This is a genomic window from Kineosporia babensis, assembly GCF_021129305.1.
GTDB lineage: Bacteria > Actinomycetota > Actinomycetes > Actinomycetales > Kineosporiaceae > Kineosporia > Kineosporia babensis.
Window position 1 is genome coordinate 459,108 of sequence record NZ_JAJOMB010000002.1, and the last position, 57,671, is coordinate 516,778.

At 72.5% G+C, this 57,671-nt stretch carries 1 protein-coding gene (only partly in view); it reads left to right on the forward strand.

All 57,671 nt of this window come from inside a single coding sequence — locus tag LR394_RS05330, WXG100-like domain-containing protein, on the forward strand. Of the gene's 71,967 coding nucleotides, 11,106 precede the window and 3,190 follow it; the stretch shown corresponds to coding positions 11,107-68,777 (codon 3,703, complete, through codon 22,926, partial); the first complete codon in view begins at position 1. Both the start codon and the stop codon lie outside the window.

The window sequence follows — 57,671 nt, forward strand, 5'->3', positions numbered from 1 at the left end:
GACGTGCGCACCGACGCCGCGGGGGCCCGGGAACCGATAACCACCAAGGTCACTCGTTACATCCGGCTCAGCGAGCAGGAGGCCGCGCGGTTCGAGGCGGAGCTGAAGGCCGTGCGGGACAGCACCGACGACGCCGGGGTGCGTCCCGGATCGCGACTGCCGCACGACGCGGGCGAGACCCGCGACCGCCAGCCACCGGCGTCCATCCTTTCCGGCAAGAGCCGGGGCCCGGCCGTGGTCGACGTACTGGGCAGCTACCACCAGGTGGCCAAGGACGTCACCGGGATGATCACCGACTCGGTGCGGGACCCGAAACTGCTCGGTTCCCAGGGGCTCTCCCGGCGGGACGCGCACAACCTCGAACGCTGGGCGATGCAGTACTTCTCGGCGAAGACGGCGCTGCCCTTCACCACCCAGCTGATCAGCCACCGGCAGGCCGGGGAGTACTACCTGGACGCTCCGGGCGGACGGCTGCGGGTCGAGGTCACGGTGGCCTCCCGTCAGGGGAAGACCTGGGTCGGCAACAAGACCGGCGCCGGCTCGATGGACCACTACCCGATCGCCTACGCCGACCTGTCGAACACCGACCGGCTGACCGGGGACCTGAACGGGACCTGGTCGGGCAGCGTGGGCACGACGCCGACGCCGGTCAGCGACACCGCGAACCCGAACAGCGGGATGAGCGAGGCCCCGGGCAGCACCGGCGTGACCGCCCGCGACCGGCTGCAGAACGAGAGCACGGCGCGGTCCGGTTCCTGGATCGCGGAGGGCTACCTGCAGGCGGGCGAGTTCCGCTCGTTCACCTTCCCGACCGGTTTCGAGCTGAACACCAAGGTCACCTTCGAACCGCGGCTGGCCTCGCTGGGGGAGGCCTCGGCCCTGACCGCCAAGCCGGTCCGGGCCGCGGTCCAGGCGCTGACCGGGGAGTCCGGGACGAGCCCGGCGGACACCGCGCAGCGGGCCTGGTACTCGGTCTCCGAGCACAAGGAGATCCCGGGCATCATCCGGTACCACGTGCCGGAGAACATGGCCCCGCCGACCACGGCGGACGGGCAGGACACCCCGAACCCGGACCTCGGCCGGGTGATCGAGGTGATCACGCCGACCATGGTGGACCGGGACGCCCCGGCCGTGCTGCCGCCCTTCGACCCGGCCGCGCTGACCGACGGCCCGGTGCCCGGCCGGCTCCGGCTGAAGCCGGACGACCTGGTGGTGGACCTGCTCGGGGTGCCCGAGATCGTGGCCGCCACCGAGCAGCTGCTGCGGGCCGGCGGCATCCCGGACGCGGACTTCGGCGCGATGCTGTCGACCTGGCTGAACCAGGACCAGCTGGCCTCCCGGCTGATCTTCAACCGCGACGTGGTCTCGGTGACCCGCTACCTGGCGCCGGGGGCGGTGAGCAACCGGCACGGCCGGGTGGTGATCACCGGCCGCCCGTACTCCGAGCAGAAGGAGGCCGGGCACGGGACGTTCCGCAAGAGCACGATGGTCGACTCCGAGCCGGCCCTGCTCAGCCGCGACCGGGACCGGCACACCGAGACGGTCGCGGCCGGCGCGGACCAGCTGGGCACCGCGGACGGCGGGGTGGCCCTGGGTGGGTCGCGGACCGCGAAGGACAACGAGCTCAGCCGGATCGAGGCGAACGAGGCGGTCGGCGGCAACTGGCGGGACGGGGCCCGCAAGGAGCACACCCCGGTGCGCTCGGCCATGGTCTGGGACATCCAGGTCGAGACCTGGGACGCCGACCCGCTCACCGAACGCGGGGCGCAGCACGGCGGGGCCCGGCTGGCGGTGCTCGGTGGGCTCTCGGTGCACCGGCCGGAGACCGGGCTGCCGCAGGAGCGGCCGGCCGAGATCCCGGCCGCGATCCAGCCTTCCGAGATGCCGCTGCTGTCCAGCACCCTGATGCAGGACCCGTCCTCGGCGCTGCCGGGCACTCACAACACCGTGCTGGAAAGTGCCCGCCGCGCACTGCTGAAGGTCGATCCGGGTCTGCTCGACGTCGAGTGGCACACCGGGAACCAGCCGGGCACCGGGACGATCCGGCGCACCGGGGTACCCGCCTCGCTGAGCACCATGCTGGACGACGCCGCGCTGCTCGGGCACCGCGACACGATCGCCGGGCCGGGCCTGTTCCTGCACCAGAGCCGGGGTGTGGCCGGTGGGGTCTCGGACGTCACGCTGCAGATCCGGGCCGAGGCCCTGCGCCCGGAGGAGATCGACCCGGCCTGGGTCGAGGCCGGGCTGATCGGCGAGGACGGCAGCTACCTCTACGACCGGACCGAGGACGCCGACCACTACCTGTACAAGCTCAACACCCAGCGGGACGCGGTCCGCGACACCCGGTTCGTCACCAGTTCCGCCTCGGTCACCGGCACCTACAGCGGCTTCGACCCGCTGAAAGGCACTACCGGCGGTAGCCTTTCCGGTGGCCTGAGTACCAACCCGTACCACGCCGACGTGCGCCACCGTGGCCGGATCCTGCGGATCCGGGACGTGGTGCACTTCGGCGGGCCGGTGCACAGCTACACCGGCATGTACAAGATCTCGGTCACCGCGCTGCGCAACTTCGACCCCTCGCGCCCGGCGCAGGTGCTGCCGGGCCTGGGCTCGCGGTCCTCGACCTCGCCCACCGAGTCCTCGTACGTGCCCGAGACGGTCTCGATCTCCGACCAGGTGCTGCGCGCCCCGGGCCACCTGCCGGGCCGTTCCGCGGTGGCGGTGGCCAGCACCGACGCCGGCGGCGCGCGGCTCGACGTCGACCAGATCCTGCAGCGTGAGGGTCTGACCGAGCTGCCGGTCTCGCGCTCGGAGGCGCGCGACCGGGCGGTGATCGCGGCCGGGGTGAGCAAGCCCGCCCTGCGCGAGCTGCACGACAGCACAGTGCGCAACCTGGACTCCGGCTCCGGCACGGTACGCGACCTGATGACCCGCACCGGCGTGCCCCGGGAGGCGTACGCGGGGCTGACCGGTTCGGCCCAGACCCTGGCGGCCTTCCACCTGACTCTGGACGACGGGCACGTGTTCCCGCCGCTGAACCGGGGGAACGGGGTGGTCACCGACGCGCGCGGCACGTTGGAGACCACGCACCGTTTCTACAACCCGGTGCCGCAGGAGTGGATGACCGCGGCGTCGCTGGCCGAGACCGTCGGGATGCGCGAGCAGGCCGACATCAAGCTGTTCGGCGACAACGGTGCGGGCAACCTGAGCGGCACGGTGAGCACCATTGCGGGCGGAAACCCGCTGGCTTCGTTCACCTTCGGCGCCGGGGCCGGGGGCGACTACGGCAAAGACGCGATCATGACCGTCAACGAGCGCATCCCGGTGGCGAACTCGCACCGCCGCACCGCGCCGTTCATGCGGGTCAACGCCGGTCTGCTGGCCCAGCAGCGGTTCGGGGCGATGCAGCAGAACCGGTTCGTCGCCTACTCCGGGGACGGCTCGGTCCAGACCTTCCGCCTCGACGGGGCGATGGAACTGCTGGTCGACAGCGAGGCGGTGATCGCCAAGCGGCTGCTGCACCGGGAGCTCGGCAACCCCACGGCGCACGGCCGCTACCTGCCGCTGCTGACCGACCAGGGGCCCGACCCGGCCTCGGCGGACGAGGCCGAGCGGCAGCAGTACCAGGCCGAGCAGGACCGGCTGCGGGCCGCCTACGGCCTGCCCAGCTACGGCGACTGGTACCCGCTGGACGGCTCGTTCCAGCCCTCCTCGAACGGGGGCCCGGGGCAGGTCCGGATGACCTCGTTCCGCAACGGCGCCGTGGTGCAGGAGAGCCTGAGCGCGGACCAGCTGGCCGACCGGGTGAACCGGATGGCCGACCGTTCCAGCGCCGGCCCGGACGGCCGGCCGCGGCCGATCATCCTGATGATGGGCGGGGTCACCCCGGAGTTCGCCCAGCGCCTGGCCGAGGCCACCGGCAGCGACGTGCTGGCCACCTCCGACTCCTGGCGGCAGAGCCGGGACGAGATCCGGGCGGTCCGGCGCGGGGCCACGGACACCGACGGCCAGCTGGTGCTGTATGCCAAGGAGCCCGGCCGCCGCCCGCAGTTCCTGGACGCGCCGGACCTGGAGACCGCGCTGACCCGGGAGGTTCCGTACTTCCTGCAGGGGGCCCGCCGGGAGGACCCGGTCGGCCTGATGGCGGTGCGCGAGCCGCTGTACCGCAACCCGCTGCCGGCCCAGGCCCAGCCGGACAACTCCGATGCGTTCACCATCGGTTCGGCCTCTGATTCCGAGAGCGGCTCGATCCGGGCCGGGCGGGCGAACCCGTCGCAGAGCGGCCCGCTGCAGACCATCAACGAGAACGACGCCACCCCGCAGGCCTTCGCCTACGACCCGCCGGCCGATCCGCGGGCCACCCCGGCCAACCAGCGCGACCAGCACAGCGTGGACGACACCACGGTCACCGCGTCCGAGAGCGCCCCGGTGCCGGCGGACGTCCTGCGGGGCTGGAAATCCCTGGCCCGCAGCCAGCGCGACCAGGCCGAGAACCAGCTGTGGCTGGCCCGGATCGAGGGTGGCGACAGCCAGATCACCGCGGCCGAGAACCGGCTGAAACTGCGTAACGCCAACTACCTCTCGGCGCTGAGCGAGGGCATTGCCAACGCCCGCCGGGGCCAGGGGTCGGAGTCGGTCGGCCCGGCCCTGGCCTACAGCCAGCTGCTCAGCGACTTCCTGGACCTGCGGGCGGCGGCCCTGCAGTCGATCATCGCGAACACCGCGCCCGGGCAGCGGGCCGACGTCTACCTCGGCAGCGGCTACACCCCGGCCGAGTTCACCAGCCTGCAGGAGCAGTTCGCCCAGCTGCCCACCGGCCGGCACGCCGACCTGTGGCTCTTCCACCCGGTCGAGGGCGGCGCTTCGCTGCGGGACTGGCTGGACCAGAACCTGGACCCGGACTTCTCCGAACTCGGGCTCGGCCCGGACCTGACCGGGCCGGACACCCGGCTGAGCGATCTGGCCGACGCGGCCGAGGACACCGGCCTGGGCGCCTGGGCCCGCGGGCAGGTGGCGCAGGACCTGGTGGCGCCGATGCGCGAGCGCCTCGACCGGGTCACCGAGGGCCGCGACATCCTGCAGCGCAGCTTCGACGAGCGTGACCGGATCGCCCCGCAGTTCCCCAGCACCACGCAGGTCGCGGCGGGCTGGCGCCGGGACTTCCACGGCGCAACCGCCGACTCCGCAGTGGCTTTCAGCCAGGAGCGGCTGGACCAGGCCGAGAAGCTGGTGCGGGACGGCAACGCGGCGAACCCGGACGTTCCCGCAGCCTCGCTGCAGCCCGGCCCGGACGGCACCCCGGTCCGGCTGGACGACCGCTGGCAGCTGCGCTCCGACCCGGAGGGTGGTCTGTTCCTGCAGACCTCCGGGGACGTTCAGCGGGTGCTGCCGGAAAGCCGGCCGCTGGCCGAGCAGATCGCCCGGATCACCGGGCAGCCGGTCACCGTGCTGACCGACCTGCGCGAGGGCCGGGGCGAGGGCTGGCTGCGGTTCGTCGAGGGTGAGCCGAGCCCGGAACTGGTCGATGCGCCGATCACCGCTCACCCGGTCCTGGACCGGACTAACCCGCTGCGGGTCGAGGGCTGGCAGCCGGATCCGGCCGCGCGCGGTTTCGTGAAGAACCCGGCGGGCCCCGAGATCGCCTACGTGAACCGGCGCGGGACGATGGAGATCCCGGACGGGTCGAAGGTCTCGGTGCGTCGTGACCTGGACGCCTTCGTGGCCGCGAATCGCGAGACGCTCGGGGAGAACACCCGGTTCCTGGTCAGCGGGCTGCCCACCTACTTCGCCCAGCAGCTGGCCCAGAAGCACGATCTGGCCTTCAGTTACAGCGCGGACCGGCTGACCCAGGCGCCCGGCGACCGGCCCCTGCTGAGCGTGGCCCCGGTGGCCGGTACCGACCTGCTGAACGGCTGGCTGCAGGTCACCCCGGTGCCCGGCGCCGCCCCGCAGGTCGGGGTGAGCGGCCGGTCGGCCTACCCGGACCTGTCCTGGGAGATCACGCTCAACCAGCCCACGCTGCCGGAACGCATCGTGGTGCGCGACAGCGAGGGCGCCGAGCACCTGCTGCACGTGCGCCGGATCCCGGCCGGTCTCGAGGTCTCCGAGTACGCCGGTGGCAACCTCTCGGCCAACCACGTGGCGCCGGAGGCGGCCGCGCCGAAGATCGTGTACAGCCTGCCCGACCCGGTGCTGAACCAGGCCGCCCGGGACGCGATCAGCGATCACCCGCTGCTGTCCGGGATGGACAAGCGGCACGTGGGCAACGCCGACGTCCTGCCCGGCTACTCGAGCGCGGGCCGTCAGTCGTTCGCCGGTGGGCCCGCGATGCGCCGCTCGTCGGCCGAGGACCGGCACGGCGCGCCGAAGATCACCCGCCGGATGCGTCGCCGGGCCGAGGTGGTCGAGGTCAGCGCGTTCGGCCAGCGGCGCTGGGAACGGGAGCAGGACCGGCCCGGGCAGTGGCGCAGCGCGGTCGACGAGATGCTCCAGCTCACCCCGGGCACGGCCGACCGGGACCTGACCGACCGGCAGCGGGTGATCGCCACCCAGCTGCTGCAGAAGATCCCGGACCTGGCCCCCGGGCTGCCCGCGACCACCCGGACCACCAGCCTGCGGGACGATCTGGAGTCGCTGATCACGGCTCTGGGGCAGCGGCCGGACCCGGAGCCCAGCACCGACCACCTGCTCGAGCAGGTCGAGCTGCGCTCGGCCCTGGGCAGCCGGCTCGGCGGCTACCCGAGCAGCGCCTTCGACGCCCGGATCTTCCGGCCGGAGGGCCGGCCCACCGTGGTCGAGCTGACCTCCCGGGTGCAGTACGTGGCCGAGCAGGGAGTGAGCCAGGCCCAGGTCGACGCGCTCTGGAAGCGCGACCAGGAGACCCTGAACAAGCACTGGAACCAGACCGGCCCGGTGCTGTTCAACGGGGAGCCGACCTACGTGCGGGTCCGGATCCTGCGCGGTGACGAGGGCCGGCCGGCGCACCGGGTGGTGAACGTCTTCCCGGAGATCGGGCTGGACGGAAGGCCGCTCGGCGAGGACGAGTTCAACGTCCGGGTGGACACCGAGGGCTGGGTGCTGCAGCACGAACGCGGCCACCATCTCGGCCAGCCGGACCGCTACGAGAACCAGCCCGTGCGCGAAGACCCCTTCGACCCGGCGGATCCGGGCGAGGAGCCGGAGCGGTCCCGGGCCGAGGTGTTCCGGGAGCGCACCCTGCGGGTGCGGGAGAGCGACACCGGCGAGCAGACCGCGCCGATCAGCCGCCCGGGCACCTTCCTGGACGCCAACGGCGCCCTGATGCGCAGCGATCCCGGCCTGCCGACCCCGCGCGACCTGATCGAGATCCTGCAGCGGGTGGCCGAGGGCGACACCGGGTCGATGGACCACGTCCGGCAGGTCGGCCGGAACTACACCGAGGTGGTGGCCCCGGCCCGGGCGCGCTACCGCCAGGCGGCCCGGGACGTGGCGGCCGGCTCGGCCACCCCGGCCCAGCGCCAGGACGCCGGGTACGCGCTGCTGGACGCCTGGAAGAACCACGGGCGGTACATCCAGCAGACCCTGGAGGAGATCAACGTCGCCTACCGGGCCGCGGCCCAGGCTGCGGACCTGAACCAGACCGGGGCTCTGGCCCGGGAGGCCGACCGGCTCGAGGCCGACCTGCTGCGGGTCGACGCGCAGATCCTGCGGACCACGGCGCTGGGCGAGCCGGCCCAGATCACGTACAAGAAGCTCACACTGGAACGCGAGCCGTCCGGCAGCTACTCGATCAGCTACTCCGGTCCGCTGGAGCGCCCCGACCCGGCGATCGTGAGCTGGCTGGCCAACGCCCTGGACACGCCGGTCACCCTGGACTTCTTCCCGGCCGACCAGCCGGCCAACCCGGCGGCCCAGGCGGTGGCCTCCGGCACCGGGATCGAGGCCCGGCCGGGTGGGCAGCGGGTGCCGACGGTGCTCAACCCCCGGCAGAACTGGTTCGTCGAGGGCACGCTCGAGCCGGACCTGCTCAACCCGGCGGCCTTCGAGCTGGACGGCAACTGGATCGACGCGGCCGCCTCCGGCCTGGTGGTGAGCTTCCCGGGCGCGCCGCAGTCGCTGGCGATGGGCTACGACGCCCACCGGCGCCCGCTCAAGCCGGGCCTGGTCCAGGTGCACGTGCCCCGGGTCGACCGGCTCACCTCGCAGCAGCGTGAGTGGCTGCGCAAGCTGACCCGTAGCCTGACCGCGGAAACGGCCGATCGCACCGCGATCTTCAGCCAGACCCGTAAAGGCAAGCCCTACACCAGCCGGGCCTCGGACTGGCAGCGGCAGCGCAGCACCGACCCGATCCCGGCGCACGACCCGTCCGCCGACACGCTGTTCTTCCACCCGGACCCCACCGGCTTCGGCGCGCAGATGAAGGTCGGCCGGCCCCGGACGCCTTCGCCGGCGTTGAGCAGCCCGGGCTCCACGGACAGCTCGGCCACCGTGCGGGCGCCCGGAACCCCCGGTGGTCAGAACGACATCGGGCTGGGTATCTCCTTCGACACCGGATTCGGCTCGGGTTTCGGCGAGGGATTGGGTATTTCGTTCGCCCGTACCGGGCGGGCCATGCCCTCGGGCGGTACTCCTCCGGTGGCGCCGTCCCCGGCTCCCAGCGAACCCAGCAGCCCGGAAGCCGGCTGGGCGCAGCGGCAGGACGGCGACGTGTACACGCTGGCCTGGAACGGGATGACCGCGCTGGACCTGCCGCCGGTGGTGCCGGAGTCCGGCCGGGCCGCGCTGGTCGTGCTCGACCCGCCGGACAGCGGCGAGACACCGATCGGCAGCGGGGCGTACCGCAGCGTCACCAGCCGGATCGAGGCCGTGCTCGCGCAGAGCGCCGAGAACGGCGTGACCGCCTGGCGGATCTACAGTTCCGAGATCTCCGAGGTGCACGCCCGGGAATGGGCCGACCGGTACGGCCTGGACATCATCCACTCGCCGGGAGTGCTCGACCCTGGCACCTGGAACAGCCGGCCGCTGGAACGTGACTTCGGCAGCGCGGCCACCCCGGGCTGGGTGCGCACTCGCCCGCATGCGGTGGAAGGCGGCGGAAAAGCCTGGCTGGTAGACGATCTGGGTAGCCAGATCAGTCCGCTCCCGGCTGCTCCCGACCCGACCCCGGGCCGGCCGCTCGCCGAGGTGACTGCTCACCGCCGGCAGCTTCCGGGCTGGGAAGGAGCCTTGGACCTACGTTCCGGGCGGGGCTGGATTCATGTCACCCGGGCCGGGGCCGATGTCACCGGGATGACGGTGCCGACCGTGGAACCGGGCTCGACCGCGCTGATTGTGGACGGCGACGGCGCCTCGGCGGCATCCCGCGCCTTGGTCACACGCCTGGTTGAGAGCCTGAGCGGCTCGGCTCGCGAGAAGATCCGCCTGCTGCTGGGGAATGTCCGGCCGGAGTTCGCCGCGCAGCTGTCCCGACAGTTCGGCAGCACGGTGCTGTTCTCCGCTGATGCGTTGAGAATCGACTCCGGCAACGGTTTCCGGTCCTCCGTCGAGACCGTCGCCGACACCGACGTGTTCCGGGGCTGGTTGCGCTCGCAGCCGTTGGGGGAGGGGCCGCACCCTGAGGGCTCGCAGGTCGTCGACGCTGCGCTGATCGAGGCCACCGGGCAGAACCTGTACCCGTCGCCGGCCTGGGAAGGCGTGGTCAACGGCCCGGACCGGCCGGACCGCCTGAGCACGATGCTCAGCGCCGACGGCGAGCGCCTGAAGAAGCGGGCCGACAAGACTCAGGTGGCACTGCGCGGCGTGGTTGCGCCGGTGCACGTGATGCCGACCGCGGCCGGTCTGGTGCTGTCCGACCGTCCGGCCCTGGATCTGGCCGGGCAGCGGCTGCCGGTGCACCCGGACCGGCCCACCGTCTCGGCCGGCCAGGTCAACGACACCGCTACGGCCGAGGCCAAACTGACCAAGTGGCGGGACCTGGCCCCGGGACTGACCCAAGTCGTGCTGCACGACGACCGGGCGCCGCTGCACGAGGCCACCTCGTTCCCCGACACCGATCTGTCGGCCTTGGGTCCGCAGGCCGAAATACCCTCCGGGGCATGGACAGCCGAAATGGCGGCGGCCCTCAACGATCCGGCGCAGGGCCGTACGATCCAGGTGAGTTCCATGCTCGCCACAGTCCGGGACGGTGGGGCCGCCGCGCTGATGCCGTTCGCGGCGATCGACCAGGTGATCTCCGGCCAGGTGGCGCCGGACAGCCTGGCCAAGCCGACGCTCCAGCGGCTGTTCGAGCGGGCGCTGCACCGGCGGGGGATGCTTCCGCCGCCCCGGAGCGGACTGTACGCGCCCGAGACGCTGCGCCAGTGGGTGATCGCCGAGACCAACCTGATGGCTGCCGCCGGCGACCCGCAGCCGTTGCGCACCCTGCTCGACGAGATCATCGCGCGCCCGCGGGTCCGTAGCTTCGACACCGCGCCGAAGTGGATCGGCCCGGAGCTGTCGATCCTGCGCGAGTACCTCGACGGCACCCGGGAGATCGACTATGCCGCCCGGGTGACGCTGCAGCAGGTCGCCACGGCGCTGGCCGCCCGGACCGATCTGCCGGCGCCCGCGCAGAACACCTCGTCCGGCGATCTGGCTCGTTACGTGCAGAGCGAGATCCGGCGGCAGGAGGAGGACGCGCTGGCCCGTGAGGGGGCCCGGCCGGACGCGCTGCAGGACGTGGTGCGCAGCATCATGCTCCCGGACTCGCACCAGGTGACCCGGATGACCACCCAGTACCCGGCGCAGATCGTCGACCTGGCCGGTGACGTCCGGTTGGTGGTGCTGCGGCCGAAGGTGCACCTGCGTCCGGTGGACGGGGTCACCGAGGCCCAGGCGGCGGGGACGCTCGAGCGGATGCGCGAGGGGATCGCCGATTCGTACGGTGAGACCGACGGTTTCGCGGCCGATCACCGCAAGGTGTTCATCCGGGTGGTGCCAGACCTGACCTACGGTGCCGATGCTCCCATGGGTGCGCACGTCATGGACCTGGGCCCGGGCTGGGGCCGGGAACAGAGCGACCGGGTGTTCCTCGACAACCCCCGGACGGCGCTGAGTCACGAGGTCGGGCATGTGCTCGGCCTGGGCGACCGGTACCGCGCGGACCGGGATCGCCCGGAGCCGCTGCGCTACAAGTTCCTGCGGTTGCGGCCGGACGTGAGCCGGGCCGACGAGCGCACGCCGCACGCCGCCCCGACCACGCTCGACCAGGGCCGCACCCTGATGAACTCGAAGGGCTCGGTCCCGACCCTGCGCGACCTGCGGGACCTGTACCGGTTCGTGGTCGAGGGGGAGCGCGAACTCGAGCTCGCTGGGCAGGTGGGGCCGCCGACCTGGCTCGACCGCTACGACCTGCCGGCGGCGCACGACGCTCTGGTCCGGACCGTGCGGACCGAACTGGAGCGCCTGGGCTACGGCGACCTGGTCCCGACACCGGACGAGTCGGCCCCGGACCGGGTCGGTGGTCTGCCGGCCGACCACCCGATCGTCACCGGGACCGATCCGGCCCCGGCCCGGAACTGGGACCAGACCCGGGGCGGCCGGGACGGGCGCTACGAACAGCAGACTCAGATCTTCGCCCCGTCCGGCCGGGACGAGGACGCGGTCTACCTTCAGGTCGAGTTCGATCCCCGGCAGGCCGCGGCCGGTAATGCTCCGGCCCGGGTGCTGATCGGCCCCCGCGGCGACTCCGATCTGGCCGAGCTGGCCTGGAATGCGGTCGCCAACCGTGGGGTCGACCTGCCGCCGGCCGCACGACCGTTCCTGGGCGAGGACCGTCAGGCCGGTGCGCAGGACCTGGCCGACCTGTTGCCGGACGGCTGGACCGCCCCGAACGACGGCGGGCGCCTGCACGCGCACGTCACGCCGAACCGGATTCCGCTGGTGTTCGGGGTGAACGACGCACGTCTGCCCCAGGTGCTGGACGGCTCCGAGCCGCAGGTCCAGCGCGATCTGGCGCGGTTCTTCGCCGACCACGGGCCCTCGCTGACCAACGCGCGGTTGCTGGTCTCCAACCTGCCCACCACCGTGGCCGCGGACCTGGCCCGGATCAGCGGCCGCCGGCTGTTCTTCAGCGCCGATCCGCTGCGCCCCGGAGGCGAACTTCCGTTGCAGGTCGGCCCGGTTCAGGGGACCGACACGCTGCGGGGCTGGCTGCGGGCGGCGCCGGACGCCGCGAACCCCGAGGGTGTGACGATCACCGGGACCGGCTCGACCCTGTTCCCGCCGCCGGTGTGGGACCAGCGGATGAACGGCCTGGACGGCCAGCGGTTCACGCTGACCGACCCGACCGGGCTGGACCACCAGTTCTACGTGCACCGGGTGGCCGCCGGTTTCGCGGTCTCCGACCGGGCCGCGGTGGATCCGGCTCTGGTCCGCCCCGACCGGGACCCGCAGCGCCCGAACCCGGAGTACGCCGCCGAGGCCGACCGGGCCAAGGTGATTCTGGACATCCGGGACGAGCGCCTGCGGGCCCTGGTGGAGAGTCAGCTGCGCCAGCGCTTCGCGGTGCTGGACATCACCCCGCACAAGATCGTCCAGGGACCGAACGCCGCTTGGATCCCGACCGCGGCAAATGCCGGGGCGCAGGTCCCCGGTGACGGGCTGACCTGGCGGACGCCCACGCGCGGAAGCGATTTCCAGCCGCCGTCGATCACCGATGCGATGCGCGAGGGCGCCGACCCGGTCCGGATCACCCTGCCGCGGGTGTTCCGGCGGGACTTCGCCGCGGCCGAGTTCGGGGCGGCGCCGCTGCGCACGCTGCTGGACGGCAACGGCGCGCTGGGGCTGGCCCAGACCGCCCAGCTGCGGGCCGCCCTCAGCCGGGTCGACGCCCTGCTGAGCCGGCTGGGTGACGGTGATCCGGTCCGCACCCCGCGCACGGCCGACGCCCGGGCCGATCTGCGCAGCGCGCTGGAGACCGGCTGGGGCCGGTACGGGATCACCCGCTCGCAGCTGCTGAACCAGGCCCAGCTCGGCCAGAACCTCGGTGAAGTGCTGAATGTGGGGCCGGCGGCGCGGTTCGAGGCCCGCGAGTTCACCGTCCCGGTGCCGGCCGGGACCACGGTGGTGCCGGGCCGCAGCGTCGAGACGGTCAAGGTGCTCGAGATCAGCTTGCGCGACCGGATGATCCGGCACGGCGACGTCTCCGAGGCCGGCCTGGACCGGCTGCGCCGGCAGGAACAGGACAGCCAGGCCCGGTTCTGGAACTCCTCCGGCCCGGTCGAGCTGGACGGCCAGATCTACTTCGTCCGGGCCCGGGTGGTGCCGGTCACCGACGGCAGCCCGGTGGACCACACCAGCCACGTCTGGTCCCGGCAGGGCAACTCCGCCGACCAGGGCGCGGACGAGTTCAACCTGTTCGACGACACCAGCGCGGTGGTCCAGCAGCACGAGCGCGGGCACAACTTCGGCCTGGCCGACGTCACCCTGAACGACAACAACCCGGACCGCGTGGCCGCGGACGCGCTGCGCGGCGAGATCGGGCTGGACGCCTCGGGCCGGACCCGGCCCGCCACCGGCGTGCAGCACCCCAACGCCCTGATGAACCTGCAGGACAGCCGGGACACCGCTCGGCCCACTCCGCAGAACGTCCTGCAGATCGTGCAGTCGTACAAGGCCCGGGTGCCCGATCACCGGGCCGGGGCCCAGCCGGATCCGGAGGCCCTGCTCCGGCTGGAACAGTACGAGCGGCTGCACCAGGAGATCGTCGCCCCGGTACCGAGGACCGCCCAGTCGCGCCGGGACCGGGCCGCGGCCTGGGACGAGCTGGCCACCCGGATCGAGGACGACCTGCTCACCGCCGCCCGGGCCGACCGCCGGGCCGCGGCCCCGGGCACCCCGGAGCGCGAGCGCGGCACCTACGAGATCGCGCACCTGCAGCAGGAACTCGGCGAGGCCCGGTTGCAGGCGGTCGCGATCCGGGCCGACCTCGGCGATCAGCAGATCCCGGTGCCGGGCCAGGGCCTGCTGGTGCTCGACCCGGCCGGGGGCGGCTACCGCTTCCGGCCCGACCCGACGCCGCCGGCCAGCCCGACCCGGGGCCCGCTGCCGGCCGTTTCGGCGCTCACCCTGGACCGGTTGGCCGGCGCGGTGAAACAGCCGGTCTCAGTCGCGGTTCCGCACCTCACACCCAGGCCGAACGGGGTGCTGCCCGGCGTTCCGATGGCCTCGGTGGTGAGGTTCCAGCCCGACGGCGCCCCACCGGTGCTGTCCGGCGTCCGTCCGGACATCTTCGCCGAGCGCGGCCGCCCGGTCCCGACGCCTACCAGCGAGCCCGGTGTGTTCCGGATGCGCGACGCCCGGATCGAGGTGGTCGCCTCCGGGCTGACGATCACCTTCCCGGGGTCGGAGACCGGTGCTGCCTTCGACGCGCGACGGGTGGCTCCGGACGCGGTGTCCCGCACCGTGTATCTGCCTGCGGTGAACGAGCTCACCGGCCCGCAGCGGGAGACCGTGCGTGCGGTGCTGGACGCGCTGAACCCGGCCATCACCCGGGTCACGAACGTGCTCGGGCCGGACTACCGCAGCAACGCCGGAGCCTGGCTGGCCCCGGGCCGTCGGCAGGCCGAGATCCCGGCGTCGATGGGCGAAGGGCTGCCGGAACGCGCTGACGCGGGCCGATGGTCGCCGTACGAGAACCTCACCGCCTCGGCCGCCCCCCACGGGACGAACACCGTCTACTACAACCTGAACGGTTCTCCGGCCAGGGGTTTCCGTAGCCGCCTGCCGATCGGCCCGGGCAACCCGGCCGGCCCGATCCTGGTGGACAGCGTCGGTCGTTACCGCCTGGTGCCGAGCGATGTGCCGGTGCGCCGGGCTGACCGGCCGAACGACTGGGCCCATCCCTCGGCCACCGAGCGGATGATCGTCATGGGCATGCGCACCCCGGGCCACCAGGACCACCGGCCGGGCTGGGAGACCCTCACCGAGCCCCAGGCCTGGGCCCTGTACTCGGCCCAGCTGCGCGGCGAGGCCCGGCACGACGAACTGCGGCAGGACGCCGCCGACCGGCTGATCAGGTTCAACGAGACCTACGGCACCGACTACCCGGTGCACGACGCGCAGCAGGTCAACGCCATCCTGGACCGGGCCCACAAGCTGCTCGCCGGTCGTCCGCTGGTCCGTAACATCCCGTCCGGCCGGGTGATCTCCGGCGCTGACGGCCGGCCCACCACCTTCGTCCAGGAGCTGCTGAACAACCAGAGTTTCCCGACCTTCTGGTCGCAGCTGCAGATGAGCACCGGTGGTACCGACACCGTACGGCGGGCCGAGATCGAGACCGGGATGGGTTACGGCGGGCTGTTCAGCCGTTGGCCCGGCCCGGACGGCCAGACCCAGATGAGCTCGTTCCGTCCGCAGGAGCATCCGATGTCGGGTGCCGCGGTCTCACCGCGCCAGCGCGGGGGCACCTACAGCTACGGTGGCACCGAGCTGTACCTGAAGGACTCGGTGCGCTGGCGGACCACCTACACACCGCGCGACTCGTTCCAGACGCTGAACCAGTACACCGACTCCGAGCACCTTTTCGGGATGATCTCCGACGGTGACGAGAGCACGGTGCGCTACCTGCTCGGTGAGGCCACCGGCTTCCGCTACGACTCGCGGATCCGGCGCGACGTCGAGGTCGGCGGCCGGGCCGAGATCGGCCGGTACTTCGAGGCCCAGTTCCACGGCCCGGTGGGCTGGACGGACGTCGCCGAGGTGGTGGTCAACTGGGGTTCCACGAACGGCACGGCCACCCGGGCGGTGACCCGGGCCGAGGCCGAGGGCATGGTCGACTACCTGAACGACGTGGTGCGGGCCAGCCGGCGGGACCCGGACCCGGCCCGCCGCTACGACTTCTCGGTGCGCCTGGGCGAGCAGATCGGCCTGCTGAACGACGCCGAGTTCGCCGAGCAGCGGGTGCGGAACCTCTTCACGTTCGCCGACGGGGCGGACGAGGTCGACCAGCACCAGGCCCAGCGGATCCTCGACCGGATCGACCGGATGACCAGTCCGGCGCCGTTCCCGGTGCGGGCCGACCAGAGCGAGATGCTCGAGCTGGCCGACCAGCTGGGGTTGACCGACCCCACGGACCCGGGCCTGACCATGGACCGGCTCTGGGCCGTGGCCCAGCGGGCCGACGAACTGCGCGAGGCCCAGCAGAACCGGCGGCTGACCGAGATCGAGGGCGAAGCCTGGCTCAACGCCGAGGTTCTGGTGGGCCGGGCCTCGGGGGACTACCGGTCGCTGGACGAGGTCGGCGGGGTCCGGGGCCAGGCCCTGCGCAACGATGTGCTGCCGGTGGTCACCGCCCTGCTGCTGGCCGACCCGGCGGCCTTGCGGGAGCTCGACCTGGCCGATCTGGTCGCCTCGATGCGGGCGCGTAATCCCGAGCGAATCATCGGGGGCAGCTCCGAGACCGACCCGGCCACATCGTCCTCTGTTCCGGCCCCGCCCGGCAGTGAAACCGCCAGCAGCGAAACAACTGACAACGAGCAGGCCCCGGTGGCCCCGCCGACCACTGGCCTGCGGACCCGCGGGACCGGCGGCTACCGGACCCGCTCGATCTTCACCGAGATGCTCGACGACGTCCCCAGCACCTTCGGTGACGACGACGCGCCGGTGACCAGGACCGTCCGGCCCGAGCCCCCGGCCCCGGCACCGGCCCTGCCCAACCCGGCCGCAACGTCCTGGGATTCGGCTCCCGGGGGCCCCCGGCAGACCCTCGACACCATTCCCGAGGAGCCGGAGAACTCGGACACCGAATCGTTCGACGAGGAGGTTCCCCGGCCGGATCTGCTGCCGCAGAACAGCTTCTGGGACTTCTCGGCCGAGCCGATCGGCCCGCTGCCCCCGCACCGGACGGACGGCCTGAGCGCCCCGGACGACCTGCAGGCCTACCTGGACCAGCACCAGGAGTCCCGGGTGCTGGAGCGGCTGCACCAGCCCGGCCTGATTGACGCCCAGTTCACCGACCTGCACGCCAAGGCCGGCCTGGACGCCCCGGCCGACCCGAAGTCGCTGCGCGGCACCCTGGTCTACTCGCTGCGCGACATCACTCCGGAGCAGGGGGTTTGGCAGGACTTCGGCACCCAGGGCAAGCACCTGGTGAACATCCAGGCCCGGGTGGTGCGCACCCCGCTGGACGGCGCTGCGAGCACCCTGGGCAGCCGGGTGCAGACCGGTACCGAGAGCAGCATGCTGCTGCGCTATCAGGGTGGAAACATCACCGAGCGGCTGCCTTTCCAGGTCACCGTGCCCACTCCGGCGTTCGGCGTGACCCTGGTGCCGAGCGTGCAGGCCCAGCCCTGGCGGCGGACCGGCAGCGACAACGGCCTGACCATGATGTCGACCGCGCACACCGAGTCCTCGCGCGAGGGCAGCATCGCGCCGGACATGCGGCAGGACCTGGAAGTCACCCTGACCGTGCACCACAAGAACGACGACGGCAGCCCCGGCGCCCGGATTACCAGCAACCAGGCCCGGCACCAGGTCACGATCACCTCGGAGCCGGTGCGGCCGATCCGGGACGGCCGGCCGGTGGTGCTGAACGACGCCCAGCGGATGGCCCTGACCGCGACCCCGGACCTGCGGATCGAGGGCATGGTCGACGTGAGCGGGCTGGGGGACTCGCGCAACGCCGCGGTCGGCCGGCTCGGCGACCGGGACCAGGCCGGCAACACGATCCGGACGATGAGCACCCCGAGTTCGATGACCACGGCCGCGCGCTCGGCCACCGGTGTGGCCTCGGCCAAGGTGAGCGGCCCGAAGCGGCTCTTCGGCCTGCGGTCCGGGCGCACCACCCAGTTCCTGACCTCGGCCGCGATCCGCGAACTGCTGCCGATCGGCCTGGTCTCCGACGCCGAGGTGCGGCGCCGCAACGACCTGAACTCCTCGGCCCGCTACACCGACGCCCGGGCCCGGGGCCTGACCCTGGGCGGCGTGTTCACCGCGGTCGTCGGGGTGCCGGTGCTGAACTTCGCCTCCGGTGAGGTGATGGTCTCCGGCACCTGGGAGAACGGCCGCTCGAACACCCAGGACAACCAGTTCGGGCTGGAGACGACCACCAGCACCGAGGCCGACAGCGTGCTGTTCAACGCCCGGTTCGAGGTCCAGGACCGGGTCTGGGACACCCAGAACAAGCGCTGGGCCGACTCGCTGTTCGGCGCCGAGGCCGGCCCGCGGCCGAGCGTCTACGGCATCGTCAGCGTCCCGCTGACCCAGGCCCGGGCCCTCGGCCTGCCGCTCGGTGACCTGCCCACCCAGCAGCTCACCCTGCCCACCGAACTGCCCGCGCCGATCGAGGCCCTGCAGATCATCGGTACCGACAGCTGGTCGGCGCTGGCCGGCACCAGCGTTCCGGTGCAGACCTCGGCGATGCTGGTCGACCAGATCACCCAGATGATCGCCGACGCCGGGGCCCCGCACCTGCTCGAGGACCTGAGCACCCACACACTGATCCGCAGCGAGCTCGGCCCGGCGGCGCTCGAGCACAACATCGCCTTCACCGTGCGCGGCCCGTCCCAGGCGTTCCACCGCACCCGTGAGGCGATCGTCGAGGTGCGGCCCCGGTTGAGCAGCCTCGAGGACTGGCTGAACACCCAGGAGGGAAGCCAGGTCTCGGGCGCCGTGAGCACGGTGCGCCAGCGCGGGGTGGCCCAGTTCAACGGCTTCATGCTGCTGCTGCAGGGCGCCGGCCGAGCGCTCGGCCCGGCCGCCGGAGCGGGATACACCCTGGCCTGGTACCGCACCCAGAGCACCACCACCACGCAGACCGTGGTCTCCGTGCCGGTCCCGGGCCGCGACGCCGAGTCGGCGAGTTCGGTGCGCAGCTACGAGATCTCGGTGCGGCTGGTGCGCCGCCCGGCGATCAACACCTTCGCCGACCTGGCCGAGCGTTTCGGTGGCAGCCCGGACCGTCGGGTGCCGCTCGCCCTGGAGCGCGCCCAGATCGACGTGCCGGCCCAGACCCGGGTGCACCCGCTGCTGCTGAACCGCGCCGATTCCGAGCTGACCGGCCCGGGCACCCCCGCCTCGGCCGCGCACACCGTTCTGCAGGTGCGCGAGGCCAACGCCCTGCTCGACCTGGTCCGCCGGACGATGGCCCGGGTGGGCAAGCCGCACGTCCTGGACGCCTACGCCGACCAGGTCAACGCCACCTTCGGCGGGCACACCCTGCCCACCGTGACCGGTACCGGCGGGCTGGCGATCAGCGTGGCCGGCCTGTCGGTCAAGACCACGGTGAACACCCTGGACAGCCGGATCGTCGACGTGGTGGGCGACCTCGGGCGGATCGTCAAGGTCAAGGACGGGACGATGGCGCTCGGCGAGCGCCGGTTCGACCACGGGCCGTTCGGTTTCGTCGGGTTGTTCGGCCAGATCCGTCCGGAGGCGATCCAGTCCACCCTGCAGAGCACCGTGCAGGGCCGCAGTTCCTACCGCTGGCGGGCGACCAAGTACCACTCGGTGTTCGGGTACGTCAGCAACACGCTGGAACTCAAGCCGGAGAACACGGTCTCGGTGCTGATGCGGCACCACCTGCAGCTGCAGGCCGACGTCCGCCGGCTGCCGGTGCCGTTCTCGCTGAAGCCGCGCGGCCGGGAGCTGTCCGCGGTGACCGAGGTGACCCAGCCGGACGCTCTGCTCACCTCGGTGCCGATCACCGACCCTTCGCTGGACTCGGTGGTGGCGCCGACGATCGTGCGGAACGGGCCGGTGAAGCTGCAGAACCCGCTGGCGCTCGGCCCGGCCCGGCCCGGCCGTTCGGTCAACGAGGGCTTCGTGCTCGGCCAGGCGGTCACCACCGAGGTCTCCGGCTTCGACCCGGCCCGCGCCGAGAAGCTGCTGGGCGACTTCCTGGACGCCTTGCCGGCGAAGCTGCGCGAGCGGTTGTTCCCCAGCGACGGCCGTCCGGTCCGGGCCCACAACCTGGAGCGGGTGCAGGAGATCCTGAAGAACCCGGAGCGGCACGGCACCTCGCTGCTCGACGGGGTACCGGCCGACCTGCTGCCGGAGAACAGCCGTTCCGACGTCCGGATCGGCCGGGCCACGCTGAGTTTCGTCCCGCGCACCGACGTCCGGGTGGACAGCCTGGACACCGCTCCCGGCTCGATCACCACCGAGGTCGACAACGCCGCGATGGACGGCTCCAGTCACCTGGGCCGGTGGAACAACGAGATCGCCGCCGGCCCGCAGATGACCGTGGCGCCCGGTTCCGAAGGCGGTAACAGCCAGTTCGCCGGTACCCAGACCGGTGAGGGCGCGGCCGCCGGGGTGAACGCCGGTGCGGCGCAGGGCACCCTGACCAACTCCTCGATCCGGGAGAAGTCGACCAGCGGGGCCTCCGGGTTCTCCCGCTCGGTGAAACACAAGACGTCCGGGGTGCGGGCGGTGGCCGAGGTCACCGGCGACTTCGTGCTGGAACTGGACATGCTGGTGGACGGGGTCCGGCACCAGTTCTCGGTGTCGGCCGACCAGGTGACGATGAAGCGTCAGTTCGACGCCCAGGGCCTGCGGCACACCCACCCCGAGGCCGGCCCGATCACCCTGGACAACCGGCTGCGGCGCAGCCCGGGCAAGCTGATCAAGGACCCGCCCGCCGCCGAGCCGGCCCAACCGCCGCGCCGGAGCCCGGGCAAGCTGATCAAGCCGATCCCGGCCGAGTTGGGTGGCCGAGCAACTCCGTTCGAGATTCAGGTCACGAGCGAGGTCGAGATCACCCATGACGGTGAGGTCACGCCGGACGACCCGCACGAGGCCCTGGCCGGCCTCCAGGGTGACCCCGGCAACCAGGTCGAGATCACGGCTGAGCCGGCCCGCCGCAGCCCGGGCAAGCTGATCAAGCCGATCCCGCCGGAGTTCGGTGGGCCCGAGCCGGAGCCCAAACCGGTCCCGGCGCGCGACCAGACACCGCGGCGCAGCCCGGGCAAGCTGATCAAGGACATCCCGGACGAGGTCAGGAACCGGCCCGCCCCGGAGCCCGACCCGGACACCGTCGGCGCGGCCCCCTGGCCGCACCGCTACGCCACGCCGGAGCCCACCGAGGGCCGCGACGCCCTGCGCTCGGCTCTGCGCAGCGCCGTGTACTCGGTCGTCGGCCCAGACACCACCGACCGGTTCGCCGCCGACCAGCGGGTCAAGGACATGAGCACGATCGCCAGCGTGCACAGCATGCTGCGCTCGGTGCACGAGAAGTCCACGGAGGTCCTGCGCGGGGTCACCGTGCAGGCGGTGATGCTGAACCCGCGCTTCGACGGAACCGTCGGCCAGGCCGAGACCTTCACCGACAACCCGGCTTCCGACGTGCTGGCCCCGCCGCCCGCGATGGAGTCCGACGAGCGCGACATCCGCACCCGCACGGTCGGGGTCGGCTCGGCCGGTGTGCCGGTGGTCAGCGCGGTCGCCACCACGGCCACGCCCGCGGTGCCGTTGCCGACCGTGCAGACCACCAAGTACGTGGGTGACCAGCTCGGTGGCAGCGCCTACACCGGCAACCGGGCGGGCGTGACCGAGGAGCACGCCGCCCTGGTCTACGACCTGCGGTACCTGGTGAAGACGGCGGCCGGGACGATCCGGGTGGACGTTCCGGCGGGAGCCCGCCTGCGGGTGCCGGTCTCGGCTCTGCCCGACCTCAGCCTGCCCGAGGGCCAGGCGCCGATCACGGTGCCGGAGGGCGCGGCCCAGCCTGCTCTTGAGCACGCCCTGCTGCAGGACGAGCTGACCAAGCTGCACGACCTGGTCCAGACCCGGCTGGCCGCGCAGTACCGGATCGACCGGCTTCTCGAGGCACAGGTCGGGGTGGACGGCCGGGTCGGGCCGGACGAGCTGGGTACCTCGGAGAAGGCTGACCTTGAGAGCGACGCCGAGAGCTTCGAGGAAAAGGGCATCGAGGTCTCGGCCGGCGGTGCGGTGGCCGAGACCTCGGACGCGGCGGGTACGCGGGAGTTCCGGGACAGTGACGTTCTGGAGACCAAGGACGAGTTCGGTCCCGTTGCCGACGAGAAGTCGATTGACGCTCTGCTCGCCGATGACGGCCCGGTCGACGAGGGGGTCCAGCGGGACGCCCGGGCCGACGAGATCGAGGAGCTGCGGCAGCAGGTCGAGGAACTCGGCGTGCAGATCGACGAGCAGCAGCGGGCGGCGGCCGTGGCCACCGCTCGTTGGGAGGCCGCCAAGTTCCTGGCCGACCAGCGCGGTACAGAGCTGCCCGAGCCGCTGACGCAGGAGATGTCCGGCGCTCTGCCGGAAGGCTCTCCGGACACGGTTTCGCTGCTCACCATGGACAGCAGCGCTGACGCTGAACCGGCGGACGTCCTGGATTCTGATCCGGAAGCAGCCGAGAGCTGGTACGTCCAGTCCGCCGAATCGTCGCTGCCCCCGGGCGATGGGCGCTGGAACGATGGCCTTCCCACCGAGGAAACGGCCGCCACCCGGCCCGGTGTCTGGCCGGCCCGTACCCCGCGCATTGCTTCCGCCTCGGCCTCTTTCAGCGCGGACGGCACTCCGGTCGTAGGCGCAGCCGGGCTGGCCGGTGGCTCGGTGGTGCTGAGTAGCCAGATGCTGTCCACCGGGCGTTCCAGCGGCGAATCGACGCCGTCGGACCAGCAGTCGCTAGCCGAGAACGACGCACTGGACAACGAATTCGCCCGTCTGGCGCAGATCGACGCGGACCCGTTCGAAACCCGGGCGAACAACGAACTGGTCGCCACACTGCGTCCGGCGCTCGACCCGTCCCTCATCGACCCCAGCGACCTGCTCGACCCCTCCAGTCGCCCGGCCGAGAACTCGTTCGCCTCGCTGGCCACGCTTCTGCGCAGCGGCACGGTACGCCCGCCCAGCGAGACGGCCAGCGAGTCGTCCACCGACGCGGTGCTGGATGAATTCGCCCGTCTGGCCCAGATCGATCCCGAAGTGTTCGCCGCTCCCGCGGCCGGCAACACCCAGTTGGCGGCGGTGCTGCGGGCACTCCTGGGCACGCCCGCCGACTCCGATTCCGCCGACCCGGCCGGGATTCTGGACCCGAGCAACCCGAGCAACCCGAGCAACCCGACGGGCCAGATGGCTTCCCTGGCGGCCATGCTCGAGGGCGACGGCCGTCCGGCCGACAGCCTGACGGAGGAGTTCAACCGCCTGGCCCAGATCGACCCCGACGTGTTCCGGGCGTCCGGGCTGGAGCAGTTGCAGGCGCTGTTCGACCCGACCAGCGGTGCGGCCGGCGACGGATTTGCCTCGCTGGCGGCGTTCTTCGGCGGCGCCCAGGACCGCTCGGGCGAGCGTTCCGGGGATTCGGCAACGGACGATGTGGCCGGCCTGGTCACGGATCCGGACTCCGGCGACGGTGAGGTCCGAACCTCTGAGAACAGTGGTGAGGGCAGCGGGCTGCGCCCGGCCGACCCGGCAGCCGAGGATTCCGGTGGTCGCTCCGGCGAGGAGACCACCCGGCGGTCCGGCGAGGACGTCGTGGAGCCGGCCGTCGACCGTTTCGGCGAACTGCTTTCGGACGATCCTGATTTCGTTCCGGCGGACCTGGCTGACCCCGAAGTGCTGGGCACCGAGCGGATCTCGCCGGAGCAGCTGCACGACATGGTCCTGCGGGCGGTCACGGCCGAGCTGGAGGGCGACTTCCGGGGTGAGGACGATGGCCGCCTCGACACCATTCGTGAATCGCCGGAGCCGGGGGAGAACCTCGACACTCCGGAAGGAGAGCGGCCCGCGCGGAACCGCGAGGGTGACTCGGCCCGCGAAGGTGACCCGGCTCGGGAGAGCGACCCGGCGCGTGAAGGTGACTCTGCGCGTGAAGGCGATGTGGTGCGCGAGGGCGATCTTGCGCGGGAGGGTGACACCAGGCGGGAAGGTGACCTGGCTCGAGAGGGTGACTCGGCTCGGGAGGGTGGCCTGGCGCGTGAAGGCGATGCGGTGCGCGAGGGCGATCTTGCGCGGGAGGGTGACAGCAGGCGGGAAGGTGACCTGGTTCAGGAGGGTGAGCTTGCGCGCGATGGTGATCCGCTCCGGGAGAGCGACACTGGGCGCGAAGGTGAGCTGACTCGGGAGGGTGACCCGGTCCGTGAAGGCGACTCGGCTCGGGATGGCGAGCTCGCGCGCGAGGACGACATCCGGCGTGAGGGTGACCGGAGCCGGGAGAGCGACTCGGCCCGGGACGGTGACCGGACTCGTGAAGGCAACCGCGAGGGGGAGCGGGATAGCACCCGGGAACGTGAGGGTGACTCGCGCCGTGAAGGTGAGCGTGAGGGTGACGCGCGGCGCGAAGGTGAGCGTGAGGGCGAGCGCGAAGGGGACTCGCGCCGTGAGGGGGACCAGGAACGGGAAAGTGACCAGGATCCCGAGGGCGACCCGCGCCGGGACGGTGAGCAGGACGTCCTTACCCGGATGCCCCCCGTCGCCGCCGACTTCCGGATCGGCCTGCCGATCCGCGACAACCTGGTGCGCCGGATCCAGTCCTCCCTCGAGGAGATCGGCGCGCTCGACAGCTCCCTGGGCAACCGCTGGCACCGAGGCCTTCAGTCAGCCATCGAACAGCAGGTGACCACCAGCGCCCTCACCCAGCTGGTGACCCCCCGACCGGACGGCCGCGCCCAGGTGCGCACCATCGTCCTCAGGCAGGAGTCTCGTACCATCGCCCCCTCGAACCGGTGGGTCAGCGTCACGATCCGGGCCACCAGCGAGGCCGACCCGGGCAACCCCGGCGTGCCGGTGGTCAGCTTCTCCGCCTACACCCAGTACCGGGTCGGCCCGCGTAACTGGGTCAGCAACATCACCTGGTCCGGGCTGCGCCGCCGGATCGGTGGCGAAGACTTCGTCGGGGAGCAGACCCGCCAGCGCAACGCCGAACTGTCGCCGGCCGAGTTCGGTTTCAACGCTGACGGCACGCCGCGGGTCTACCGGTACGAGCGCGCTGGGGACCTGGCGTACGTTCCCACCGCTCCCCGCCGCCCGCTGAACCCGCCGATGACGGTGCCGCCCGCGGAGCGTTCGCCGCGAGGCGAGGAGGACGCGGCGCCGGCCGTCACTCCGTGGCAGGACCCGGCTCAGGGTCTGCTGCGACGGGCTTCGCTGGCTGGGCACGACATCCCGACCCGGGCCCGGCCGCTGAACGAGACCCGGCCCACCGGGCGGGAGACGACGGGGAGCACGCAGGACGGTTACCAGCTGCTGCGGACCGCGCGGGGGGCTCGGTTCGCCGACCGGAAGCTGAACAACGCTTACGAGCGCACCGGCGCTACGATCGAGCGGCTGCAGGTGGACAGCGTGCCGGCCGTGGTCCGGGTGCTGGCCGCCCAGCAGGTACGCGACCAGCGGCACTACCGGGCGCCGTCGGCGGAGCAGGTGGCTGCCATCGACCAGACCGCCGTAGACGCCGGCAACGAGCTCGCCCAGATGGACGTGGTGCTGGTCAGCGCCGACAACGTGCTCGGTCAGCTGCGCCGGGACCAGGCCGCGCAGCTGGTGAACCAGGTCTGGGAGCACGTCGCCGGGATCACCGATCTGGGCCCGGACGGGCGGTTCCGGCCGCTGGCCGAGGCGGCCGAGCACCCGGCCGCGGTCAACGAATGGCTGCTGAACCAGGCCGATCACCTGCACCTGCTGCCCCGGCCGGTCTCGGTGGCGACCACGCTGACCGACGACGCGGGCGCCGAGAGCAGCCGCCGGTCCCGGCCGCCGGTGAACCGGCACAGCAGTGTTCAGTCGTTGCGCCGCACGCTGTTCGGTCAGCGGCTGCCGCAGCTGCGCCAGAGCCAGACCCGGAGCCTGGACGACCTGCACCCGCGGGCCCAGGCGCTGGCCGACTCGCTGGCCGCGAACCCGATCGTGCCGTCCGGGAGCCGGGACGCCGGCCTGGACCGGATCACCCCGGTCCGCTCGGGCACCGGCTCGACCACCGACAGCGGCGACGGTGGCACGTCCGGCCTGTCCCGCCGTCCCGCCCTGCGGATCGCGCCGTCCGACGGGCCGCCGGCGCCGACGCTTTCGGTGGTGCCGTACTTCCCCCGGGCTGCCGGTCAGCTGAACACCACCGATGTGCAGAACATCGCTGCCATGGTGGCTCGGATCCGTTCCCTGGCAACTGCTTTCGATCTGAACATGGAGGACTCGCAGATCGGCCGGATCACCGAGCCGATGGTGCACGAGTTCGACAGCTTCTTCGGTGACGGCCGGACGATCACCATCGAGGCCCGGGCCCACCGGCCCAACCTGTTCGGCCGCCGCTCCCGCAGCCAGGTCGACGTCGGGATCCAGCTGCGGCAGGTGCGGCAGGACAGCGCGCTCAGCCAGCCGAACACCCAGCACCGGCAGGAGATGTACCCGCGGCGCTCGGCCACCGGCACCAAGTCACGGGTGCGGGGTAAGGGCGGCAGTGTGCCGCTGGCGATCACCCTGCTCTCGCCGGTGGGTGTGGGTGGCTCGCTGGAACTGTCGGCCGGCTGGCTCAGCCAGGTGGTGCACCGGCGCGACATCGTGGTGGCCGACCAGCGCTCGCTGCGCAGCAACGGCGGCTCGGAGTTCCCGATCCGCTTCGAGTACGTGATCACTCTGACGCCGACGAAGCTCAAGGCAGGGCAGACGCCGCAGTCCGGTAACGTGCCCGGCGCGGCGAAGATGCTGGCCCCGAAGGACCTGCTGGACATCCAGTGGACGCCCGAGGCGGAACGGATCACCCGCGAGGTCACCCAGCAGCAGAACGACGCCATCGTCACCGCGCCGTCGCTGGCGATCGACGCGGTGGTGGACCTGACCGAGTTCGTCACCGACCCGGACGATGCGGACGGGGACAACCCGATCGGCGTGGATCTGCTGACCAGCCGGCGCAACGCGCTGCCGTCGGCGATCACCGCGCCCAGCGCCCCGGGCCGGGAGAACAGCGAACGGATCTCGCACGGCACGGCGCTGCAGCGTGACCTGATCGGCATGCTGGAGGGCCGTTTCGACTCGACCACGCTGCGCGGGGCCAAGAAGAAGGACTGGACCGCGCTGAACACCAGCGCCACGATCACCCACCTGATGCCGCTGGGCGTGGGCAGCTCGGCCAACCAGCGTTCGGCCCGGGTCACCGGCCAGAACGTGGTGCTCAGCCAGGGCCAGGCGGTCGACCTGAGCGGGGCCGTGGGCCCGGCCGTGGGTGTCCCGGTCACCGACCTGGTGTCCTGGCTGGCCTGGCGGCTGATGGCCAGCGGCGGCTACAGCTGGCGCAACACCTCCGACGTGGTGCACTCCACCCAGGACAAGGAGGGCTACCAGATCAACCACCCGCGGGCCCTCTACCTGGCCAGCGTGAACCTTTCCGACCTGAGCTACCGGCCGGAGACCTCGACCTGGCAGGAGCTGAACCCGGGCGGCCACGAGATCCACGTGGTGCTGAGCCTTTCCAAGTTCGAGGCGGCCGGGTTCGGCCTGCCGGGGGTGGACGGCGTCAAGCCGATGCTGACCCGCTACGACCCGGCCTCCGGGCAACCGGCCCGCACGTTGCCGGCCTGGTTCGAGGACGGGCAGGCGCCGGTGGGTACCGGCGTGAACCTGATTCCGCCGCGCGACCTTCCGGGCGAACTTGAGGACGCGGTGCGCGGGTTGGTCAGGGAGGCGGGCTTCGGGGACTCACTGACTCAGGGACAGGGCGGCCCGCCGACCAACTCCAACCGCACGGCGGTGGAGCGGTACTACAAGGACCTGGAGATCCGCGAGAAGGTCACGCTGAGCTCGCTGGTGACCATGCGGCCGCGGACGATCGAGTTCGAGCGCGGTTCGCTGGGCTGGAACGACGTGCTGACCGTGACGATCACGCCGTTCCGGGGCGAGCCGACCTACCAGGGGCACTGGGACAGCGCGCTGGTCCGCTCGATCAACCTGCACACCACCAGCACCTCGTCGGACCAGGCGCGCAGCCGCCGGGCCGGCTGGCTGACCGATCTGCGGGCCCGTTTCGCCGGCGCGAACGTGGGCCCGGGCGCGGCTTTCCGGATGCAGTGGGAGAAGACCCGCGCGACGTCGGCCGGCACGGTGCAGCGCGGGCACGCGCTGTGGATCGGTGACCCGACCACCGACGTGTTCAGCACCGACCTGCACTACGTGATCGAGGCGCAGGTGGAGCGGCGCTTCCGGCCGTTGGCGGCGCGGCGGCTGGCCGGTCCGGACGCGGCGGCCGACGCGGCCCGGGAGCAGCTGATCCAGGAGGCGGCCGGCGGCACGACCCGGCGGCAGCAGCGGCTGGCCAGCAGCAGCCCGGCCGACGTCACCACCACCGAACCAACGACGACCGAACCGATGACGACGGAACCGGCGACGACGGAACCGGCGACGACGGAACCGGTTACGTCGAGCGAGGCGACGACGGAAGGAATCGCGCCGGCTGGGACCACCACGACGGGTGGGACCACGACGGGCGACGGCACGATCAGCCAGGCCACGCAGGACCAGATCACACCGGTTCCGGAAACGACCACCGCGGCGACGACCACCGCGGCGACGACCACCGCGACCGACCGGACCGCGACCGACCCGGCCACTACCGCCCTGACCACGACCGAGACGCTCACCCCGGGAGACGAAGGCTCGGACGCCGGGGACTCGACCTCCGGGCAGGCGATCGTTGCCGACTCCCCGCGTCGTCAGGTCCGGCTGATCCGGCCGACCGTGGTCAGCCGGATCGGCACGATCACCGTGCCCCGGGCCCTGACCCGCACCGCGGGCTCGCGCGACTGGCCGATGATCGGCCCGTTCCGCTACGACCGCACCGACGTCCCGGCCGGCCGCCAGATCCACCCCCGCCCGGCGATGCTCGACCACCGCGGTACCCCCGGTACCGGGCACGCGGCCGACCGTCGCACGGTGATCTTCGTGAGCCGCGTGGACCAGGTCCTCGACGCGATGAACGACCTGGCCACCCGGGTCTCGGACGCCGAGTTCGTGCACACCTACCAGAACGAGATCGAGGGCACCTTCGGCCCGGAGGCGCTGGACAGCTCGTTCAGCACCCAGGTCGTCTACCGCCGCTACCGCAACGTCGAGATGGCGGCCCGGTCCAGCCTGGACAACTCCCAGGTGCTGCAGGTGCTGCCGCTGGGCATGTTCAGCGAGATGGCCCAGCTCGGCGGCCAGAGCGCGGGTTCCGGCACCGTGCGCTCGCGGATGTGGGACTTCGTGCTCGGCCCGAGCGGCCGGAGCACGGCCTTCGGCCACTACTTCCAGGCCTCGCTGAACGGCCGGTTCGGGCAGAGCCGGAACAACGCCGAGAACCTGAACTTCAGCGCCGACCGCGATCTGAACACCGTGCAGGGCCCGACCCACATCCTGTTCGTGGTCAGCAGCAACCTGGCCTGGCAGCTGGCCGCCGCGCACGAGATGTCGCGCTCGCCGCTGGCCAACCGGGTCCGCACCCGCCGCGAGGTGGGCGAGATCTCGGTGCCCAACGGCGCGATCGAGCTGCTCACCGAGCGCCAGGCCCGCCGGGTGACCACCGACCCGGCCACCGGCGAGAAGCTGCTGGACGGCCTGGACCGGCTGATGGCCCGCAACCGCGCCTGGGGCAACTCGCCCAAGGCCCGGACCTGGCTGCAGGAGCACGGTTACGACCCGGGCAGCGTTCCGGTGCTGCCGGACCTGCCGGCCGACGCGATCATGACCCTGGAGCCCCCGCCGTACCTGCAGGGTGGGCCGAAGGCCTCGCTGGGCGCCGGTTTCCCGGCCGAGGTGCCGAACCTGACCTATCTGCTGGACCGGCTGATCACCCGGATGGGCCCGTACGCGGACATGATCTTCCCGCCCGGCGGCCGGGACAAGAAGGACAACCGGGGTCTGGCCACGCTGCTGCTCGGCGAGGACGGCGTGGCGGGCTTCCTGAACGGGATGATGGACGGCGGGGCGGTGATCCCGTTGAAGTCGTACGGCCACAGCGCGGTGAGCAACCGGCTGCAGCGGCCCACTCCGCAGGCGATGGCCACCGCCCACCGTCTGGCCCACGCCGCCGCCCAGGACGGCGACGGGAACCCGGGCGGGGACGGAACCGGGGCCGAGACCAGCCGGTCGGCTCAGCGCCGGGCCCAGCGGATGCAGGCCCACACCGACGCGGCCCGCCGCGCCGGGAAGAACAAGACCGCGATCTTCAGGGTCGAGGTCGAGACCGCGCGGGCGCAGTTCGACGAGGTCATCGCCGACGGCGGCGACCTGGAACTGTACAGCGACGCCACGGTCACCCGCAGCCAGCGGCTGGCCCGGATCAACCGGGTGCTGGCCTCGCTCACCGCCGGCTACGGCTACCTCGGCGAGCCCGGGCAGCCGGTGCGGGCCGCGGTCGGCGCGAACCCGGGGGTCAGCTACCAGGCGGCGTCCGAGAACAGCGCCTCCGGCAGTGAGACCAGCCGGGCTATGAAGATGAACTGGATCGTCGGGCACCGGGTGGCGTTCCGGGTCCCGATCACCCGGGTCCGGCTCTCGGTGGAACTGCCGAACGGCGCCACTTTCGAGGTCGACGACCGCCCGGCCACCGTGCCCGGCCCGGACGGCACCCCGCAGATCGCCGAGGACTCGCCGCTGCAGCCGATGCTGGTCGAGGTGGCGGCCAGCACGCTGCGCGCCACCAAGCCCGCCGACGCCCCGGCCGACGAGCCCGGCCCGGCGCCGATCACCGGTGCGGGCGGCCCGATCTTCCGGTTGGCCCCAGGCGCGTCCTCCCGCTCCGGGCAGGCCGCCGACCCGGCCGACCAGGGGGTGACCAGCCGGACCGGTAGCTGGAGCCCGGCCACGGTGGAGCAGTACGTCCAGAACTTCCTCGGCGCCCGGCAGCACCAGATGCCTTCCCAGGCCTACGTCGAGTGGTTCCTCGGCACCCCCGAACTGCGCGAGCTGATGAACGCGGCCAAGGGGCCGAACCGGAACTTCAGCATGGACGACCGGACCCGGCTGCAGCTGATCAGCAGCCCGGAGTCGGTGCACGGCTGGCTCCCGCTGGCCGAGACGGAGAAGGGGTTCCAGGCTCCGCGCCGCGGGCTGACCGTCTACGCCCGGCTGCGCAACGCCGTCACGGTGGCCACCGGCAGCGACTTCCGGATGGGCTTCGAGGACCCGCAGGGTCTGTACCTGCCGTCGGTGCCGCGCTCGATCACCGCCCCCACCCGCTACCTGACCAACGAGGCCAGCGCCAACATCGGGATGGGCCCGGGTGTGGTGCAGTCGGACAGCCGGGGCGAGAGCGGCGGTGGCCCCCGGGTGGTGCGCGGCGTCGGTGACCGCGACGCGTTCAGCGACACCTCGGTCCTGAACCGGATGGTCCGCCGGGGTGGGCCCTCGGTCCTGGTCCGGTACGACGTCGACTTCCTGACCGTGTACCAGGGCCGGCACGCCACCCGGCTGACCGTGCGTACCATCGAGGGCGGCGTCGGCCTGCGGATGAACGCCGACATCGCCCGGGACAAGCTCGACTTCACGATGGACGCCCGGACCCGCCAGCCGGACGACCAGCTGAAGGAGCTGGACAAGACCGGCACGCTGCGCCAGCAGGCCCGGCACACCATGCTGACCCGGGCCCTGGAGCTGCAGCAGCTGACCGACGACCACCGGGTGGAGGAACTCGACGAGGCCGGGCAGCCGATCCCGGACCCGGACTTCGAGGCCGCCCGCAACCAGGCCCAGCTGGACCTGCTGCTCGCCCAGGACGCCTACGACCAGGCCGATCACGCGTTCCGCACGGCGATCATGAACTGGCTCGGGGCCAAGCGGGTGGCCGACCGGGCACTCGACTCCACCCTGGGCGACCAGCGCTTCTCGCATGCCGGCCCGCGCCCGCCGGCCCCGCCGCCCCCGCCCGCCGCACCGGTGGCCGAGACGTCCAGCCAGCGCCGGCCGTCTACCATTCGCAGCACTTCGCAGTCCAGCCTGGAGTCCCAGGCCCGCTCGGGCCGTCGGTCGCGGCCGGAGTTGCCGGTGATCCGCGAGGACCAGCTGTTCGGGAGGATGGAGACCCTGTTCGACGAGCCGGAGCTGCTCGACGACCAGGCCGCGTCCGGGCCCTCGGGCGGCCCGAGCCGGGAGCCGTCCCCGGTTCCCGCCCTCGGCCTGAGCCGGGATCTCGACCCGCTGCCCCCGGTGGAACCGGACTGGACGGTCCGCTCGAGCGCGGCGGGCCTGATCCTGGACCGGGCCGGGCAGGAGGGCATCCGGGTTCCGGCTGCCCCGCAGCCGGGCTGGACCACGATCGAGGCCGGCTCCGACGCGATCACCGGCGCCGACCCGCAGGTGCTGGGCGAGGTCCGGCGGATGCTCGCGGACGAGGGCCGTGACATCGAGCGCTACCTGCTGCGGATCCCGGGGGTCACGATCACCGACGCCCGGCAGCTGGCCGACGACCTGGGCATCGAGCTCGCGGTCGAGGACGCCGGGTCCGGGGTGATCACCAGGCTGACCCCGGACGGCCCGGGAACTGTTCTGGTGCAGCCGTTCACGCCGTCCGACCGGCTTCCGGGCTGGCCCGAGCAGACTCCGCAGATCCTGGGCGAGGCGGTCCGGGACACGCTGAGCGAGATGGGCGAGCGGCCGGACCCGGAGCTGGTCCAGGCGATCCAGGAGCAGCTGGACCCGCACCACCTGAACCAGCAGCCGGTCCTGGCCCTGCACGTGCCGTCGCTGGAGCACCCCGGACAGGAGATCCGGATCGAGGTCGGCCCGACCGCGGCCCGCGACGGTTTCACCGTGACCGGCGGCCGCTACCTGCAGGGCGAGCAGATCGCCACCGGCTCGGCCCCGGCCCTGCTGCTGGAGACCAGCCGGACCGTCGAGATCGACTTCGCCCGGAGCAAGGGCAAGGCCCCGGCCCGCGAGGCCGGTACCGCCGAGGCCGCGCCGGTGGAGGTCGAGCAGGTGCGGGTGGAACTCGACCCGCAGGAGGGCCGGCAGCGCACCGGGATCCTGGACTCCGACGCGCAGCGGATCACCGCCGACGTACCAGGCTCCGGCCCGGTGTACCTGCTGCGCAGCCCCGACCTTCCGGGCCTGGTGCTCGCCTCGGACCGTCCGGAACTGCTGCCGGCCAGCAACGACATCCCGCACGAGGTGGACGGCCCGCCGACCTTCTCGGTGAGCCAGATCGCCGACCCGGCCCTGGCCCGGGCCGCGCTCAGCCAGGTCGCCGACCTGATCGGCCCGGGTCCGGTCCGGCTGCACGACGACCGGGTGGCGGCGAGCAGCCTGCCGTTGCCCGAAGGCAGCCGCCAGCAGCGGATGCCGATGGCCGGCGACACGCACTGGCAGCCCGGCTGGAATGCCGAGATCGAGCGTCTGCAGGAGCTTTCGAAGCAGGGCGAGAGCACCGGCGGCGCGGTGCGCAGTTACGACGTCGGCTTCCGGGAGTACAGCGAACCGGCCTACCCGCGGACCGCCGTCACACCGGTCACCCGGGTGAACCTGCGGGCGCTGATCGAGGAGTCCGGGGCGCTGACTCCGCAGCAGACTCAGGCTCTGGTCGCGGCGGTCGACGCGGTGCGCCCGCTGCAGCAGCGCTTCGCCCCGGCCGTGGCCCGGCCCGGGTCGGCCGATCCGCGCGAGTATCTGCGTACTGTCCTGGACCTCTCCAGCGATCAGGGCGGTCCGGGGCGGGAGCAGATCCAGCAGCTCGTGGCCTCCGCACAGGTGCGCGGACAGCTCGACCGGGGTACCGACCGTCCGTCGATCCAGTTCCGGGCCACCGAGTTCGACGTCTCCCCGGACACCACCGTGATGCAGGTGGAGCAGGTGGTCCGGCTGGTGCCGGAGCGGGGTGAGGACGGCCGGCCGACGGTTTCCCCGGAAGAGCTGGAGATCCTGGCCCAGCGGGTGTACGAGGAGACGAACCGGATCTTCAACCACACCGGCCGGTTCGAGCTGGACGGTCGCTGGCGCTACCTGCGCAACCGCACCCAGGTGGTGATCGACACCGATACGCCGGCCGACCGGGTGGTCACGGTTCGGGCGGGCGACGGCACGGCCGACACCCCGGGCGACGGAACTCAGGTCTACACCGGCAGTTCCGCGGCGACGCTGGTCCGGGAGATCGGGGCGTACCCGTTCAACCTCTCCGACCGCTATCCGGCGGTGGGGGACGGCACGGCCACCTTCAGCCCGCTGCGGCAGCCCGCGCTGCGGACCATCGACCCGGGTGCGGGATCCGCGGCTTCGCGAGTGCGCTACCGCCTCCCGGTGACCCTGGACCAGTACGAGACCCGAAGCGTCACCACTTTGACCGGCCGGACCGGCGACGACGTGCGGCCCACCCAGCGTGACCTGACCCGGATCTACCGGACCGTCCAGACCCGGCGCCCGGCTTCCGCTCCGGCCTCCGGCGCTCAGCCGCGCAAACCCGTTCCGGTGGACCTGAACCCGGTGGCCGAACGGCTGCGCGAGCAGCTGGGCAGCGAACTGCGCAAGTTCGGCCACCAGATCCCGGAGACCGGCCGGCCCGCTCAGCTGATGAATGCGGTGACCGGTCCGCGTGGGCTCAGCAACCTGCCGGCCAACGGCGAGGCGGTGTCGGTCTGGCTGGGCCCGGACACCGAGATCGACCGCAGCCGGGGTACCGGCGGCATGCTGCTCGACTTCCGGCTGATCACCTCGCCGAGCGGCACTCCGATGGCGGTCGGGGTGAACATCGAACGACTGGCCGAGCGCACCGCGAGCAGCTCCGGGGTGCGCGCGCACACCGGTTTCGTGGTGCAGATTCCCGCCTGGAACACGCTGTTCGCGCACCTCGGGCTGGACGCCACCGGCCGTCCGTTGGTGGTCGAGACGCCCGCCGTGACGCCGGAGGTGAAGCCCGAGCCGGAGAAGGCCACCGTCGTGGCGCCCGAGGTCAAGATGGAGCGGGTCCCGGACTTCGAACGGGCACTGGACCGGCTGCTGGACGGCCTGGGCACGGCCGCGGTGGTGCGGGGTTACGCCGGCAACCGGACCGCGGAAACCACGGCCCAGCGCCAGGATCCGCTCAACCTCGCCGCTGATCCGCGGGTGCGCGAGCTGTTCTCGGCCCGGACCGCGCAGGAGCTGGCGGCCGGTCCGCAGGCCTCGCGTTCGCTGACCCTCTGGTACAACCGGGCCAAGGGTGTTCTGGACAGCCCGCCGGAGGAGATGTCGGCCGACCAGGTTCGGCTGGAGCTCACCTGGCAGGCGCCTCAGGGCCCGGGCGGCGGGCAGCTGACCGGAAGCTGGGAGCGGATTCAGCGGGTCGGGCTGGCCGCTCCGGGGGGCGACCGGTCGTTGTGGTCGCTCACGGAGAGCGTGCACCAGATCATGCAGCCGGTTCAGGCTGAGACCAGCACGAACACCGCCGCTACGAACACCGCCGCCACGGACGCGGACGGTGCGGTGACCACGGACACCGGCGACGCGGTGACGACGGACGCCGACGGCGCGGTGATCACGGGTACTGATGGCGCTGTCACCACCGGCACCGAAGGCGCCGTCACTACCGACGCCGACGGTGCAATTACCAGGGGTTCCGACGGCGTTGTTACCAGGGACGCTGGTGGTCCCGTTACTTCGGATGCCGAAGGTTCCGGGACCACTGAGACCGGGCGTGCCGCAACGGTGTACACCGGCCCGATCCCGGACAACCTGCGGGCGGTCGACGAAGCGCAGCCGGTTGACGAAGCGCAGCCGACGGACGACGCGCAACCGGTGGAGGGGGCCCTGGCCGACCCGCCGCGGGCCGATGTCTGGCGCTGGAGCGAGGCCGACGGCGCCGAGGCGGACAACCGTTCGCACGTGCTGCGCGGCCAGCTGGAACAGGCCGGGATCACGCTGCCGGACGGTGCCGTGCTGCGCTCGCTCCAGAACGAGGCGGACGGGTCCCAAACGGTTCTGGTCTCCGAGGTCCCGGCCCCGACCGCCCAGCGGATCGCCGCGGCACTGAACCTGACCGAGGTGCTGTACACCCCCGAGCGCGTGCTCGAGATCCCGTCGAACCCGAACGGCGTGGGCTACCAGCCGCGGACCGCCGACGGCAGCGGCGCCGCGCGCTGGCGGGTGCTCACCATCCAGGAAGACGGTGGCCCCAGCGACGTCTCGACCGGGCTGACCACGATCCCGACCCTGGCCTGGGAACAGGCCGTGTCCGGTCGTCAGCTGCCCGCGGTGGTCGAGCTCAGCTACCGGACGCAGCAGGTCGGCCGGATCCGCACGGCGCCGGTCTCCCAGATGCTCAGCGGTGACGGGATCGTCTTCTCCAGCCGTCCCCTCGGCCGGCCGGCCACGGTGCTGCCGATGGAGCAGATGGTGGTGCACACCGAACTTCTGGCCAACGCCGAGCTGGCCGAGGCCGCTGTCGCGCACGTCGTCGCCATGCTCCCGGACCTGGGCGGGGTGACGCTGCGGCTGACCGACGAGCGGGTGCTTGGGATGCTCACCGGGCGCCGCCTCACCGGAGCCAACACCCCGGCCGTGGACCAGGCCGTGCGGACCCTGCGCCGTCGGCCGACGATGATCTCGCACGGCTCGGACGTCACCCGCCCGGACGGCGTGCGCTCGTTCCGGAGCTGGGACGTCTACCAGAACAGCCGGCTGGACAGCACGTCCCAGTCTCGCGAGGACCGAGACTGGGCAACGGCTTTCGCCGCCACGCCGCTGCCCACGGTCGACGGCTTCCAGATCCGCGCCACGCCGAACGGTGCGGTGCTGACCGAGAACACCCCTGGGGAGAGCCGGACCACGCCCGACCTGCCGGCGACCGACACCTTCACGGCCGGACCGACCGTGGTGGTGCACAGCCGGGACCTGATCCGGGCGCTGCCGGCCCTGCTGCGGGTTCTGGACAGCCGGCCCGAGGGCAGCCTGCCCCAGCTGCGGGTGGTGCAGGTGGTGAAGAACAGCCGGGGTCATGGGCGTGTGGTGGCGGATGCCCTGGCCCAGCGGCTGGGCACGGATGTCACGACGGTCTCGGCCAAGGTCCGCAACAACACCCTGACCCTGCGCGACGACGTGCGCATCGCCACCGGTGGGATCTCCACAGCCTTGCCGGCGGATTCGGCGACCCTGCTGCAGGACGCCTGGAACCCGGCGCCCGACGTGCCGGCCGGTCTCGATCCGGCCCGGCAGACCGAGCGGACAGTGCTCGCGCAGGGCGACCGGACCGGCCGGGACCCGATTCCCGACCTCCGCGACGCCGGCGATCTGCCGCAGTGGCTGGTCGATCTCGCTCACCTGGCGGTGCGCCCGGCGGCCCAGCGGCCCGACCCGGCCCCGCAGGTCGAGCGTCTGCTGCGGGCCGAAGTGATCGATCAGCAGACGGCCGATCTGGTCACCGCGATGTTCGGGCCGGTACCGGGCTCGGGCGCAGCGGTGAACCGGGCGGTCGAACTGGGCGACCCGGTCGACGTGATGCGCCAGCTGGCCGGGCACCGGCGTGAGCCGGAGTCGCTGAGCAACCTGGCCGCCGAGTTCAGCACCGGCGACCTCGGCGGCTGGACTCTGCAGCAGCGGGTACGCAGCACCTTCGAGGGACACCCGGCCGCCTCGGCGGTGGAGTTCCTGCTCGGTGGGATGGACGATCTGGCCACCTCGATCTCGGTCGGCCAGTCCCGCTTCCTGTACGAGCGGATGGCCCGGACCGCCGTCTCCTTCGACCTGAACCCCACACCGGGGCAGCAGGAGTACCGGCTGATGCGGCACCAGACCGAGCTGGCGCGCTACGGCGTGGCCGCCCGGGTGGCCGAGCTGACCGGCGAGATGACCCTGGACAACCCCTGGGGCCCGGCCGGCCTGACCCGCCAGGAGACCACCCGGCACGCCGCGACCCTGGTCCGGGTGCACTTCGACGGCGGCGACCAGGACGTGGTGCTGGACCCGGTGCTGGGTGCCGGCCCGCTGCTGCTGAACGACTGGGCCCGGCTGGTGCTGGGCCGGGACCAGAGCCTGCCGACCTTCGTCGCCCGCGCCGACGTACCGGCCCGTCAGGTCCGCGAGAGCGCCCTGAGCGCGGTGAACGGAACCGGCCGGCGGCAGAACCTGTTGCTGCAGCGGCCGGTCTTCGCCCAGGACCGGGCCGCGGTCGGGCAGGGCTGGCCGGACCTGGCCCGGCTGAACCGGCAGACTCACCAGCACCCCGAGCGGCAGGTGGGGGCGATCGAGACCGGTGTCCGCTCGGCCTGGCAGTACGTGGTCGCGCACCAGCGCGCGATCGGTCCGGACGCGCAGATGATCGGCCACCTGAACCGGATGCTGGCCAACGCCCGGCTGCACGCCGGCCTGCTCGACGGAGACCGGCAGCGCTCGTTCCTGGTGCGGCAGTTCGCGACGGGCTACCAGCTGAACGCCTTCCGCGGGGACCGGATCGAGCCGATGGACGCGCTCGGCCGGGTGCACAACGCGATCCGGCACGGCCTGATCAGCGTGGAGCTGGACGTGCTGATCCCGGAGCGGCTGGTCCCGGCCGAACTGGGTGCCCTGGAGGTGCGTCCCTCGACCGGGAACCGGCTGTTCCCGCTGACCGTGGACAGCCCGGACGCAACGGTGCTGGCGTTCGTCGACCCCTCCGACCCGGCGGAGGCTGCTGAGATCCGGGCCACCGCTCAGGTGCTGCAGACTCCGCCGCAGTCCATCGGGGTGATGATCCCGGCCTCCGGTGGCCGGGCCTACTCCGCCGGGCGTCCGCTGCCGGTGGCCGAACTGGCCGCCGAGATCATGGCCCAGACTCCGCTCAACGGCCGGCAGGTGTTCATTCCCTCCGTGCTGCACCACACCTACCTGCAGAGCCTGGCCGACACGCTGCAGACACCGGTGCACGGCTTCGCAGCCCCGCAGTCCCCGCGTCGGCAGGAGGCGATGCTCGAGGCGTTCATCGAGACCGAGACCGGCGAGAGCGCGGCCTTCCTGTTCATCCCGGGCTTCGGCGGCAACCCGCGCCCGGTGATGAACCTGCCCGTGGTGGTGTTCTTCCCGGGCGGTGCAGACCCCACGATGACGATCCACGGGGACGGCGACGACCGGCGGATGGCCCCCGGTGAGCGCTGGGTGCACCGTGCTGGCCCGGCCTCGGTGGCGCTGTCGATGGACCTGCGGGTACGCCCGGTGGCCGATCGCCGCGCCGGGACCAGCGACCCCGACCTGGTGCCCTACCAGCACCGCGAGCCGTCGGCCCCGGGCTACCGGGACCGGCCGCCGAGGTACGAGCGCGCCGCCAACGACCGGCTGCTGGCCACGACGCGGGCACCTCAGCCGCCCACCGGCACGTCCACCAGCACGTCCACCGGCACGGACGGGAACTCGCCGTACGGCGAGGCACCGGACGACGTGCGGTTCCGTTCGCTGGTCCGCACCCCCGAGAACGTGACCGGCGCTGAGAACGTGACCGGCTCCGAGAATGTGACCGAGCCGGCCGTCCCGGCCCGGAGCTGGACGGCCCGGCCCACCGCGGCCGGTGTGGTCCTGGACCCGCCCGGTCACCGCAGCACGCTCACGCCGGTGCGGCCGGAGCCGGGCTGGCTGACCGTCGAGCCCGGTCTCGACACCGTCAACGGCACAGATCCGGCCGTGCAGGCCGAGATTCGCCGGCTGGCTGAGACCGGTCCGCAGCGGATCCTGCTGAACCTGCCCGGCGTGCCCTCGACCTTCGCGCTCCAGCTGGCCACCGAGTTCGGCGTCGAGGTGGCCTTCCAGCAGGAGTCCGGCCTGGTCCGGATGACCCCGGACGGCGACCCGGGCACGGTCCTGATCGAGTCGCTGGGCTCCGGGCACCGCCCGTCCGGCTGGTCCGCCCCGACCCGGGAGCAGCTGGGCAACGCCGTCCAGGACACCCTGACCGAGCTGGGGGAGAGCCCGGATCCGGCCCTGGATAAGGCTGTTCAGGAGAGCCTGAGCGAAACGGCGCTCGACCAGCAGGCCCTCACCACGATCGAGGTGACCTCACGCGCGCACCCGGGCGAGCAGATCACCGTCGAGATCAGCCCGAACGCCTCGCGGGACGGCTTCACCGTGACCGGTTCCCGGCCGACGGCCGAGCGGGACAGCGCCGCAACGGTTTCCGTCCGGCGCGAGGTCGAGGTGGCTACCGACGGTGCACTGGCCACCTCGGGCAAGTCCGCCGCCCGGCCGTCGAACCCGACCGACAGCGAGCGGGTCCGGCTGACCGAGGACTCGGGCTACGTGCACCTGCTGCGCAACCCGGAATTCCCGGGCCTGGTGGTCGCTTCCGACAGCCCGGAGTGGACCACCGGCAACGGGAGCATCCCGCACGACAGCGATGGTCCGGTCACCTTCTCGGTCAGCCGGATCGCCGACCCGGCGCTGGCCCAGGCCGCGATCGACCGGGCCGGCGACTTCGTCGGCGAGGGCCCGGTACGGGTGCACGACGACCGGGAGGCTGCGCGCTCGCTGCCGTTGCCCGAGGGCAGCCGGCAACTGCGGGTGCCGATGGCCGACGACACCCGGTGGGAGCCGCAGTGGGACAAGCGGATCAGCGATCTGCGGGAGCAGAGCGAGACCAGCACCGGTGGCGCGGTGCGGCGTTACGAGGTGAGCTTCAGCGAGCAGCCGGAGCCCGCCTACCGGCGGATGGACGCCCAGGAAATCGACACGGGCGGGCTGCGTGAGCTTTTGGACGCTTCTGGCCCGCTGACGCCGGAACAGTCACAGCTGCTTTCGGTTGCGGTGGAGGCGGTCCGGCCGTTGCAGCGCCGGTTCGCCTTCGACGCGGTGCCGCTCTCGGCCGATCCGCGCGACCATCTGCGGGCGGTGCTGGACGCCTCGGCCGCCCAGGGCGGTCCGGGCCGCGACCAGATCGAGCAGTTGGTGCACTCGGCGCCGGTCCGGGAACAGCTGAACCCGAATTTCCGCAACCCGCTGACCCAGTTCCGGGCCACCGAGTTCGACGTGGCCCCGGACGTCACGGTGATGGAGGTCGAGCAGACCGTCCGGCTGGTGCCGGAACTCGATCACCGGGGCCGTCCGATGGTCTCGCCGGCCGAGCTGGAGGCCACGGCGACCAGAGCCCAGGACGAGTCGCGGCGGCTGTTCAACCAGACCGGGCGTTTCGAGCTGGACGGCCGGGACCGCTACCTGCGCAGCCGGATCCAGGTCACCGCCGACCCCTCGGTCGTGGCCGATCGGGTGGTCACGGTCAGGGCCGGCCGCCCGCCGGAGGCCGAACTGGCCACCCCGGCGACCCGGGAGAACGAGAAGCAGGTCTACGTGGAGAGTTCCGGCCTGGCGCTGGCCCACGAGATCGGTGCCCACCCGTTCAACCTGAGCGACCGCTACCCGGTGCGGCCGGACGCCACCGCCGAGCGGCCGTTGCGCCGCGCCGGGCTGAAGACGGTGGACCCGGGTGAGGGCCCGGCCGACGGCCGGGTGCGCTACCGCGTGCCGGTGACCCTGGACGCGTCCGACAACAGCAGCGTCACGCCGGTGATGAACGCGCTGGGCTGGGACGCCCGGCCGACCCAGCGCGACCTGACCCGGATCTACCGCACCGCCCAGGCTGCCCACCGCCCGAAGATCACGCCGCGCCCGAACGCGGTGAGCACTGCCGACGCGCTCCTCACGGCCGATCTGACCGCCGTCGCCGACCAGGTGCGCGACGAACTGGCCCGGCGGGTACAGGATCTCGGCCACCGGATGCCGACGGCCGGTACCTCAGTGCAGGTTCTGAACTCGGTGATCTCGCCGCGCGGACTGACCGGGCTGCCCACCAACGGCGATCCGGTGCTCCTCTGGCTGAACCCGGACACCGCCCTGGACCACGGCGGCCGTCCGGCTGGTGGTCTTCTGGCCGATGTCCGGCTGGTCACCCAGCCGGACGGGCGCCCGGCGGCGGTCGCGGTGAACCTGGCCCGGGTGGTTCCGGAGCTTGGTCAGCCGGCATCCCAGGCCACCGGCTTCGCCGTCCAGATTCCCAGCCACAAGGCGATCTTCACGGAACTGCGACTCGACGCCAACGGACGTCCTCTGGTCCCCGAGAACGCCCCGGCCCCGGCTCCAACCTCGGAGACAACCACGGCCCCGACCTCAGAGGCGGCCACCCCGGCACCCGCGGTCGCCATGGAGCGGCGGCCGGACTACGACGCCGCCCTCGAGCGGCTGCTGGCCGCGCTGGCGACCAGCGCCGTGGTGCACGGTTATGCGGGCCGCCCGACCGCCGAGGCGGATCAGCAGCGCAACGATCCGCTGAACCTGTCCGCGGATTCGCAGGTCCGGGAGCTGTTCTCGGCCCGGACTGCTCAGGAGCTGGCTGCCGGAGGACCGGCCGTTCGCTCGATCACGCTTTGGTACTCGCGCGGCACCGGTGTGCTGAGCCTCGCGGCGAACGCCCGGCCCGACCGCGAGAAGGTGAGCGTGGCCGACCGGATCGAGCTGGAGCTGACCTGGCGCCCCACCGATCCTCGACTGCGCGGCCCGGGCCATCAGGCCGGCACGCTGAAGGCGGTCTGGCGCCAGCTGGAGCGCTTCGGCGGGGTTCAGGCGACCATTCCGGCCGGCGGGAAGGAACTGGGGACTTCGAGCCAGGCCGTGCACGGCGTGTTGCGACCGGTGACCGACCCGGCTGCTGCCCAGCCGGACCAGACAGCCCCGGCCGAACAGCCGGCCCCCCAGGCTGAGACCCGGACCGAGACCGCGCGGCGCACCGACGTGCACCCGGCGGAGCGCTGGACCTGGTCGGAGACCGGCCCGGTGGCCGACGTGCAGTCGCAGATGCTGCGCCGCGACGTGGAAGCAGCCGGGATCCAGTTGCCGGAGCACTCGGTGCTGCGCGGGCTGACCGGTCCGGGCGTGGGCGCGGGGATCCTGCTGTCCGGGGTTTCGGCCGAGACCGCCCGGCGGGCGGCTGAGGCGTTGCACCTGTTCCAGGTGGTCTACACGCCGGAGCCGGTGGTCGAGGTGCCGCTCGGCCGGGGTCTCACCGGCTACCAGGTCCGCCCGGCCGGATACCGCCGGCCGGTGTCCTGGCGGGTGCTGAACTTCGAGCGGGGCGCCGTCGACCCGAGCGACTCCGCGACCGGGCTGAGCACGATGCCGACCCTGGCCTGGGAAATGCAGCTGGCCCAGAACCCGGTCGACACAACCCATTCCATCCAGGTCCCGCTGCCGACGAACCCGCGCACGCAGCACTCCTCCCGGTTCATCTGGACGAACATGGCGGTGACGACCGGCAGCGACGGGCTGACCTTCTCCCACCGCCCGATCGACGTTCCCCCGAGCGTTGCGCCGAGCGACGCAATGGTCGTGCACACCGAGGGCCTGAACCACACGGGTGAGGCCGAGGCGGCCGCGGCCTACGCCCGGCGCCTGGTTCCGGGGCACATCCGGCTGCGCTACACCGACCCGCGGCTGGAGACCGCGCTCACCACGATCCGCGAGGACGGCTGGAACACCCGGCAGAACGAGCAGACGTTCCGGGCCATGCGCTCCGCCCGGGTCGACCTGGCCCTGGACACCCCGCGCCCCGGCCCGGACGGGCAGATGTCGGTGCGGCGCTGGGGCACCTTCCAGAACGGCTGGCGCCAGAACACGACCACGACAGCGGCCGATCAGAACTGGGCCCAGAACTTCGCCTCCGCGCCGATGCCGGACGTGCGGGACACCGGCTTCGTGATCTGGCCGACCAAGTACGGTGCGGTGCTGGTCGAGAGCACCGGCGGCCGGGTGATGCCGGCGCCTCGGGTGGCGCTGCCCACGTACGCCGCGACCGGCCCGACCGTCGTGGTGGTCAGCAAGGACCTGACCACGCCGGTGGTGCCGCTGATCCGGCTGCTGGACAGCCGGCCCGAGGGCAGCCTGCCGGGCCTGAACCTGATCGTCACCGCCGGTGGCAGCAGCCGCCGGGTCCAGGTGGCCGAGGCGCTCGCCCACCGGCTGCGTTCCCAGGTGATCGTCTTCTCGGCGAAGCTCAAGAAGGACGAGCTGAAGCTGGCCCGCGAGCCGCACACCGCCAACAACACGGTCTCGCGTTTCCTGGAGCTCGCCGATGTGGGTGCGGTGCTGCAGAACGCCTGGCGGCCGGGGCCGAACCTGCGGGTCAGCGACCGGACCGGGGCACGGGCCGATCAGGCCGCTCTGGCCCGGGGCGGGCCGGCCGCCGCCGACTCGTTGCCGGACCTGACCAGCCCGGCCGACCGCGACGAGTGGCTTCTCGACCTGGCCCGGCTGGCGATCCGGCCCTCGGCGGCCGGCCGGATGCCCCAACCGCAGATCGAGCAGTTGCGCCGCAGCGGGCTGATCGACCAGGACACGGCCGACGTGGCCGGGGCCCTGTTCCAGCGCCGGCCCGGCACCGCGGCCGAGCTCGCCGGGGCCCTCGGACGAGGCGAGCACGCCGAGATCATCCGCGTGCTGGTGGATCAGCAGAGGTCACCGCAGGCTCTGGGCGCCCTGGCGGACAGCTTCGCCGAGATCGGCGGCGACCCGCTCGAGCAGAGTCTGCGCCGCGTCTTCGCCGGTCACCCGGCCGAGGCCACGGTGGAGTTCCTGCTCGGCGGGGGCGAGCACCTGCGGACCTCGATCTCGGTGGCCCAGGCCCGGGAGCTGTACGCCGAGATGGCCGAGGTGGCTACCGCGGGCGACCTGACCGCCAACAACGACCTGATCGAGCAGCGGGTCCTGGCCCAGCACAGCGTGCTGGCCCGGCACGGGGTGACCGGCCGGGTCACCGACCTGTTCGGCGACCTCAGCATCGCCAACCCCGCGGCGGTCAACGGTCAGTTCCACCAGCGCTCGCCCCGGCACGCCGCCACCGCGGTCACGGTGAACTTCGAGTCCGGGCCGCAGGACGTGGTTCTGGACCCGATGCTGTGGGCCGGGCCGTTGCTGACCTCCGACTGGGCCCGGCTGCTGCTGGGCCAGGACCAGGCGATCAGCACCTGGGCGCCCCGCCCGGACGCTTCCGCCGCGCACGTGCGGGCCAGCGCGATCAGCGCCCTGACCAGCGCCACCCGGCCGCAGCAGTTCCTGCTTCAGCGGCCGGTCTTCGCGGACGGCCCGGACGCGGTCCGGCAGGGCTGGCCGGACCTGGGGGCGTTCGCCCAGCAGAGGCTGAGTCACCCCGCCAACGCACGGGCCGAGCAGCAGCACTACGGCCGGGCGCTGTGGCGGCAGTTGCTGGCCCAGCAGCGCGTGGTCGGCACCGATCTGGAGATGCTCGGCCACCTGGTGCGCACGATCGCCGACAGCCCGGGTCGGCGCGGGCTGCTCAGCGAGGGCCGCAACTACGACCGTCTGCACGCGCTGGTGCAGGACACGAACACCCTGAACACCTTCCGCGACGGGCAGTTGGACTACCTGGTCGCGGCCCGCTTCCTGGAGTCGGCGGCCGAGTACGGTGACGGCTTCGACTCCTCGATGGTCCGGATGCCGGAACTGACCGTCCCGGCCGATCTGGGCCCGCTGGAAGTACGCGGCCTGAGTGCACCCCGCCTGGAGCCCGAACTGGTTCAGAGCCCGCGCGGTTCCGTCGTGGTGTTCACCGATCCGGCCACGCCGCAGATCGCGGCCGAGGACCGCAGCACCGCAGCGAGCCTGCGGACTCCGCACAACTCGACCGGCATCCTGCTCCCGTCCTCGAACGGGCAGGCCTACAACGGCACCGAGCGAATCGACCCCGAGGACCTGGCTGACCTGATTCTGGCGCTCGAGCCGCCGCGGGCGCCCGGACAGCCTGCCCCCAGCCTGTTCCTGCCGGCCGCCCTGGAGCACGGCTTCCTGCAGAAGCTGGCTACCGATACCGGCCGCCAGGTGCAGGGCTACGCGGTGCCGACGGCCGGGACCGGGTTCCGGATGCCGGTCGAGGCCTTCGTCGAGCCGAACACCGGCCACAGCGCGGCGTTCCTGTTCACCCCGACGGCGGGCGGGAACCAGCGGCCGGTGCTGCTGCTGCCGCTGATGACCTTCTTCCCGGACGCTCAGGTGCCGACCACGAACTTCGAGGGTGCCGCCGAGCAGACGACGCCGGCCGGGGAACGCTGGGTCCACCGCTCCGGCCCGGCCGCCACCGCCCTCCAGCTGAGCCAGCGGGCTGCGCCGCTGGGCGCCGACGGGACCATCCGGACCGACCCGAACCTGGTGCCCTACGAGCACCGGGAGGTGCTGGCCCCGTCCTACACCGAGCAGCCGCCGACGTACGCGGAAATCGGCTCGGACCAGGTGCTCACGTCGTTCGGCGAGACTCCGGCCGAGCAGCCGGAACGGGAGGCCGAGGACGACGCGACGTCGCTGTACGCCGAGACTCCGGACGTGGTCCGGAACGTGGAGTCCGCTGCGCCGCAGGCTGTTCCTGCGACCGGGGCCGGCTGGACGTTCCGGCCGACCGCGGCGGGCGTGGTGCTGCAGCGCTCCGGTCAGGCGGACCAGGCTCGGGCGCTCTTGCCGGAACCGGGCTGGCTGACCGTCGAGCCGGGATCCGACGCGGTCACCGGCATCGACCCGAGCGTGCGCAACGACCTGCGACGCATGCTGGCCGACCGGGCCGAGCTCCCGGACCGGGTGCTGCTGCGGATTCCTGATCTGCCGTCGACCTTCGTCCACCAGCTGGTCACCGATCTCGGCATCGAGGTCGCCTACCTGCACGGCGAGTCCGCCGAGCTGGTCCGGATGACCCCGCAGGGCCGGGACACGGTCCGGATGGAGTCGCTGGGCACCGGTCACCGCCCCTCCGGCTGGCCGGACGAGACCCGGGACCGGGTCTTCCACGCGGTGCGTGACGCCCTGGTGGACCTGGGGGAGCGGCCCGACCCGCATCGGGACCAGGCGCTCCGACAGCAGCTGAACTCACGCGCTCTGGACCAGCAGCCGGTGCTCAGCCTGGAGGTCGGCCCGGCGAACCGGCCGATCCATGTCGAGATCACCCCGACCATCTCGCGGGACGGCTTCACCGTCGCCGCCCGTCGTCCGGCCGAGAGCCCGGACCCGGCAGCGGTTCAGGAAGTCCGGCGCACGGTCGAACTCGGGGCCGATATCAGCGGAACGCCGGTCACCACCGGCAAGGCGCCGGCCCGGGCCGCCGCCGCACCGGAGACCGAACTGGTGCGCCTGAACCCGGCCCGGCAGGGCAACGCCGACGTGCCCGGGCGGGACTCGTTCTACCTGCTGCGCAGCGATGATCAGCCCGGCCTGGTGGTGGCCTCGGACGGCCCGGAACTGCTGCCGCGCAGCACCCGGATCCCGCACGACGCCGACGGCCCGGTCACCTTCTCGGTGAGCCAGATCGCCGACCCGGTGCTGGCCCAGGCAGCGATCGACCGTGCGGCCGAGCTGCTCGGTGACGGGCCGATCCTGGTGCACCAGGACTGGAACCGGCCCAGCGAGCTGGCCGCGGACAGTCGGGGGCTGCGCCTGCCGATGGCCGACGACCGGCACTGGCAGCCGGAGTGGGACACCCGGATCGCCGAGCTGCGGCAGCAGACTCCGGCCACCTCCGGCGGGGCCGTGCGGCGGTACGACGTCGGCTTCCAGACCGACCTGGAACCGGTCTACCGGCGGATGGATCCGGCTCGGATCGATACGTCCGGGCTGCAGGAGCTTTTGGACGCTTCGGGCCGCCTGACGCCGGAGCAGTCGCGACTGCTTTCGGTTGCGGTGGAAGCAGTCCGGCCGGTTCAGCGCCGGTTCGCCTTCGATGCGGTCCCGCCTTCGGCCGACCCGCGTGAGCACCTGCGGGCAGTGCTGGACGCCTCGGCGCAACAGGGCGGCCCGGGCCGCGACCAGATCGAGCAGCTGGTGAACTCGGCGGCTCTGCGCGAGCAGCTCAGCCCGTACTTCCGGCGGGCGCAGATCCAGTTCCGGGCGGCCGAGTTCGACGTCACCCCGGACGTCACCGTGATGGAGGTCGAGCAGACCGTCCGGCTGGTGCCGGAACTCGACGAGCAGGGCCGGCCGACCGTGTCGCAGGCCGAGCTGGAGGCCGCCGCGGCCAAGGCGCAGGCCGAGTCGCGGCGGATCTTCAACCAGACCGGGCGTTTCGAGCTGGACGGGCGCTGGCGCTACCTGCGCAGCCAGATCCGGGTGACCGCGGACCCCTCGGTGGCGGCCGACCGGGAGGTCACCCTGAAGCAGGGCGACCCGCCGGCCCCGGCCCAGGCCACGCCGGCCACCCGGGAGAATGAGAAGCAGGTCTACGTCGGCAGTTCCGGGCTGACCCTGGCGCACGAGATCGGTGCGCACCCGTTCAACCAGAGCGACCGGTACCCGGTGCGTTCCGACGACAAGGCGGAGCGCCCGCTGCGTCGCGCTGTGCTGAAGACGGTGGACCCGGGCGAGAGCCCGGCCGCTGAGCGGATCCGCTACCGGCTGCCGGTGACCCTCGACCAGTTCGAGAGCCCTCAGGTCACCTCCGTGATGGGTGCGCTGGGCGCCGACGTCCGGCCCACCCAGCGGGACCTGACCCGGATCTACCGCACCGCGCAGGCCGCCCACCAGCAGGTCAGCCGCGACCCGAAGCTGACGCGGGACACCGCCCGGGCGCTGGCCGCCACCGACCTGACCGCCGTGGCCGACCAGGTCCGGGACCAGCTGGCCGCCGAACTGCACCGGCTCGGGCACCAGATGCCGGAAGGTGATGCCTCGGCGCGGTTCCTGAACGCGGTGATCGCCCCGCAGGCTCTGGCCGGTCTCCCGGTGAACGGCGACCGGGTGCCGGTCTGGCTGAACGCCGCCCCGCTGAGCACCACCCCTGCGACCGGTCGCGGCCGGTCGGTCGGCGGTGTGCGGGTCGACGTCCGGCTGATCACCTCGCCGAATGGCCGGCCGACGGCGATCGCAGTCGAGCTGGACCGCGTGGTGCCCGGCCGGCGGACCGGGAACCACCAGCCCGAGACCGGTTTCGCCGTCCAGGTACCGGTGCTGAACGCGATCTTCACCGATCTGCGCCTCGACGCCCGCGGACGTCCTCTGGTCGACCCCACGCCCGCTCCGGAACCGGACCCTGAGAGCGCCACGACCGAGACGGCCGAGGTGTCCGAGACGTCCGAGGTGACTGAGACGGCTGAGAAGCCGGATGAACCGGCCCCGAAGCCCGACGTCGAAATGGTGCGGGAGAAGGACTTCGACGGCGCGATCGGACGTCTGCGCGCCCGCCTGGGCACCCAGGCGGTGTTCCGGGGTTACGCCGGCGCCGCCACCGCTGCGGCCGATCGGCAGAACAACGACCCGCAGAACCTGTCCACGAACGCTCAGGTCCGGGAACTGTTCTCGACGCAGACCGCGCAGGAACTGATGTCGGGCACGAACAACCAGCGCTCGGTGACGCTCTGGTACGCCCGCGGTACCGGGGTACTGGATCTCGCCCCCAACGTCCGGCCGGGCCGGAAGGTCGCGGCCGACCTGGTACGCCTGGACCTGGTCTGGGAAGCTCCGAAGGTCCCCCGGGCGCCGGGCCGGCTGATCGGTAGCTGGCACCGCCTTCAGCGGGTCAACGGCGTTCCGGAACGCACGGCGCCCGGCGGCCGGCAACTGTGGAAGTCGTTCGAGCTGGTCCACGACGTGTTCCGCCCGGTGAACCCGCCGGCCGTGGCCGAGAGCGTCCCGGCGACCGAGGGGCCGGTCACCCCGGAGGCCGAAACCACGCAGGTGACCGGGAACCCGACGGACACCCAGGGCACCGAGGCTCCCGAACGTCCTCAAGTACTGCCGCCCGTGGCCACCACCGCGGCTGCGGTGCGAAACCCGATCCGGCCGGAGATCTGGCAGTGGTCGGACGACCGCGCGATGACCACGGAGCTGGCGAAGTTCGTCCGGCAGCAGTTGCAGACCGCCGGGATCGACCTGCCCGCCGGTTCGGTGGTGCGTGGGCTGTCAGGCCGCAACGAAAGCGTGGGCATGCTGGTCACCGAGGTCTCCGGGCCGCGGGCCCAGCAGATCGCCCGGGCCCTGAACCTGGACGAGGTGGTGTACACGCCCGAGCCGGTGGTCCCGGTGCACCTGGCCAAGGGAGAGATCGGCTACCAGGTACGGCCCGAGGGCGGGCGGCGTAACGCTGAATGGCGGGTGGTCCGGCCGGAGGGAGACCTCGAACGCGCCGACACCGCAACCGGTCTGACCACGATGCCGACGCTGGCCTGGGAATGGCAGATGGCCCGGCACCCGCAGCCGACCCAGGTCGAGGTCGATGTGTTCGCCTTCCCGAACAACCCCCACGACCACCAGACCCGCAAGGTTCGGCTGCACCAGCGGTTCAGCGGCGACGGCCTGACCTACTCCCTGGGCGGGAGCACCGCACGGGGACCGGTGCTGCCGACCGAGGCGATGGTGGTGCACACCGAGGACCTGCCGGACCAGCATCTGGCCGAGGCCGCCGCGGTGCACGCCCGCCTGCTGCTGCCGCCCACGGTGCCGGCCCGCTTCACCGACCCTCGGCTGCAGGACCTGTTCGCCCGGCTCCGGGCGGACGACTGGCACGCCCCCTCGGTGGTGCGCGGTGCCGCCAAGATCCGCCCGAACGTGAACCTGCTCAGCCGGTACAAGACCTACGAGAACCGGGACGGGTTGATGGCCGCCCGGATCTGGGACACCTACCGCCAGGGCCGGCGCACCGAGGCCGCTCTGAGCCGGGAGTTCGAGGGCTGGCGCAACGAGTTCGCCGCCGTGCCGTTCCCGTCCCAGCCGGGGCTGGCGATCGTGGCCAGCCCGTACGGCGCCCTGATGGCGGAGAGCCGCGGCGGCGTGATGCCGCAGATCAACCCGGTGCGGCTGCCCCGCAACACCGAACTGGGCCCGACCATCGTGGTTCTCAGCCAGAACCTGACCGTTCCGGGGCCGGCGCTGCTGGGCCTCCTGGACAGCCGGCCGCAGGGCAGTGTGCCGACCCTGACCCTGGTCCACACCGCCGAGCTGAGCCTGGCCGAGGTGGAGAGCCTGAGGCAGGCTCTCTCGCTGCGGGTCCGCGGGCCGGTCCAGCTGATCTCGGCGACGCTGGAGGGGCGGGACCTGACGCTGAACCCGCCCTACCCCCCGGCCCAGAACAAGGAGCCGGTGCACCTGCGGTTCGACGATCCGGGCCCGGTGCTGGAAGGCGGCTGGACCCGCGAGCCGTTCCAGCGGGTGGGGCTGAACCCCGCGGACAACCCGGTGCGCAACGCCCTGGCCCGGGGCGAAGGAACCGGGCTGGACCCGGCTCCGGTGCTGAGCAGCGCGGCCGGCCGGTCGCGCTGGATGCTTGAGCTGGCCCAGCTGTCGGTGCGTAACTCACCGGAGTTGATGGACCCGGCTCCGCTGATCGACCGGTACCAGGCCGAGGGGCTGATCGACCAGGACACCGCCGATCTGGCCAAGGCCATGTTCGGCGGGGGAGCGGGCACCGCCTCGGCGATCGAGTCGGCGGTCGCCCGGGGCGACCGGACCACCGTGATCAAGCTGCTGGCCGGAGTGGAACGCTCACCGGCGTTGCTGGGCGGCCTGGCCAACCGGTACAGCAACGGCGATTTCGGTGGCTGGTCGTTCAACGGGCGGGTGCGCAGCCTGTTCGAGGGGCACCCGGCCGCCGACGCGGTCGACTTCCTGCTCGGTGGGATGCAGAACCTGGCCCCGACGGTCACCGTCGCCCAGGCCCGGGAGCTCTACACCGAACTGTCCGCCCTGCCGGTGTCGCCGGACCTGCTGTCGCTGGAGAACTCGGCGGACGCCGGGCTGCTGGATCACCGGATCCTGCGCCAGCAGTACCAGCTCGCCCAGCGCGGGGTGTCCAGCCAGGTGGCCGAGTTGCTCGGCGAGATGACGGTGGACAACCCCTGGGGGCCGACCGGCACCACCCGCCAGACCTCCGGCCACCACGCCGCGCCGCTGGTCCGGGTGCGGTTCGCCGACGGCGAGCACGACGTGGTGCTGGACCCGGTGCTGGGCGCCGGCCCGCTGCTGGTCTCCGACTGGGCCCGGGTGCTGTTCGGCCGCAACCGCAGCGTCGAGGTGTTCCAGGCCCGCCCCGAGGCGATGGCCGAGCACATCCGCAACAACGCGACCAGCCTGCGCCGGGGCCTCGACCTGGAGAGGTCGCTCCTGCTCAAGCGGCCGGCCTTCGCGAACGACCCGGCCGCGCTGCAGCAGGGCTGGCCGGACCTGGCCACCCTGTCCCGGCAGCTGATCCGGCACTCGGTGGCGACCGAGGCCGGCAACACCTACCGCAACCGGATGCTCTGGCAGCAGATCCAGACCCAGGTGCGGGCCACCGGTCTGGACCTCGATCTGCTCAGCCACCTGGTGCGCACCCTGGTCGACGGGCGCAGCGCCCGGCCGCTGTTCGCCGACGGCGACACCGCTGCCGAGGAGCGGCTGACCAGCTTGATCAGCCGGGTCGCCGCGCTGCACACCTTCCGGGGTGGCCAGGCCGAATCCGGGGTCGCCGTCGTCGACATCACCGACGCCACCCGGGGCAACTACGACCCGGAGCGGACCGTGCTGATGCGCGACGTCGTGGTCCCGGAGCGGCTGGGCCAGCTGGATGTGCGCCCGGCCGGCAGCGAGGTGTCAGCCCCGGAGCTGGTGGACCGGCGCAGCGGGCCGGTGGTGGCCTTCGTCGACCCGCAGCACGCCGTCCAGGACCGTGAGCTGGCGACCGTGTTGCGGGTGCCGGAAGACTTCGTGGGCATCCTCGTCCCGGCCTCGAACGGGCTGCCCTATGCGGGTTCTCAGCTCCTGACCCCGTCCGCTCTGGCCGACCGGCTCCAGGCGGTGATGCCTTCTTCGGAGGGTCGCCCGCCAGCCCCGCTGTTCGTCCCGGTGGCCCTGCAGCACACCTACTTCCAGGAACTGGCCGACCGCTTCGGGGTGACCGTGCGCGGCTTCGCGGTGCCGGTGGCGCAGGCTCCGGACGTGCCCGTGGTGGAGGCGTTCGTCGAGCCGCAGACCGGTGAGAGCGCGGCCTTCGTGTTCGCCCCGGCCTACGGTGGTAACCAGCGCCCGGTGCTGGCCCTGCCGATGTCGGACTTCGCTCCGGGCGAGCCCCGCCAGCCCGCGGAGCTGGTTCACCACGGAGACCGGGCCCGGACCCTCGAGCCCGGTGGCCGCTGGGTGCATCAGGCCGGTCCGGAGTCGGTGGCGTTCTCGCCCGAGGTGCGGGTGAGCTCGGTGACCTTCCCGCGCGGCGGCATCACCGACGCTCCGCTGACCGGCTACCGGCACCAGGACGAGGCGGCTCCGTCCTACACCGAACAGCCGCCCAGCTACCGGGATTCGGAGGCCGACGAGGCCCCGGCCGCGCGCGAGGTGGAGAGCGACGCCGAGTCGCTCTACGGTGAGAGCCCCGACCAGGCTGACCTGAGCGGCCCGGTCGAGCTGGCCGAGGTCGGCCGGACGTTCGAGATGACCGGGCGGGTGCCGCTCCCGATCGACCGCACGATCACCCTGGACGAGGTGCTGGCGGTGGTGCGGGGCGAGCGGCCGGCCACCGCCCGGTTCCGCCCGGCCCTGCTGCGGATCGCCGAAGGGCAGTGGCTGCGCAACGGCGTGCTGCCGGAGCCGGAGCTGCGCGAGCGCTCGAACACGTACCTGGCCAACACCCTGGGCTACGAGCTGTACTGGGGCGAGCCCAGCCAGGCCTGGCTCGAGGGTGCTCAGCGGGCCCTGAACGGCAACCGCGACCTGCGGATCGACGCCGCCCGGGTGTCCGCGGCGCTGAACTCGGCCGGCGACCTGAACGGTCAGACCCGGCGCACCCTGGAGGCCGTCCGGCAGGCGCTCGGCCAGTTCCACGGGCTGCACCAGGACCGCGAGCGGGCCGAGGGCATCGCCCTGCTGCGCCAGCTCAGCCGGTTGCGGCTGGGGCTGGCCCGGCAGGGTGACCCCAACGCCCTGGTACCGGTGCTCGCCTACCTCCAGCAGCGGCCGGAGTACAACCTGCTGAACGACCTTCAGGTGCTCACCCGGCTGAGTGGTCAGCAGACCCCGTTCACGGCCAACGAGCTGCGGCACACGGTGGCGACCGGCCTGCGGCTGCTGGCCACCGAGACCCGCAGCGCCGAGGACCTGCTGCCGGACGTGCTGGCCCAGGTGGCCTTCCAGGCCCAGGAACACCGGGTGAGCCGGCCCTTCCGCTACGACGTGCAGGTCGGCCGGGACGCCGCCGGGGCCGAACTGCTCGTCGCCCGGCCGCGGATCGACCTGGTCGCATCGCCCGGCGTGACCCCTGAGCAGCTGCAGGCCGTCGCCGAGCAGGCGCGGGCGGCGGTGACCGTCGACGGGGCCGGCGGGATGCGGGTGGAGCCGCAGATCACCGTGCGCTCCGGGGTTTCCGAAGGCCTGGCCCGGTTCGACCTGATGGTGGTGCTCCAGCCCGAGACCCCGGCCGAACTCTCACCGGAACTGCGCGAGGAGATGCGGTACGCCGACTCCAGCCGGCAGGCACTGGTCGAGCAGGTCCAGCTGGACTCCGATCCGGACCGGACCGCGGCGCAGGTAAGCGCCCTGGTCCGGCTCAGCCTGGGTCTGCCGGCCCGGTCGGCCGACCCCGGACTGGACAACCAGATCCTGCTCGGACGAGTGGCCGAGGCCCGCCAGGAGAGCCCGTACCACTGGCTTTACGGGTACGACCTGGACGAGGCCCGGGAGAACACCATCAGCGACCTGCGTGACCTGCTGGTCGAGGCCGGGCACGGGAACATCCAGGTGCCCCGGCCGGACGCCGACCCCGCCTCGCACGCCCTGCTGCGGGTGCTCAGCCGCCCGTCGCTGACCGAGGCGGTGCGGGAGTACCAGTCGGCGCTCGGCACCGGCGCCCGGTACGCCCGGCTGGACGCGGCCGACGGCCTGGACCGCAATGCCCTGACCGTGGCTGTGATCCCGCAGATCTACGGTGGCGAAGACGGCGGCCCGGGTCACATGCCGGGCCTGCGGCTGGTGCTCGGGCATCCCGGTGAGCAGTTCGACCTCACGGTGGCGCTGCAGGAGATCGACCGTCAGTTCGAGAACGCCGGGATCGAGGACACCAGCCTCGGGGACGGCTGGTACGACAACACCGAGAACGACAACGACTGGAACGACAACGGTTCCGAGGACGGTTCGGAGAACGGCTCCTACAACGCCGACCACGGCCTGGCCGCGACCCAGAACCCGACCCGGCACTACGCCGAGGTCACCTGGCACGAGGCGATGCCCGAGCAGGGGCCCTTCCCCTCGGCCGTCGACCGGCACGCCGACGCCCTGGCCCGGCTCCGGGCCCAGGTGGACACCCTGCTCGAGCGGCTGAGCAGCCAGGAGCGGGCCGGCCTGACCGAGCTGACCGATCCCGACCTGGCCGCCCTGGCCCTGGCCAGCGACCGGCGCGGGGTCACCATGGCTGGCTTCGCCCAGCGGGTGCTGGATCTGGCCCGTACCACCGGGGTGCCGCGGCCCGCGCCGACGCCGCCGCGTTCGATCGACTCGGACCAGGCCGAGCTCTACGGAGACAACACCGATTCGGAGGACGGGGAGCCGGTCGCGCCGGAGGCCGACGAGGGCGGCGGTTACCTCGGTATCGCCCGGGACCAGCGGATGGAGTGGTTGCGGCTGTGGAACTGGACGGACGACCCGCACAGCTCCATGGACAACCCGATCATGCGGGACGAGTGGCTCACCGACCTGGCCGCCGAGCTGGACGCGATGGCTCTGGGCATCACGCCGGAAGAGACCGTGGCCGAGTCGTCGTCCGCACCGGCGGAACGAGCCCGGGTACAGACCTCGCAGCGGGTGCTGGACGCGGTCGACCTGATCGAGCTGTCCGGCGAGGTGCGCCAGCACCTGTCCGACCTGGCCGAGGTCGGTTATCCGGGCGCGGCCGGGGTGGCTCAGCCCAGCCTGCAGCAGCTGTACACGATGATCCGGGAACGGGACTGGACTCCCGGTCTGGGGCTGCGCGAGTACTTGCACGACCTGCCGCAGTGGCTGGCCGTGACCCACGTGGACAACAGCCGGGGCGACGGTGATCCGGGCCGCACGGGTGACCCGGAAGGCCCGGACGACTCCGGCGATCCGGCCGACGGCGGGGTGGACCTGCCCGCCGAAACTCCCGATCCAGTTGCCGCGACCGACCCCGTTGGCCAGCCCGAAGCGTCCCAAGTCACCGGACCTTTCAGCTTCGAGCACCGCCGGTCCACGCAGATCACCGGCCGGGTGGCGGTGCGCAACCAGGCACAGGTCACCGACGCCCAGATCGAGAACGTGCTGCGCGGACGGGAACCGGCCACCACCTGGACCCGGCCGGTGCTGCTGGACATGCTCCAGGGCAACGCGTTGCGGGACAACACTTTGGCCACCGGGCTCGACCAGCTCACCGACACCGAACTGGCCGCCCGGCTGACCGAGGTGCTGGTGGATCCGGTCTCCGGAGAGCTGAATCCGCAGTGGCGGTCGCTGGCGCACGCGGCCCAGACCGAGAACGTGGGCAGGCAGCTGGCCACCGAGCGGTTCCAGGAGCTCTTGGCCGCGGGCTCCGGGCCTCTGCGGCCCGGAGAGCAGGCCCTGCTCCAGGCCATCGTCCGGGCGATGGAGCACCGGCAGCAGGACCTGCTCGGCCAGGCTCAGGCGGCCGACCGGGAGGCCGCCGATGGTCTGGGCGAGGCGCTGAGCCCGCTGACCCGACCGGGCACCGGGGAATCGTCCCGAGCCTTGGCCCTCTTCGTCGCCGCCGGTCACCTGGAAGACCGGATGGCCGAACGGGATCAGCTGCAGAGCCTTTACCGGACGGACGATCTCGAGCTTTCGGACGACGAACTACGGACGATGCTCCGGACCGCGCTGGAACGTCCGGACACGCTGGAGTCGGTCCTGGATCAGGTCCGGGCCGACCTCGCCGGCGCCGACCGCACCGTCGAATACCGCACCGTCGCCGAGATCGGCCGGGCCGCCGACGGAGGCCCCGCCTACCGGATCCGCCCGCAGATCGAGATCCTGGCCGGCTTCGGGTTCGGCCCGGACGAGCGGGCCGACCTCACCGCCCGGCTCGAGCAGGCGGCCGCCCGGCTCGGCGGTTCTCACCTGCGGGTGATCCCGGAGATCTCGCTGTTCAACGGTCTTCAGGAGAACCGGCCCAGTCTGCGCCTGGTGGTGCTGACCCAGGAGAACGACCTGGACGGTTTCTCGGCGGCCGAGCTGGGCGCGGGTGGAGCCGGGCAGACCGTGCCGATCCGGCTGGACGCCGATCCGGCCGAACTGGTGCGGGTGCTGCGGACCGCGGTCGGGCTGTCCGGGCCGCAAGGGTCTTCCGACGCCGCGGCCCTCGCCCGCGACGCTGAGAATGCCTCGCTGGAGACGATGTTCGAGTGGGTGGACCAGTTCGACCTCGAAGCGCTGAACGCCCAGGTTCTGGATGCGGTCCGCGAGCGGCTGGAGCAGGCCGGGATCGAAGGGATCGGCCTGCCGGACTCGCGCTCGAGATCCGGTCATCCGTTATTGGCGAACCTGAGTCGTACCGCGTTGGCCGAGAGTCTGCTCGAGATAGTGGAAACCGGCTCCGGCGCGATCCGGCTGGCTCGGCTGGACCCGGCCGACGGGCTCGCCGGCGAGGGCGTGACAGTCGGGATGCGTACTCTGGGGCATCCGGTCGACGGCCTCGGAATCACCGTCGCGATCGGACGGCCGGACGAGCATGCCAGTGGTGAAGCCATTTCCGGCGTTCGGGACGGTGCTACTGACCTGCCGGGGCTTGGGGAGCCGGTCTGGGTGCCGCTGCCCGAGGCGCAGGCGTCCGAGCTAATGGCAGACGTTGTTGAGCCTCGCGCGGCCGCGTTGCGGAGGTTGCGGGGTGAGTTGGGTGCGGTGCT